General features: G+C 32.7%; 50 protein-coding genes and 1 tRNA gene (1 of these 51 running past the window's edge). 27 read left to right on the forward strand and 24 right to left on the reverse strand.

Annotated elements, in window-relative coordinates:
* The 15 genes from DKT72_RS12870 to DKT72_RS12945 all read left to right on the forward strand — a co-directional run.
* Positions 1-831, forward strand: an 831-nt coding sequence (locus tag DKT72_RS12870) for a hypothetical protein (RefSeq protein WP_220628125.1), incomplete at its 5' end; no start/stop codon positions are given.
* A gap of 270 nt (positions 832-1,101) precedes the next feature.
* On the forward strand, positions 1,102-1,692 hold the full coding sequence (locus DKT72_RS12875) for a porin family protein (protein ID WP_111309160.1): 591 nt from the start codon (positions 1,102-1,104) through the stop codon (positions 1,690-1,692).
* Between the two features lie 1,018 nt (positions 1,693-2,710).
* Positions 2,711-3,127, forward strand: coding sequence for a DUF4288 domain-containing protein (locus tag DKT72_RS12885; protein WP_111309162.1), 417 nt, complete (start codon positions 2,711-2,713; stop codon positions 3,125-3,127).
* Between the two features lie 421 nt (positions 3,128-3,548).
* Entirely contained in the window at positions 3,549-4,790 is a 1,242-nt protein-coding gene (locus DKT72_RS12890) for a S41 family peptidase (protein ID WP_162623315.1), read from the forward strand.
* A gap of 296 nt (positions 4,791-5,086) precedes the next feature.
* A complete protein-coding gene (locus DKT72_RS12895) occupies positions 5,087-5,830 on the forward strand; it encodes a phytanoyl-CoA dioxygenase family protein (protein WP_111309164.1) in 744 nt (247 codons plus the stop codon).
* Positions 5,831-5,998: 168 nt separating this feature from the next.
* On the forward strand, positions 5,999-6,415 hold the full coding sequence (locus DKT72_RS12900; RefSeq protein ID WP_111309165.1) for a hypothetical protein: 417 nt from the start codon (positions 5,999-6,001) through the stop codon (positions 6,413-6,415).
* A 366-nt stretch (positions 6,416-6,781) separates the two neighbouring features.
* Positions 6,782-7,441: a hypothetical protein gene (locus DKT72_RS12905; RefSeq protein WP_111309166.1), complete on the forward strand. Its 660-nt coding sequence runs from the start codon at positions 6,782-6,784 to the stop codon at positions 7,439-7,441.
* Between the two features lie 413 nt (positions 7,442-7,854).
* The gene (locus DKT72_RS18395) at positions 7,855-8,511 is read left to right on the forward strand and encodes a hypothetical protein (RefSeq protein ID WP_220628126.1); all 657 of its coding nucleotides are present in this window, start codon (positions 7,855-7,857) and stop codon (positions 8,509-8,511) included.
* Positions 8,512-8,994: 483 nt separating this feature from the next.
* The gene (locus DKT72_RS12915) at positions 8,995-9,594 is read left to right on the forward strand and encodes a hypothetical protein (RefSeq protein ID WP_162623316.1); all 600 of its coding nucleotides are present in this window, start codon (positions 8,995-8,997) and stop codon (positions 9,592-9,594) included.
* A 246-nt stretch (positions 9,595-9,840) separates the two neighbouring features.
* Positions 9,841-10,365 carry a hypothetical protein gene (locus DKT72_RS12920; RefSeq protein WP_111309168.1) on the forward strand — a complete coding sequence of 175 codons (525 nt, stop codon included), beginning with the start codon at positions 9,841-9,843 and terminating at the stop codon, positions 10,363-10,365.
* A 655-nt stretch (positions 10,366-11,020) separates the two neighbouring features.
* A complete protein-coding gene (locus DKT72_RS12925; protein WP_111309169.1) occupies positions 11,021-11,455 on the forward strand; it encodes a hypothetical protein in 435 nt (144 codons plus the stop codon).
* A gap of 318 nt (positions 11,456-11,773) precedes the next feature.
* Positions 11,774-13,066 (forward strand): APC family permease, encoded by a 1,293-nt coding sequence (locus tag DKT72_RS12930; RefSeq protein ID WP_111309170.1) that lies wholly within the window; start codon positions 11,774-11,776, stop codon positions 13,064-13,066.
* Between the two features lie 170 nt (positions 13,067-13,236).
* Positions 13,237-14,229 carry an MBL fold metallo-hydrolase gene (locus DKT72_RS12935; RefSeq protein WP_111309171.1) on the forward strand — a complete coding sequence of 331 codons (993 nt, stop codon included), beginning with the start codon at positions 13,237-13,239 and terminating at the stop codon, positions 14,227-14,229.
* 83 nt (positions 14,230-14,312) lie between these two features.
* Positions 14,313-15,182 (forward strand): cation diffusion facilitator family transporter, encoded by an 870-nt coding sequence (locus tag DKT72_RS12940; RefSeq protein WP_111309172.1) that lies wholly within the window; start codon positions 14,313-14,315, stop codon positions 15,180-15,182.
* A 124-nt stretch (positions 15,183-15,306) separates the two neighbouring features.
* Entirely contained in the window at positions 15,307-15,825 is a 519-nt protein-coding gene (locus tag DKT72_RS12945; protein ID WP_111309173.1) for a GNAT family N-acetyltransferase, read from the forward strand.
* Between the two features lie 31 nt (positions 15,826-15,856).
* On the opposite strand, the gene DKT72_RS12950 is transcribed toward DKT72_RS12945, so the two are convergent.
* Positions 15,857-16,612: a class I SAM-dependent methyltransferase gene (locus DKT72_RS12950; RefSeq protein ID WP_111309174.1), complete on the reverse strand. Its 756-nt coding sequence runs from the start codon at positions 16,610-16,612 to the stop codon at positions 15,857-15,859.
* Positions 16,613-16,680: 68 nt separating this feature from the next.
* Between DKT72_RS12950 and DKT72_RS12955 the strand changes: the two genes are divergently transcribed.
* The 6 genes from DKT72_RS12955 to DKT72_RS12985 all read left to right on the forward strand — a co-directional run bounded on the left by DKT72_RS12955 (position 16,681) and on the right by DKT72_RS12985 (position 20,174).
* Positions 16,681-17,469, forward strand: a complete 789-nt coding sequence (locus DKT72_RS12955; protein WP_111309175.1) for an AraC family transcriptional regulator — start codon at positions 16,681-16,683, stop codon at positions 17,467-17,469.
* 78 nt (positions 17,470-17,547) lie between these two features.
* Positions 17,548-17,913: a DUF2200 domain-containing protein gene (locus DKT72_RS12960; RefSeq protein ID WP_111309176.1), complete on the forward strand. Its 366-nt coding sequence runs from the start codon at positions 17,548-17,550 to the stop codon at positions 17,911-17,913.
* Between the two features lie 337 nt (positions 17,914-18,250).
* Positions 18,251-18,844, forward strand: a complete 594-nt coding sequence (locus DKT72_RS12970) for a Crp/Fnr family transcriptional regulator (RefSeq protein WP_111309177.1) — start codon at positions 18,251-18,253, stop codon at positions 18,842-18,844.
* A gap of 78 nt (positions 18,845-18,922) precedes the next feature.
* Positions 18,923-19,315 carry a VOC family protein gene (locus DKT72_RS12975; RefSeq protein WP_111309178.1) on the forward strand — a complete coding sequence of 131 codons (393 nt, stop codon included), beginning with the start codon at positions 18,923-18,925 and terminating at the stop codon, positions 19,313-19,315.
* A 14-nt stretch (positions 19,316-19,329) separates the two neighbouring features.
* The gene (locus DKT72_RS12980; RefSeq protein ID WP_111309179.1) at positions 19,330-19,548 is read left to right on the forward strand and encodes a hypothetical protein; all 219 of its coding nucleotides are present in this window, start codon (positions 19,330-19,332) and stop codon (positions 19,546-19,548) included.
* Between the two features lie 161 nt (positions 19,549-19,709).
* Entirely contained in the window at positions 19,710-20,174 is a 465-nt protein-coding gene (locus DKT72_RS12985; protein ID WP_111309180.1) for an SRPBCC domain-containing protein, read from the forward strand.
* Between the two features lie 392 nt (positions 20,175-20,566).
* Here DKT72_RS12985 and DKT72_RS12990 read toward each other — a convergent pair whose 3' ends face one another.
* The 6 genes from DKT72_RS12990 to DKT72_RS13015 all read right to left on the reverse strand — a co-directional run bounded on the left by DKT72_RS12990 (position 20,567) and on the right by DKT72_RS13015 (position 30,009).
* Positions 20,567-21,646, reverse strand: a complete 1,080-nt coding sequence (locus DKT72_RS12990) for an alkaline phosphatase family protein (RefSeq protein ID WP_111309181.1) — start codon at positions 21,644-21,646, stop codon at positions 20,567-20,569.
* 126 nt (positions 21,647-21,772) lie between these two features.
* Positions 21,773-22,240 (reverse strand): hypothetical protein, encoded by a 468-nt coding sequence (locus tag DKT72_RS12995; protein WP_111309182.1) that lies wholly within the window; start codon positions 22,238-22,240, stop codon positions 21,773-21,775.
* A gap of 38 nt (positions 22,241-22,278) precedes the next feature.
* Positions 22,279-23,628: a (R)-1-hydroxy-2-aminoethylphosphonate ammonia-lyase gene (gene pbfA, locus DKT72_RS13000; RefSeq protein ID WP_111309183.1), complete on the reverse strand. Its 1,350-nt coding sequence runs from the start codon at positions 23,626-23,628 to the stop codon at positions 22,279-22,281.
* Positions 23,625-25,256: an alkaline phosphatase family protein gene (locus DKT72_RS13005; RefSeq protein ID WP_111309184.1), complete on the reverse strand. Its 1,632-nt coding sequence runs from the start codon at positions 25,254-25,256 to the stop codon at positions 23,625-23,627. The genes pbfA and DKT72_RS13005 overlap by 4 nt, the downstream gene beginning before the upstream one ends.
* A gap of 16 nt (positions 25,257-25,272) precedes the next feature.
* Complete coding sequence (locus tag DKT72_RS13010) at positions 25,273-26,853, reverse strand: SusD/RagB family nutrient-binding outer membrane lipoprotein (RefSeq protein WP_111309185.1); 1,581 nt, start codon at positions 26,851-26,853, stop codon at positions 25,273-25,275.
* Between the two features lie 12 nt (positions 26,854-26,865).
* Positions 26,866-30,009 carry a SusC/RagA family TonB-linked outer membrane protein gene (locus tag DKT72_RS13015; RefSeq protein ID WP_111309186.1) on the reverse strand — a complete coding sequence of 1,048 codons (3,144 nt, stop codon included), beginning with the start codon at positions 30,007-30,009 and terminating at the stop codon, positions 26,866-26,868.
* Between the two features lie 242 nt (positions 30,010-30,251).
* Between DKT72_RS13015 and DKT72_RS13020 the strand changes: the two genes are divergently transcribed.
* Entirely contained in the window at positions 30,252-30,818 is a 567-nt protein-coding gene (locus DKT72_RS13020) for a helix-turn-helix domain-containing protein (RefSeq protein ID WP_111309187.1), read from the forward strand.
* A gap of 23 nt (positions 30,819-30,841) precedes the next feature.
* Here the strand turns inward: DKT72_RS13020 and DKT72_RS13025 are convergent, their stop codons facing one another.
* The 8 genes from DKT72_RS13025 to DKT72_RS13060 all read right to left on the reverse strand — a co-directional run bounded on the left by DKT72_RS13025 (position 30,842) and on the right by DKT72_RS13060 (position 41,835).
* Positions 30,842-31,522: a phosphonatase-like hydrolase gene (locus tag DKT72_RS13025; RefSeq protein ID WP_111309188.1), complete on the reverse strand. Its 681-nt coding sequence runs from the start codon at positions 31,520-31,522 to the stop codon at positions 30,842-30,844.
* A gap of 2 nt (positions 31,523-31,524) precedes the next feature.
* Positions 31,525-32,679, reverse strand: coding sequence for a TIGR03364 family FAD-dependent oxidoreductase (locus DKT72_RS13030; RefSeq protein WP_111309189.1), 1,155 nt, complete (start codon positions 32,677-32,679; stop codon positions 31,525-31,527).
* A gap of 89 nt (positions 32,680-32,768) precedes the next feature.
* Positions 32,769-34,052, reverse strand: a complete 1,284-nt coding sequence (locus DKT72_RS13035; protein WP_111309190.1) for a DUF5690 family protein — start codon at positions 34,050-34,052, stop codon at positions 32,769-32,771.
* Positions 34,053-34,781: 729 nt separating this feature from the next.
* On the reverse strand, positions 34,782-36,347 hold the full coding sequence (gtfA, locus tag DKT72_RS13040) for a sucrose phosphorylase (RefSeq protein ID WP_111309191.1): 1,566 nt from the start codon (positions 36,345-36,347) through the stop codon (positions 34,782-34,784).
* Between the two features lie 9 nt (positions 36,348-36,356).
* Positions 36,357-37,295: a carbohydrate kinase family protein gene (locus DKT72_RS13045; protein WP_111309192.1), complete on the reverse strand. Its 939-nt coding sequence runs from the start codon at positions 37,293-37,295 to the stop codon at positions 36,357-36,359.
* 106 nt (positions 37,296-37,401) lie between these two features.
* Complete coding sequence (locus tag DKT72_RS13050; protein ID WP_111309193.1) at positions 37,402-38,748, reverse strand: MFS transporter; 1,347 nt, start codon at positions 38,746-38,748, stop codon at positions 37,402-37,404.
* 18 nt (positions 38,749-38,766) lie between these two features.
* Positions 38,767-39,108, reverse strand: a complete 342-nt coding sequence (locus DKT72_RS13055; RefSeq protein ID WP_111309194.1) for a glutaredoxin family protein — start codon at positions 39,106-39,108, stop codon at positions 38,767-38,769.
* Positions 39,109-39,207: 99 nt separating this feature from the next.
* Entirely contained in the window at positions 39,208-41,835 is a 2,628-nt protein-coding gene (locus tag DKT72_RS13060; protein ID WP_111309195.1) for a TonB-dependent receptor, read from the reverse strand.
* 172 nt (positions 41,836-42,007) lie between these two features.
* On the opposite strand from DKT72_RS13060, the gene DKT72_RS13065 reads away from it, so the two are divergent.
* Positions 42,008-43,033 carry a LacI family DNA-binding transcriptional regulator gene (locus DKT72_RS13065; RefSeq protein WP_111309196.1) on the forward strand — a complete coding sequence of 342 codons (1,026 nt, stop codon included), beginning with the start codon at positions 42,008-42,010 and terminating at the stop codon, positions 43,031-43,033.
* Positions 43,034-43,128: 95 nt separating this feature from the next.
* Here the strand turns inward: DKT72_RS13065 and DKT72_RS13070 are convergent.
* The 3 genes from DKT72_RS13070 to DKT72_RS13080 all read right to left on the reverse strand — a co-directional run bounded on the left by DKT72_RS13070 (position 43,129) and on the right by DKT72_RS13080 (position 44,408).
* Positions 43,129-43,201 (reverse strand) — tRNA-Met (locus tag DKT72_RS13070).
* A 121-nt stretch (positions 43,202-43,322) separates the two neighbouring features.
* Positions 43,323-43,505 (reverse strand): CPXCG motif-containing cysteine-rich protein, encoded by a 183-nt coding sequence (locus DKT72_RS13075; protein WP_111309197.1) that lies wholly within the window; start codon positions 43,503-43,505, stop codon positions 43,323-43,325.
* Between the two features lie 72 nt (positions 43,506-43,577).
* On the reverse strand, positions 43,578-44,408 hold the full coding sequence (locus DKT72_RS13080) for a Two component regulator three Y domain protein (protein ID WP_111309198.1): 831 nt from the start codon (positions 44,406-44,408) through the stop codon (positions 43,578-43,580).
* Positions 44,409-44,881: 473 nt separating this feature from the next.
* Between DKT72_RS13080 and DKT72_RS13085 the strand changes: the two genes are divergently transcribed.
* The 3 genes from DKT72_RS13085 to DKT72_RS13095 all read left to right on the forward strand — a co-directional run bounded on the left by DKT72_RS13085 (position 44,882) and on the right by DKT72_RS13095 (position 50,342).
* Positions 44,882-45,949, forward strand: a complete 1,068-nt coding sequence (locus DKT72_RS13085; RefSeq protein WP_111309199.1) for an efflux RND transporter periplasmic adaptor subunit — start codon at positions 44,882-44,884, stop codon at positions 45,947-45,949.
* Positions 45,949-49,020: an efflux RND transporter permease subunit gene (locus DKT72_RS13090; protein ID WP_111309200.1), complete on the forward strand. Its 3,072-nt coding sequence runs from the start codon at positions 45,949-45,951 to the stop codon at positions 49,018-49,020. Before DKT72_RS13085 ends, DKT72_RS13090 begins: the two co-directional genes overlap by 1 nt.
* 68 nt (positions 49,021-49,088) lie before the next feature.
* Positions 49,089-50,342, forward strand: a complete 1,254-nt coding sequence (locus DKT72_RS13095; RefSeq protein ID WP_235841701.1) for a TolC family protein — start codon at positions 49,089-49,091, stop codon at positions 50,340-50,342.
* 30 nt (positions 50,343-50,372) lie between these two features.
* On the opposite strand, the gene DKT72_RS13100 is transcribed toward DKT72_RS13095, so the two are convergent.
* Positions 50,373-52,283, reverse strand: coding sequence for an ABC-F family ATP-binding cassette domain-containing protein (locus DKT72_RS13100; protein ID WP_111309201.1), 1,911 nt, complete (start codon positions 52,281-52,283; stop codon positions 50,373-50,375).
* 79 nt (positions 52,284-52,362) lie between these two features.
* Here DKT72_RS13100 and DKT72_RS13105 point away from each other — a divergent pair, with 79 nt between their 5' ends.
* Positions 52,363-52,746: a DUF983 domain-containing protein gene (locus DKT72_RS13105; protein WP_111309202.1), complete on the forward strand. Its 384-nt coding sequence runs from the start codon at positions 52,363-52,365 to the stop codon at positions 52,744-52,746.
* 7 nt (positions 52,747-52,753) lie between these two features.
* Here the strand turns inward: DKT72_RS13105 and DKT72_RS13110 are convergent, their stop codons facing one another.
* From DKT72_RS13110 to porK, 5 genes are all read right to left on the reverse strand, one after another.
* On the reverse strand, positions 52,754-53,800 hold the full coding sequence (locus DKT72_RS13110; protein WP_111309203.1) for an NAD(P)/FAD-dependent oxidoreductase: 1,047 nt from the start codon (positions 53,798-53,800) through the stop codon (positions 52,754-52,756).
* 106 nt (positions 53,801-53,906) lie between these two features.
* Positions 53,907-54,797, reverse strand: a complete 891-nt coding sequence (porN, locus tag DKT72_RS13115) for a type IX secretion system ring subunit PorN/GldN (RefSeq protein WP_111309204.1) — start codon at positions 54,795-54,797, stop codon at positions 53,907-53,909.
* Positions 54,798-54,850: 53 nt separating this feature from the next.
* Complete coding sequence (porM, locus tag DKT72_RS13120; RefSeq protein ID WP_111309205.1) at positions 54,851-56,410, reverse strand: type IX secretion system motor protein PorM/GldM; 1,560 nt, start codon at positions 56,408-56,410, stop codon at positions 54,851-54,853.
* A 50-nt stretch (positions 56,411-56,460) separates the two neighbouring features.
* Entirely contained in the window at positions 56,461-57,099 is a 639-nt protein-coding gene (gene porL / locus DKT72_RS13125; RefSeq protein ID WP_111309206.1) for a type IX secretion system motor protein PorL/GldL, read from the reverse strand.
* Between the two features lie 77 nt (positions 57,100-57,176).
* On the reverse strand, positions 57,177-57,671 hold the 3' portion of the coding sequence (porK, locus tag DKT72_RS13130; protein WP_220628127.1) for a T9SS ring complex lipoprotein PorK/GldK. 870 nt of this gene lie beyond the right edge of the window; only the last 495 of its 1,365 coding nucleotides appear in the window; its start codon lies off the right edge, out of view — the gene reads right to left on this strand; it ends in the stop codon at positions 57,177-57,179.

Raw genomic sequence — 57,671 nt, forward strand, 5'->3', positions numbered from 1 at the left:
TTTTCTGTTTGTTTTGATGTTTCCATACTCGTGGTTTTGTGTATAGCTATTTTAGGACAAGACAACGACAGATTTTCACAACCACCTATACAATTATCTGACCCGACAGAAAAGGGACAATTTTCAAATCTTGCAGGCAAGGCAATTGCTGACTTTCTTTCAAAACGAATTGACCAAAGTATTTACACAGTAAATTATGAAGCCGCAATGAGAGTTCACAATCCAATTATTCCTCTTTCTGTAAATGGCAGACAAGTTAGAAGACCTGATTTATTAGCATATACTTCAAATTCAAGATTTGCTATAGAAGCTAAGGGATTTTCAGGTGGGTTTGGAAATATGAACAATCATAAAAATCAATCACAAACAGGCGGTATCCGAGTAAATTTTACAATCGCTTCAGTTTCTTATGACTTATACAATCAAGTAAAATGTAAATATCACGACCCATTCAATGATAATGTACCATATGACAATGAGTTACTGAGACGATTGACAAGACAATATTATAGTGGACTATCTGAGTTTTTAAATGAAAAGTATTTCAACTATCGTGTAACAGAAATTCAAGGCGAAAAATTTTATGAGATTGAACTTTCGTATAAACCATTTGAGAAATTATTCCCAGCCGAATTTCCATTTAGACACTTTTGGTATTTAGAAATTCTTGAATATTACAGACCGCGAATTATTCTGCCATTTGCTATTAGAGACTATGCTGAAAATGGCATTACGAATGAAGTTAGACCATTCATATTTGAGACAAATAAAGACCAAGGACAAGACATTTATATTGACAACGACAGAATAGGATTGCGAATTAGAAGATAAAAAAACTGAACCGCCAACATAGGTAACCCTTGCATAAGCCCATACATTATAAAAAAACAGACTTCTTTAACTGCCTTTTGATGCAGTTTCTTTTTTAGGGCTGCTTTATTTATACCAAAACTGTTGAAATTAATAATAAGGCTATTGTAAGCCCATTGGATACCTTGTTAAAAAGTAATATATTGCATGTATAAATGATGTGACTGCAATAGGGTATATATTTATTGTGGTTATACGAGTGTTGTGCTCAATTTAAAAAGACAATCAATCATGAATAAAACAATCTTTTTTTTATTGATTTTTTGCCCAGAAATTCTATTTTCTCAAGCTGAATTTGGAGTAATTGGAGGTATAAATAATTCTCGACTGACTAACGGTTTTTTAAAAGACTTTGAAACAGAAAGCTCTTTTGGAGGACTACACTTAGGTGCTTTTATGGAATTAAATATATCGGACAAAATATCCTTTTATCCAAAAATCCTTTATTCTCAACAAGGTGACAGAAAAAAAACAGAAACCCAATCACGTTTTAATGCACCAACCCAAATTGATTATAAACTTGACTATATAAATGTTCCTTTAAATATTAAATTCTTCTCAAAACCTTATCTGTTTGTTGGTCCACAAATTGGATTTTTAATTAATACTAAAAAAGAAAATATGGATTTAGGAGATGTTGATAGTTTTGACTTTGGCATTAACCTTGGAATAGGTTATGAATTTAATTACTTTTCGATTGAGACAAATATATATCAAGGAGCTAACACACTTATTGAGGTAGACGATGCCACTTTACCTAATCCTATCAATAGAAAACTGACAAACGCTGTCATCCAAATTAGTTTAAAATATAAAATATAAAAACTGTGCACAACACCGATAACCGATGCACAACCCTATAATTTCAAAAAAACATGATACAAAAACGCCCAATTAAGGGCGTTTTTTGGTTTTAATAGGTTCTTATCTTGTACATTGAAAGATGATGATATGGGTTTAAAATGACGTTTATAACTGCCTTTTGAGGCAATTTCTTTTTTTAGGGTACTTTATAACTACTCATGGTATTGAAAACAGTATCACTATTAGGCATTTGTAGCATATGTTGGGCATGGTTCTCCAAGAGCCATAGAGGTTTATACCAAAACTGTTGAAATTAATAATATGGCTAATAAGGCCATTGGGATACCTTGTTAAAAAGTAATATATTGCATGTGTAAACGCTGTGGCTGCAATTGAGGTATGTATTTATTGTGGTTATACAAGTGTTGGTAACAAGCTGAAAAAACTAAACGTTGAAAGAAAAACAAAAACTTATTTTATTAATTTTCATTGTATTTCTGACTTTTTTTATCGGAATAGAATATGAAATAGATTATCGGATTTTGACCCGCAGCACAATAAAATATCTTGCAAATTATGAACTTGGATTTTATGGCGGAAAAGACTTCCGCTTTTTTCAAACGGACATTGCCTTCATTCTGACTTTAATCCCAATCGGATTTTATTTTACATGTCGGAAAATCACCTCTTTAAAGAAAATATTATGTCTGAATTTAGTCTATCTGTTTTTATTTCCGCTTTTTTACTGTCTTTTTTGCTATCTCGAAAGTCAGTTCATAAATATAACTGTAACTAACCCAATAATGAATGACGGAATTTTAAAATATCATCAAAATAATGTGAATTATAGAATGATTTTATTTCTAACAATAATCTCGACTTTTATTAGCGGAACAATAATTAAGAAAATAACAAACGAAAAAAAGCCAGTTGGATACCTTGTTAAAAAGTAATATATTGCATGTATAAACGATGTGACTGCAATTGAGGTATATATTTATTGTGGTTATACGAGTATTGGCTACAATTTGAAAAAATGAAATCCCAAGAAAAAATATCAAACAAAAACGGAGATTGGTATATTGTTGAAATTGTTGAAAAATGTGAACCAGTTGACCGAAATGAGAACCAAGAATTACGAAGAGTTACAACTTGGGGAAATCATCATTTAATTAAAGCGAGTTCACCTGAAAAAGCATTTGACAAAGCTGTTAAAATCGGAAAAGAAGCTGAATATAAATTCATAAATACTGACAAAATTGAAATGGAATGGATTTTTGTCGGAATTGGAGAACTCTTACCTATTTATGAAGAAAATATTGAGGATGGAGCCGAAATAATGTGGAAAGATTACGGATTTATATCTGATAGACGAGCTAAAAGATTTGTTTTTGACAAGAAAGAGCTTTTAGCTGACATTAAACCGAAACCAAAACCGAATAAAAAACCGTAGCCAACACCGGCAACCGTTGCACAACCCCATAATTTTATAAAAACATGATACAAAAACGCCCAATTAAGGGCGTTTTTTTGGTTTTAATAGTTTAGATCTTGTACATTGAAAGATGATGATATGGGTTTAAAATGATGTTTATAACAGCCTTTTGAGGCAGTTTCTTTTTTTAGGGTGCTTGATAACTACTCATGGTATTGAAAACAGTAGCACTATTAGGCATTTGTAGCATATGTTGGGCATGGTTCTCCAAGAGCCACAGAAGTTTATACCAAAACTATTGAAATTAATAATATGGCTATTGTAAGCCCATTGGATACCTTATTAAAAAGTAATATATTGCATGTATAAACGATGTGGCTGCAATAGGGTATGTATTTATTGTGGTTATAGAAGTGTTACCTGCAATTTGAAAAAAATCGTGAATAAAACTTACATCTTCTTATTATTAATCATTTTCAGTTGTTCAACAACTAAGAAAGTTAGCACAGAATATTCAAGTGCCAATAACATTTCAGAATTTAATAAGTTCATAGAGGACTTTGAGAAAAACTACATCTACTTAACGGAAAAGAATGAACTTTGGAAATGTATCAAAGGAACTTATTCTGAAAAAGTCGGTCAGATAACAACGAAATTTGAACATATTCTTTTCTACGAGAATTTACTGAATGAATTATATGACAATCATATACATTTAAATACTAATACAAGTCAATCATATAGATTAGATACACCAATATATGTTACAAATAATAACGGAAAAACTTATTTAAAAAACGTTTGGCAAACACAGTTAAAAGATACAATTAAAGAAAATGTAATTGGTGCGGAAATTGTCACTTTCAATGGAATAGATTTTCAAGAAAAAATTAAAGACTTTACAACTATTTGTCAAAATAAAAACGATAAAAAAGTTCGTGAATGGATTGCAAATAAAATAGTTGCTGGAAAACGAAATGAGAGTAGAGTTTTGGAATTGAAACTACAAAACGGAAAAACATTTAAATTGGATATTGATAGTTTGAAACTACGAGAAGAAAAATTTGCACTATCACCTTCAATCATCGAGAATAAATCAATTGGACTCATAAGAGTAAATAATACTTTAGGTAACCAAATTTTAGTAAAAGAATTTAAAAGAGTAATCCCTCAAATGGATTCGACAAAAGCACTAATTATTGACCTTAGGAATACAATTAGTGGTGGAAACACATCAGTTGCGAAACCAATAATGGGAATATTTATTAATGAAAAGAAACCTTATCAACTCTATGAAAACCATAAAAAGGAATATTTAGGTTATGTAAAACCCAACAAGTTGAATTATAATAAACCAGTGTATATTCTGGTTAACAGATGGACTGGAAGTATGGGAGAAGGAATTGCTATTGGTTTAAACACTGTAGATGGAATCGAAGTAATTGGAACAGAAATGTCGAGATTAGCAGGCGGAATGAAATCTATTAATTTTAAAAATCATAATTACGGATTTCAAGTTTCTTTTGAGAAAATTTTTGATATTAACGGTAATCCACGAGAAGAATTTATACCAAAAAACTATGTTGAACAAACTCGAACAGATACAGATGAAATTTTGGAATACACAATCGAACGAATAAAAACTGTAGGTAAGCTGGTAACCGATTGCACAAGCCAATAAATTATAAAAAACAGACTTCTATAACAGCCTTTTGAGGCAGTTTCTTTTTTTGGGTACTTTATAACTACTCATGATATTGGAAACAACACCACTATGAGGCATTTGTAGCATATGTTGGGCATGGTTCTCCAAGAACCATAGAGATTTATACCAAAACTGTTGAAATTAATAATATGGCTATTGTAAGCCCATTGGATACCTTGTTAAAAAGTAATATATTGCATGTATAAATGATGTGGCTGCAATTGAGGTATGTATTTATTGTGGTTATATGAGTGTTGTGAGCAAGCTGAAAAATGAACTACGCAAAGAACAAAATAGAACTTGAAGAAAATGGATATTCTGTTTTAGCTGACTTGTTTTCGGACAATGAAATAAGTCAAATTTTAGCTTGTATCGAAAATGCTGAACAGGACGGAAATTCGTTTATGAAAACAAAGGATTTGTTTGCGATTAGACAATTAATCAAAAATGTACCTGAATTGAGTGATTTGTTGTTTAACAAAAAACTGATCGAATTACTTTCTGACCTTTCAGAATCAGAATATTTCCTGACAAAAGCAATCTATTTTGATAAGCCGAGTGAGTCAAATTGGTTTGTTGCTTACCATCAAGATTTGAGTATTTCGGTTGACCAAAAAACGGAATTGGAAAATTACTCTAATTGGACATTTAAAAAAGGTCAATATGGAGTTCAACCGCCTATTAAGATTTTGGAAGACACAATAACTATCCGAATTCATTTGGACAAAACGGACAAAAATAATGGAGCTTTAAAGGTGATTCCCAAGTCGCACTTAAACGGAATAGTTCGGGCTGACTCGAAGGATTGGAATTTAGAAAACGAATTTATCTGTGAAATAGAAAAAGGTGGAGCGATGTTAATGAAACCTTTGACTTTACACGCATCGAACAGAACAACAAACGGGAAGAAAAGACGAGTAATACATTTAGAATTTAACAAACATAATCTGACTGAACCGCTGGCTTGGTTAGAACATTATGAAATAAAAAAGTCTGCATACCACAAAGTACTGTGATAAAAAATTGCTAGTTTTAGCTAAAGCAAAGTTAGTTGCTTGTTTGCTGGCTTCTGGTTTTGATTGTTTACAAGAAAATTAATATTGGTTGGTGTTGTAAGAATTCGAAAAATGAACAAAAAAATAAGCGGATAACAAAATTTAGAGTTAAAATAAAGGATAGAATATATGACGGAAATTACATTTGAATATTGGAATAAACTTGCTGAACAAACAATTACAATTAGTTCATTACTTGGTGGATTTTCTATTGCTGTTATTGCAAATCTTTTAGTTTCAGATGCGAATACTCGATTGTCAAATACTATAATGGCCACTTCAACTTTGGCTGCTAGTTTCTTTTTAATTACTGTTTTTGCAATGACTAATCTTCTTATGAAAACAACTACTGGATATCCTTTTAAAGTGGTTGAAAATGATTTATTAACACCCCGAATTGTAGGAGTTATTTCTTTTTTTTTGGGAATTATATCATTGCTAACTATGATTTCTTTAGCAGGTTGGACAAAATCAAAAAGAATGGGAAGATTCACAACAATAATTGGAATTTTAACATTAATAATAATACTTTTTATGACCTCTTAAAATTAGGAACCAAAGAGAAAAGCCAGCAGGTAACACCAGTAACCCTTGCACAAGCCAATAAATTATAAAAAAACAGACTTCTATAACTGCCTTTTAAGGCAGTTTCTTTTTTTAGGTTGCTTTATAACTACTCCTGGTATTGAAAACAACATCGCTATTAGGCATTTGTAGCATATGTTGGGCATGGTTCTCCAAGAGCCACAGAGATTTTATACTAAAACTGTTGAAATTAATAATATGGCTATTGTAAGGTCATTTGATACCTTGTTAAAAAGTAATATATTGCATGTATAAACGATGTGACTGCAATAGAGGTATATATTTATTGTGGTTATACGAGGGTTGTACGTAATTTTGACAAAACCTATGAAAAAACCATTTTTACTTCTATTATTCATTTCGACTTTAGGATTTTCACAAGAAAAATTTATTGAAGTTTTGGTAAAAGACACAATAGTCTTAAAACCAATTTCATTTGAGTACACAATAAAAAGCGATATCGGATTTGACTTTGAGGAAACGAACAGAAAAAATCGGACTGATTTAATCAAAGAATCGGATAAAAAAGTTTTGGACTTCCTAAATAACGGAAACTACAAATTTGAGGAAATTCAAATGAACACGTTGTTAGCAGGTCTTATGGCAAGTCAACCAAAAAGCTATACGGTTTTCATTCCTGACTTGAATTCCAAAGAGAGATTTATAGAAAGTATTGAAAAAACTGGCGGACTTGAATATTTCCTTACAAATACAAATTACGAACAAAACGAATTGACCGAAGAAAGAATATACTTAAAATTATTGGAAAAAGCAGACCAAAGAGCCCAACTTTTAGGCAAAGTTAAAAATCTTAAAATCGGAGACATAATTGAGATTTCGGAAACCAAAGCATCCGAAACTGTATTTTCAAATTTTATGGGAAAATTAATGGAGAGAGGAGATAGTGCATTGGATGTGACAACTACATTTCTAAATGACAATGGAGTTTTGAGAAAAAGTATAAGTGTAAAATATAAAGTGGAATAAAAAACTACGTACAACAACAACCGTTGTACAACCCCATAATTTTATAAAAACATGATACAAAAACGCCCAATTAAGGGCGTTTTTTGGTTTTAATAGGTTCTTATGTACATTGAAAGATGATGATATGAGTTTAAAATGGCGTTTATAACAGCCTTTTGAGGCAGTTTCTTTTTTTAGGCCGCTTTATAACTACTCATGGTATTGAAAACAACAACACTATTAGGCATTTGTAGCATATGTTGGGCATGGTTCTCCAAGAGCCACAGAGATTTATACTAAAACTGTTGAAATTAATAATATGGCTATTGTAAGGCCATTGGATACCTTGTTAAAAAGTAATATATTGCATATATAAATGATGTGACTGCAATAGGGTATGTATTTATTGTGGTTATAGAAGTGTTGTGTGCAATTTGAAAAAAACTTACGACATACATTTAAACGAAGTTAAAATCGGAACAACAGCTTTCGAATTTGCGGATACGCCTATGGGAGTTATTCACGGGAAAATCAATTTTGAAAATGTAGAATCACCTTATGAGTTATTAAGAAATCATTGCAAAAAACATAAAGTAACAATAAACCAAGACGATAAAGAATATAAATTTATTGACACTCAAGTAATTCCTGAATTGAAAGTTTATCTTGAAAACGGAACTGAATTAACTGGTTGGGGCGGAGCAATTAGCGGAATGGAAAAAGAATATGATTTTGAAATTCAATTTGGCGGAATTGATTACACAATAATGCAAACTGAATTTGCTCACCATTATTACGATTATTATGGAAAAGAATGTGATTTAATCAAAATCGGAATTGACGAAGAATTTAAGCAAATTTGTGAAAGAATTTTGGCTCGGAATTTCAATTTAAACCAATGGGCTGAAATTGAGAGTTCAGATGAATTTCAAACGGAAAATTATTGTGGCGGATTTGATGCGACTGAAATGGAATTTTGTTTCAGTTATTATATAGAAAAACAGGAATATTGGTTTCAATTGAGTTTGACTGATATTAAAAGAATAACAGATGTGGAAATTGAATTTTTATATCCAAGAAAAGCGGAATAAAAACTGCGTAGAACACCGATAACCGTTGCACAACCCTATAATTTCAAAAAACATGATACAAAAGCGTCCAATTTAAGGGCGTTTTTTGGTTTTAATAGTTTATAAAGATGATGATATGAGTTTAAAATGACGTTTATAACTGCCTTTTAAGGCAGTTTCTTTTTTTAGGGTACTTGATAATTACTCATGGTATTGGAAACAACATCACTATTAGGCATTTGTAGCATATGTTGGGCATGGTTCTCCAAGAGCCACAGAGATTTATACCAAAGCTATTGAAATTAATAATATGGCTATTGTAAGGCCATTGGATACCTTGTTAAAAAGTAATATATTGCATGTATAAATGATGTGGCTGCAATTGAGGATGGGGATTTGTTGTGGTTTTGTGGGTGTTAGGCACAATTAAAATAAACTGTGGAGAAAGAACGAACATTCTCGGAATTTATAGAACATCTATGTTACAGACCCAAAATGTACTGTTTGGAAGGAACGTTTAATGAAGTTTCGTCGTTTATCCAAGGATATTGTTCTGCAAAAAAAACACCGATTAGCGGAACTGAATTCAATCGATTTGTCTGCTTAAAAAATTCTTTTCCAACGAATTATATTTGGACTTATGTCATTAAAAACTGTATGAAAAATGATGAAGACGGAATTTCGAATATAAAAGAAACAATTCTTGAATTTCTAGAATTGTCGAATCGAATGAACGTAGAAGAATTATTTCAATTTGCTATTGATAATGCAAATACGTCAGAAGGGGAACCTGAAAAGGTTTTTCGGAAATTTGAGAATGCTTTATTATTAGGTAATAAAAAAATAATTCAATCCTTGATTTTAGATAACGATAATGCAGATTTATTATGGAAAGGAAAATATCCAGATTCTGTTGCTGAACAACTAAATGAAATTTCAGAAAACCAACCAATAAAGAGAATTAAGGAATCTGAAAATGGAAAGTCAGTTGAAATAATTGCTACTGGTTTCCCATTTACAATTGAACTGATTTTAAAAAATAACGAATGGAAAGTTAATGCGGACAAAATAATAAAATTAAGAACTGAAAATAACTGTGCCTAACACCGGTAACCGTTGCACAACCCTATAATTTTATAAAACACGATACACAAACGCCCATTTTAAGGGCGTTTTTTGGTTTTAATAGTTTATATCTTGTACATCTCCAAGACCCATAGAGAATTATACCAAAACTGTTGAGATTAATAATATGGCTATTGTAAGTCCATTGGATACCTTGTTAAAAAGTAATATATTGCATGTATAAATGATGTGGCTGCAATTGAGGTATATATTTATTGTGGTTATATGAGTGTTACCCACAGGTTGAAAAAAACATTACGAAACATAATAATCATTCTATTTCTTCCTCTGACTTTAGTCGGGCAAAATAATGATGTGAATGTTGAAACTCTGAATAAAATAACAGGAATAACTAGAGAGGTTGCAGAAATCAATCTAACCGAAAAAGAATTTAACGAAGGAATCGCTGAAGGACCAATTATTTACAAAAGCATATTCCGAAAAAATGGATGTTGGACTGCATATTATCTTTATGAAAATCAAGATGACAATCCACCTTTGCGAATAAAATATAGCCAAACAGCAAAAAAAGGTTATGACGAATTTGAGTTTTATTACAAAGATGGAAAAATGATTTTCGCCAAATTGACCGAATTTAAAAGTCGTGGAAGGAATAAAGGAAGTGAGACTAAACGCTTATTTTACTATAAAGATAAAGAACTGATTTATACAACGGAATCTGAAAAGGAAAAGTACTCTGAATATATAAAACGGACTGAAAAAAGTGTTCGAAAAATGATATATGAATAAAAAACCTGTGGGTAACAACGGTAACCGTTGCACAACCCTATAATTTCAAAAAAACATGATACAAAAACGCCCAATTTAAGGACGTTTTTTGGTTTTAATAGGTTCTTATCTTGTACATTGAAAGATGATGATATGGGTTTAAAATGGCGTTTATAACAGCCTTTTGAGGCTGTTTCTTTTTTTAGGTCGCATAACTACTCATGGTATGGAAAACAACATCTGTATTAGGTATTTGTAGCATATGTTGGGCATGGTTCTCCAAGAGCCATAGAGATTTATACTAAAAACTCTTGAAATTAATAATATGGCTATTGTAAGGCCATTGGACACCTTGTTAAAAAGTAATATATTGCATGTGTAATAATGGGAACTTTGTATTTAGAAACTTATTTGTTTGAAAACAAAAAACAGTATTTGACCATAGAAACGGAATAATTTCAAAAAAAATCGTTTGATAGCAATGACATAAGCTTTACGCCATGATTAAAAACCCAAAAGAAGGAACAAAAAGCCTTTGGTATTGCAATCACGTAGATTTTGGTAACAGAACGTGTTGTTTGATGAAAATATTTTATCTTCGGCTGGCAGAAATAGGTCTGCTTTGATCCATGACGGTCGATTACGGGCGACAGGTTGTAAAACATAAAACAAAAAAATGAAAGTTAGAATTTTAACAATATTGGTGTTAGTCTTTATAAGTTGCAAAAATGTCACCGAAAGACAAAATGAACAAGAAAAAACTGTGATCGATTCAACTGAATTCAAAGCTAAACCTTTTAAAAAACAACAAAAAAATTTAATTAGTAACGGTATCTGGATAAGTACCATGGATTCTCTATCGACTATTGAGATTAATGGCAAAAAGTGGCTTTTTAAATATAAAAATGTAAATACATCAACAGATGACTATTATGAATATTTGATTAATGAAAGTGTTTTTGATAAAGACAGTTCAATAATTGGTGGTAGTTTAGTTTTAATAAGAAAATCTGACACTCTAAAATACGGAATTGAATATATCTCTAACAAAGACATGACTCTTATATATTTACCAAGAGGGAATTTCCAACAGTTTAAGAAAAAAGACTAAAAACGTTGTACACCATCAACAAGCATTTTACGAGTCCATGAACTATAAAAAACAGACTTTTTAAGCAGCTGTTTTAAAATTGCTTAAAAGCAACTTTCTGAACTTGTACTTTCTCTTTTTGGCTAAAAACAATGGTTGTTTTTTTGTCTACTTAGAAACAACATTTCAATATTTTTCTGATGGCTATGGCGTTATCGCATTGCTGTATTTGATAAAATAATGTGATAATATGTGTTTTTGGAGGTATTTTGGGTATTTTTGAATAGGTGGACAGGATTGTTTGTATCTGACTATTGGGCATAATTTGAACACATGACGATGAATAAAAAAATTGGATTAAAGGATATCATTTCAATTGGAATTGGAGGAATGGTGGGAGGCGGAATTTTTGCTGTACTTGGACTTGCGGTTTCATTGGCAAAAGGAGGAACACCAATCGCGTTTTCATTTGCTGGTTTAATAGCTCTATTAACAGCTTATTCTTATGCCAAACTTTCAAAAAAATATCCGAAGGATGGTGGTACTGTCGAATTTATTAACAGCCAATTTGGTCAAGGAATATTTTCAGGTGCCATTAACAATCTTCTGTGGCTAAGCTACATCGTTATGCTGGCCCTGTATGCTTCAGCATTCGGTTCTTATGGAGCTGAATTATTTTCAATAACTGATTCGAAAAATATCGACACCCATATTTACCAAACCAGCATTCTTATTATCGCTTTGTTCATTAATTATTTGAGCGTAAAATTAGTAAGTCGTATTGAGTCTGTTTCGGTTATCATAAAATTACTAATTTTAATCGCATTCATTGGCGTTGGTTTTTACGGGATTTCTAACAACCCTGAAAACTTAAACCAACTATCCCCAGAGAATTGGGAAAACCCTTTTCTCTTGCTTTCTGGCGGCATGGTTATTTTTGTTGCTTATGAAGGATTTGAGTTAATTGCCAACTCTATTTCCGATTTAAAAGACAAAGAAAAAAATACCGAAAAGGCCTACTTTGGTGCTGTTGGCTTTGTCATCATCTTGTATATTTTAATTGCTATCGTGACCGTAGGAGCCTTACCTTTCAAACAAATTGCCAATGCACAAGATTATGTTTTGGCTAAGGCGGCAGAACCTACTTTAGGACAAATTGGCTTCACCATCATTACCATTACCGCCTTAATATCTACTTTTTCCGCAATCAATGCCACAGTACTGGGTAGTGGTCGTGTGAATTATGATATTGCCGAGGACAAGGAATTACCAAAATACTTTTGCCACAAATTTTGGGGTAAACCAATTGGTTTTCTTGTAACAGCAATATTGTCTGTGGCATTAGTAAACTTTTTTAATTTACAGAGTATATCTACAGCAGGAAGTGCTGGATTTTTATTGATTTTTGCCATAGTTAATTACATTGGTTATAAAAAGCACCAAGCATTGAACTCTAAAAAATGGATACACCTTTTAGCTGGTGTTTTATGTATATTAGCTTTTGTTACGTTATTGATTCAACAATTTGGGAGTAACAGGATTGGAGTGTTGATTTCTATTGGAATAATAGTATTTTGCTTTATACTTGAATTTATATATAAAAAAACTTTGCCCAACAAAGAACGGAGTTAAAAAATGGCTTGGTTTAGCTAAGCAAAGTAGTTGCTTGTAGGTAAACATGCGACTTTTCAAGATATACGCAACACCTACTTTAATTAAACATAAACGTTAGCCCTAATTAAACACAACATTTTTTCATATAGCTCTTTGGTTTTTTATAATTTGCACCCATAACCTAGTTTATGACTTTACCAACTTACAACAGGGAATTAAAATTCATCAAATCTGATTGGACAGGCAATAAGTTAACCAGTAAAGGTAATAAGTACACGAACCTTTACGGAGACGACATCAAGAGCTTCAAAGATGTATGGCGCTGGATGACTGGCCAAAGACCTCTTACAAAACTAAAAAAAGGTCAAATATCGAGCCTAAGTTGGAAACCCATTGAAAACATTGAAGATAAAAGCATGAATGCTATTATACCTTTAGGTCACGCCAGTTTTATTATTGACTTAAACAACATTCGATTAATAATCGACCCTGTGGTAACAACCAACCGTTTGTTAAAACGACATACAAAGGTTCCTTTTCATATTGCAGAATTAAACAATGTAGATTTCCTTCTTCTTTCCCACAATCACCGAGATCATCTTGATAAAAAAAGTGTGATCCAATTATGCAAGTATAATCCAAACGCCATAATTCTCACAGGGTTAGAAATTGGAAAGCTCTTAAAAAGATGGGGAATAAAAAACGACATTCAAGAAGCGGGTTGGTATCAACAATTCAATACTTCTAAACATATTTCTATTGACTATTTGCCCAGTCAACATTGGTCTAGACGATGGATAACAGACACTAACATCCATCTTTGGGGTTCATTTATGATACAAGACCATATATCATCGAAGACAATTTATTTTGCAAGTGATAGTGGTTATAATGCCCATTTTAGAAATATAGGAAAAGATTATGACATAGATATAGCCATGATTGGCATTGGTGCTTATGAGCCTCAATGGTTTATGAATTCTGCGCACACAAGTCCAGCAGACGCGATTAAAGCATTCACAGATTTAAAAGCAAAACGTTGGATACCTATGCATTACGGAACTTTTGACCTGAGTGATGAACCCATCTATTATCCTGAAAAAATATTGAGAGAACAACACCCCGAGGCAGTTAAACATGTAAGTTGGATGACTATAGGAGAAAGACTTACATTCATTTAACTATGTGATACATTGAATACCCTTTATTATATTATTAAACTTAAGTTACAAACAAACATTATATTAACCTGGAAAAAAAATTAATGACTAACGAACAAAGTGCTATAAGAACAACTTATTTTAGTATCATTGGAAATACGTCTCTTGCTCTAATAAAAGGAATGGCAGGTGTTTTTGGCAATTCTTATGCATTAATTGCTGATGCGATTGAATCGACCACAGATATATTTGCGTCATTTTTGGTTTTATTAGGCTTTAAATATGCCAAAAGACCAGCGGACGAAAACCACCCGTACGGACACGGAAAAATAGAACCCTTAATTACCTTTGGAGTCGTTGTGTTTCTTGTTGTTTCTGCTACAATAATCGCTCATGAAAGCATTCAAAAAATTCAGACTCCTCATAAAATTCCGAAATCATGGACTTTAATTGTTTTGGGTCTTATAATAATTTGGAAAGAGATATCGTTTCAAATAGTCATTAAGAAAAGTAGACAAACCAATAGTTCATCTCTTAAAGCAGATGCTTGGCATCACAGAAGTGATGCTATAACTTCGGTAATGGCTTTTATTGGAATTTCAATAGCAATCCTATTTGGCCAAGGTTATGAAACGGCTGATGATTGGGCTGCCTTATTGGCTTCGGCATTTATTCTATATAATAGCTACTTAATTTTAAGACCTGCTTTAGGAGAGGTTATGGACGAACAACTTTATGACGACCTCATCATTGAAATTAGAGCAAAATCTATGGATGTTCAAGGGGTTTTAGGAACAGAAAAATGCTTTATCCGAAAAGCAGGAATGAAATATCACGTGGATTTACATATGATCGTTAATAGTGAGATTTCCGTTAAAGTTGGACATGATATTGCTCATGAATTAAAAGACCATTTACGCCATGAAATACCAAATTTAGGTCACGTACTAATTCATATTGAACCGAATGAATAAAAAAACGCTGTACAATATCTTATATGAAAAATTGGTGATTTTACCTAAATCACGTTAGTTGCATGCTTTTGGTTTTGATTATACAGCTACATTCGTCATATTCCAAAATTATAAAAAATAAAAAATGACCATAATTTCATTTGGGAAAGCCCAACTATCTGATTCTTTAAGAATATCTGTTTTACTCAAAACTGTTTATATTCAAACATATGCTATTGACGGAGTAACTTTTGAATTTGCCAATTTTATTACAAAAAGATTTTCACCAGAGCATATTGAAAACATAATTAAGGAAAATCCAAGCCAACTTATAATTGCTTATCAAAATGAAAATCCCATTGGAGCAGCTCAAATAATTTATAACAGCCATTGTCCGATTAGAAAAACACCTGTCCCCGAGTTGAGCAAATTGTATGTTTTAGAGCGTTTTTACGGAAAAGGAATTGGATTCGAATTAATGAAGGAAGCGGAACAAGAAGTTCGCAAAAAAGGATTTAAAGAATTTAACCTAGAAGTTTATATTAAAAACAACAGGGCTATAGATTTTTATAAAAGGCAAGGTTATGTTTCAATAGGAAATGTTGATTTCCCAATGGAACATAACACTTATGAAAATTTAGTAATGAATAAAACATTCAATTAAAAAACAGGAACACTCAACATTGCAAATCATATCATGCCTTTGCCGAAAATATTTGAATGGGATAGTATAGAAAAAACTCTCCATTAACTTCTGTGACATTTATTCCTAAGTCATTTACTCCAACATCTGCAATAATCATGTTTTTTAGAGCCATTGAGTCCCTTGGAAACGATGCTTTAAGTTGTTCATTAAGTTCAATCTTCATTGTATAAAAGTCTGTATTCAAATTTTTGAAACCTGCTTTTTCAAAAAGATCGGAAAATTGAGGTAATGAAAGCGCTGCCACATGTGAATAATCCCTGTTCTTTTCCATGTCATTGTACTTTTTAATTTTATTATCTGGTAAAGAAACATCTACAACCATAACTATTCCGTCAGGTTTGCATACTCTTTTCATTTCTGACAACACTTTAAGTGGATTTAAAAAATGATGGAACCCAAACCTTGAAACAACAATTGAAAAACTGCGATCTTCAAAAGGTAGATTTTCAACATCTCCAATTTGCCAAGTCACATTTTTAATATCTTGCTTTGCTTGTAATTTCTTTGCTTCGTCAAGCATTCGTTGCGTCATATCAATGCCAGTTACATGATGGGTATGTTTGGCAAATGCGCAAGAGACAATGCCAGAACCACAAGCAATATCTAAAACCTCATCTTTTTTAGAAGCTGAAGCTATTGAAATTAAGGTCTCCAAAGAATCGCTATGGGACGTTATGGATGTGTACCCACTTGCTTGTTTTGAAAATTGCTCTACAATGTTTTTGCTGTGTTCTTTAGTGTTCATAAGTTAATAATCTAATTTTCTACAAAGCTGAGAACTTCTCAGCAAGTCTTAATTACTATATTTGGACAATGAATGTAGATTATACGACAACCATTAAAATAGACCATGGGTTTGAGGCAAACAGCTTGCGTCCGGTTACTACCTATTCAGAAACTATTCAAAATGCAAAATGTGCAAATTCGCATGCGCATCCAAGAGCTCAACTCATATCCTGCGACACGGGTATCATGGAAGTTGTTACCAAAAACAACATTTGGATCGTCAACGCTTTACAGAGTACTTGGATTGCAAGTAATGAAGAGCATCAAGTTTATTTCCCTAATAACGTAAAAGTAGTTACGGCCTTTATAGATGAATCAAAATTGGGCAACTTACCAAAGGATAGTTTTGCTTTTGAAACCTCAGCTTTCTTAAAAAGTCTGTTAGAAAAAATCACTTCCTTTTCCAATCCAAGTATGTATACTGAGCAGCAACACAGAATAGTCGACGTATTTTTAGATGAACTTTCTAATTTGAAACCAAGCACCACTTTTTTGCCTACAAGCCAAGACCAAAGAATAAAGCTCATATTAGATGCATTAATGAATGATTTGTCAAGTAAGCACACCATAGATTATTATGCTAATCAATCATTTGTTAGCCCAAGAACGCTTTCTCGGTTATTTAACAAAGAATTGGGTATGAGTTTTGGTGATTGGAAAATGCGCCTAAAATTAATGGAAGCCGTCAAACAGTTAGGAGAAAAGAAAAGTGTAAAAGAAATTGCATTTGATTTGGGATATGAAAATGTAAGTTCATTTATTGCTACCTTTAAAAAGCATTTTGGCAAAACACCAACCAATTACCTAGAGAAATAAGGACGAAAACACAACTCTTATAAAATTAATTACTAGTATTACCAGACACAACATTTGCAATCATTAAAAAAACACAAAATGAACGTTACAGATGAACATAATCAACGCATGGCGAAAATGACATTTGCATCTGTTTATCCTCATTACGTGACAAAAGTAGAGAGAAAAGGAAGAACAAAGGAAGAACTTCATGAAGTGATAAAATGGTTAACAGGATATGATACGTCGAGATTACAGGAATTCGTTGATAATAAGGCAACGTTTGAAATATTCTTTCAAAATGCAAAATTGAATCCAAATGCCCATCTTATTAAAGGACTGATATGTGGTTATAGAATCGAGCATATTGAAAACCCTTTAACGCAGCAGGTACGATATTTAGACAAGTTAGTTGATGAATTAGCCAAAGGTCGGAAAATGGAAAAGATATTACGAAATGAGTAATGAATTGATAGAACAAAAAAGTTGGTGGAAATGACATTGGAAATGGTTCCGTTGGATACTCAGACGATAACAAAACAGTTAGCTCTTCCGTTCGAATTAAGGGCAAAAAAATGAATGCATGAATGGACATAGCAGCAGTGCAAATAAATGACAAGTGGAATTATAAAAAAATAGGTGTCCGACTTAAAACACCACCTAATAAAAAATAGGTTATTAAACTATTAAAACCAGAATAAAAACATTAGGAAAACAACTTATAGAAAAAATTCTAATTTTAACTAAAGAAAAACAGGCTATACACACCATCTTTTTTAAATGTTTGAAACCTACTTAAAATATGAACACAGAATCTAAAACCCAGAATTTCTTCGAAAAAGTTTATAGTCATCCTTCTATAAGTAAAGAAGATTATGCCAATATAATAAACTCTCATACAAAAGTTGCTTTTAAAAAAAATGATATTATTTTAAAGGAAGGTGAAATTAGTAATGCCTATTATTTAATTGAAAATGGCCTGTTTAGATCCTCGGTAATTAATTTTAATGGAAATGAAATAACAACTGATTTTTTTGGACAAAATCAAATTTTAATAGAAGTGGCTTCATTATTTCTTCGTACACCTTCAAAAGAAAACATACAAGCACTAACAGATGGTAGTGTCTGGAGAATTGGGTTTGATACATTTCAAACAATTTTTAATAGTATTGACGGATTCGCAGAATGGGGAAGAACTTGGATGTCAACCCAACTTTTCACCTCCAAACAACGTGCACTCAATATGTTGACCCTAAGTGCTACAGACCGTTATTTAATGCTTATTAAAGAGCAACCGCAAATTATAAAAGAAGTTCCTCTTAAATACATTGCAACATATTTAGGCATTACTGATACTTCTTTAAGTAGAATAAGAAAAGAACTTTCATTAAAATAGTTAAATCTTGTCTTATGGCAAGTCCTCTTTGTTTTTTAACCAATAATTTTAATTACTTGAAAATTTAAATTAAAAATTATGGAAAACGAAACATTTAATCCAGTAGGCTGGTTTGAAATTTATGTAAACAACATGCAAAGAGCTACATCTTTTTATGAAACCATATTACAAACAAAATTGGAAGAACTTCCAACACCTTCAGAAGACACGACTTATCAAATGTATAGCTTCCCTTCTAATATGACTAGTTATGGTTCTGGAGGTACACTTGTTAAAATGGAAGGTTTTAATGCAGGAGGCAATAGTACTATTATCTATTTTGTTAGTGAAGATTGTAGTATTGAGGAAGCTAGAATTGTAGATGCTGGTGGTAAAATTTTCAAACCTAAGATGTCGATTGGTGAATACGGATTTATAGTTCTTGCTACAGATACAGAAGGAAATATGTTTGGTATTCATTCTTTGAAATAACAAAAAGCTTAAAGATGATTGAAGTCTTTAAAACCAATATCGCTTCCAAAAGTAAGGCTAAAGAAGTATTACTAATGCTTAATAATAAATTCCCAAACTATAAAGTTAATTTCGATTTAGAAGATTGCGACAATATTTTGAGGATTGAAAATAAAAATGGAACACTAAAAATTAACGATATTATCTATCTGCTCTTAAGGACAGAAATTGTGGTGGAAATTTTACCCGATTGAAAAAAACACTTATTGAGAGACACAGACAGAACAGATTTTCAATCATTTTTTCCATTTATATTTTTAGGAATTTTAACGCCTCCTATCATGTATATCTTATTAAAAGGAAAGAAACCCGAATAAAATGAGAACGTAATAAAACTATATCAACTATAAGAATTATGAAAAAATTACAATTTAAAAAAGACATTACATCTTCTGCGGAAAACGTTTTCACGACCATGTTGGGGCTTAAAAACATTGAAACCTATGAACAATGGACGTCTGAATTTAATCCAACTTCCACTTACGAAGGCAAATGGGAAAAAGGAGCTAAAATGTATTTTATAGGCACGGATGAACAAGGTAAACGTGGAGGTATGATTTCAGAAATTGCAGACCTTATTCCATACCAATTTGTTTCTATTAGGCATTATGGCATTCTACATGAAGAAAATGAAATTATTGAAGGAGAAGATGTTGAAAAGTGGGCTGGTGGATTAGAAAATTACTCATTTCTTGAAAATAATGGAATTACAACCGTAATCATAGACATGGATATCACTGAAGATTATATAGATTATTTTAAAGAGACTTGGCCAAAGGCATTAAATAAGCTTAAAAATATTGCCGAAAAACATAATTGAATTGTTAATTCTTCAAAAATAATCTACCTATCTCCCCTTCCATTTCAAAAATTCTTAATTAAAAAAACAAGCCCTTTTAAGCTAATTTATAATTTAAGCTGTTCGTTTTTATATAGAAAATATAAACCACCTTTATTCTAGCATAAAGAGGAGCTTTCCCTTTTTTCGAACTCGCCAATTTTTCCAAAATAGGATACCCAAGGGATTTGAATGTGCTATAATTTTTCGTTTTTAAATTGAATATTAAAGACAACACAAATTAAAAATGATCCTTTAAAATACAAAAACCTAATAATCTTTATATTATCAGGTCTTTACAATAAAAAAGAAAACTCTTTCCTAAGAAAGAGTCATCCTTAACTACTCAAAAAACATTATAAAAAATTTGGTGACTAAAGTTTTAGTGATTTTCCCATTTTAGAATCTGTTATATCCAAATTCAATATGTGTGCTATGGTAGCTGCTATTTGGTTTGTATATATTTGTTCATTTTTCCCTTCACCTAAAGCCTCTACTTTTGGTCCTAGAATAGCCATCCATGTTTGATTTGCATTTTTAACATCACTACCATGACTTGTCCACATTGATTCTTTATCTGATCCGACGCCTCTACCATGGTCTGTAGTAATAATAAAATAAGTGTTATCTTTATAAAATGCATCATTTTGAACATAATCCCATAAATCGGAAATCAAAGCATCTGTATTGTGAAGTGATTTAATATAAAAATCGAACAAACCTTCGTGTGCAAAATCATCTGTTTCACCATAAGATATATACACCATTTTAGGATGGTTCTTTTTAACATACTCTTTAGCAAAATGATGCGTAAAGACATCTAACCTAACACCTTCCCAAATAATTGGAGCTTGCCTTTGTATATGATTTAGAAACTTTTCTGTTTCATTTAAGTTTCCAATAGCATCCATATAACCAGCATTTACTGGAATACCACTCCGCTTATCATTTATTATATAAGGAAAAACATCCCAACTACAAAAAGCAGCCACCTTTCCTTTAAAGGATTCCGAATTGTTGATTTTCTCGAGAATGGTTATATTTTTATTATAGATTTTATCATTACTATTGATGTTATCATCATCAGCTTTTCCTGTTAAAATCTCATTATATCCTGGATATGAAAAAACCATTTTGTTAGTTAAGTTTACCTTACTATCAACGTTTCTATTGCCATGTAATTGACCTTGCTTTGCAATCGTATTCCAAAAGAAAGGCATTAGCAAGGTTCTATTTTCTTCAGTAGAGTTGCCAACAAATTTTTTAGTTAGCAATTTTTTATCTTGAGTATAAGAACTATTTAATAAAACAGTATCTATTCCTGTAAAGACATCTTGCCATCGCGCACCATCTAAAGTGATTAAAAATACGTTGGGCTGTTGTTTATTTTCTTGTTGTGCATTCCCTAAAAAGGATAATATACTCAAACTTACTAGTATAATCGATTTTTTCATTTTTAACTATTTTATTTATTTATTTTGTTTATTTATTTTGCTTTTCACGATTTTCCCATCGGTATTCATCTTGTTCTTTACTTTCACGCAACATCTCTTCCTCATTATCCATCTCAGGAGATTCTTTTAAACTTTGCCAATCAAATGTTTCATCAAATGATCTAATGCTTTTTGTGGATTGAAAACCCTTGGATCAACTTCTACCGCGTTATAGGGCTTATAATCTGGAGTATTTGTAAAAAAACCTGATAAATCGGTTGCTCCTGCATCGCATTGATTTAAATATGGTAAATCCAAAACATTCCAAAACGTTTTAAATAGACTTCCAAAACTATTATGCACATGACTAACATAATCGCGTTTTATCCAAGGAGAAACAAGCATTAAAGCACTCCTATGGGCATCAATATAATCCACGCCATTTTGAGCATCATCTTCGGTAATAACAATAAGCATGTTTTTCCAATACGTATTAATTTTTGTTATTTCATTACCCGCAGTTGCGGAAATAACCCATATACCTTGTTCTTCTTTCTTCCCTTGAGAGCAGCTAACTATTAGTACTGCTGCTAATAGTTTAATAAAGTTTTTCATTTAATTTATTTTAAGCTCTTAATAATAAGATTTCCAACCTATTGATTAACTAAGGACAAACTTTCATTAAGAATATTTAAAGCCGTATTTAATTCCTCTCTTTTAATGTTTAGTGCAGGTGATAATTGTAAAACATTGCCTGCCGACACCTTAAAACTTAAGCCTCGTTTTAAACATTCATACATGACTTTTTCTGCTTCTTCATTAGCTTTTTCTTTAGTCTCTCTATCTTTTACCAATTCTATACCCCATAACATTCCTATGCCCCTAACATTGCCAATAATGGGGTGATTTAACTTCATGGTATCTAAAGATGCTCTTAAAAAATCTTCATACTTTTTTACTCTTTTTAAGAGTTTTTCATCTTCAATAATCTGAATCGTTGTTAATCCTGCTACTGACCCAATAGGGCTTTTCTCAAAAGTATAATGACCTAATGATAATTCTGCGAAATGATTATAGTCATCTCTTGTTATCATTGCTGCTTGAGGGTAGATACCACCACCAAGCCCTTTGCCTAAGCAAAGAATATCTGGTTCAATGTCATAATGTTCAAAAGCAAACATATACCCTGTTCTTCCTAAAGCAATGGGGATTTCGTCTAGTATTAACAAAACGCCATATTTCGAGCATAATGCCCTCGCTTGTTGCCAAAACAGTTTTGATGGAATTTGAACATCTGTATTCCTAATAGTTTCGGCTAAAAAAGCACCAATTTCATTATCTCTGGATAGTATATATTCTAAATATTCTAAGCATTTATTTTCATCATTTTCAAAAATCCCACGATACGTTACAGGAGGTGGAATATTGATGGTGTCTGGCATTAAAGAACCCATTTTATCTCTCCAAAATGTTTCACCACCTACACTTATTGCATCTAATGAGGCTCCATGAAAAGAATCCCAAAATGATACTACTTTGTGTTTACCCGTGACCGCTCTCGCCAGTTTAAGAGCCACACCAATTGCTGAACTTCCGTTTGGAGTTAGTAATACTCTATTTAAATTTGAAGGCGTTAACGAGGCTAGTTTTTCTGCGAATTTTATAGCCGGTTTGTTGGTATATCTTCTAGGCGAAAAAGGCAACTTTTGTAATTGCTTTACAACATTTTCTATAAGTCGCGGATGCGCATAACCCACTTGATGTACATTATTTCCGTGAAAATCTAAATACTTTTTGCCTGAAATATTCTCAAAAGATGCTCCTTCAGATTTTCGTAAAACATCTAAACAAGGAGTTGAAAGTGATTGATGCATAAAATAGCGTGCATCTTTTTCTAATAAGTCCAGTGTATTTTCATCTGAATGTTGCTCATTCCACAAAATACGCTCTGGAGATATATTGATATCTCCTTCTACTGTTTTATGAGATTTATTTAAACTCATTCAGATAATAATGTTGATGGTAAAATTTGCTTTGTTTGGGTAGCGGTTTGGTAATAAACATCTAGCCAACCGCCGCCGCCGCCATTAAACCAAATAACTTCTAACGGATACGTACCTGGTTTTAAATGGATTGTACCACCTTTTTCTTTAACACCATGATCGCCATCATTATTAACAACTTCGTTATTATTAATTTTCAAAATGCTTCCATCATCAGACCTTGTGAAAAACCCATATGTATCTTCGTTTTCAATAAAGAGCTTCGTTTTAAATCTAACCGCTGTATTCTCTTTTATTTTATCCTTTATTTCATCTGAAGTTATTTCAAAACAATACCCTTTTTCATTTGGCCTTATCTTTTCTAAAAATGGCACACTACTTAAATTAGACAGATAAAATATTTCGTAAGAAACTGATGGTTTTGCATTAGAAGGCATTATTCTAAAAAAAGCTTCAGAAACAGTGCTTACAACATGCCCCTCTTTAAGCATGGCACTTTTTACGACCGTATTTTTTGAAACTTTGAAAGATGCTGTATATCTTTTAGAAGCCTCTGACGGCATAGTGCCATCAAGCGTATATCTAACATCACCAGCACCACTTATTTTTACTTCTGCTTCATCAAAAAACAAACCACCTGCTCTTTTATATGATTCAGCTTTTGGTAAAATAATGGGAGCTGTAAATCGCTTTGCAATTGGATAATCATCTGTTTCATTAAAGCCAATAAAAGCATTTTTTACAGGTCTCCCAATACAGGCCATAGGCATTTTAACACCCAATGCAAAAGCAACTGTCGCCGCATTATCATACTGATAAACAGGAAATTCAAGATTAAAATTTCTCTTAACTGATTTACCCCAAACAATAAAAGGTATTTCCATTTCTTGTAATGTTTCTCCACCATGACCATTTCCTAATCCGCCATGGTCTGCACTTATAATAACAAGTGTTTCTTTTCCCATTGGAGAAGATGTAATAGCACCCATAACTTCTGCCAATAATTTATCGGCTTTTTCCACAGATTTGTAATATTCAGAAGTGCCATGACCAAATGCATGTCCTGCGTGGTCGACATGATCAAAATGAATAAACGTAAATGTGGGTTGTTTAGATTTTATGTAAGTACTGGCTACTTGAGCTGTTTCATCTTCATTCTTTGGATTGATATCATAATCTACAGCACTTTTCTCAAAAAGTCTCCCAAAGCCACCCCAATGATAAATAGCTCCAATTTCTGCATTAGGGATTTGGTTATTAATATCATTGAAAATAGTTGGAAATAGGAAATCGTCACTTTTTACAATGGTTGGTAATACAAAATTATTTTTCTCCCAATCGTTAGATGTAATGCCATGTTGCTCTGGACCAGCACCCATAATCATAGATGCCCAATTGGTGCTAGAGCTAGATGGTAAAACGGATCTAGCGTGCATCGTTGAAGCACCTTCATTTATCACTTTATCAAATGTGGGGGTGTTAGCATGTGCTAATCCATCTGGACTTAATCCATCAAAACCCATAACAACAACATGCTTAATTTGTGGTAATTCTTGTGCTTTTATTGAAACACATAACCATAGAGAACAAATCCCTATGGTTACCGTAATTATATTATTAATTTTCATTTTTTTATTATACTAACTAATTATTATTTGATACATCCCACCAAAGTTTAGTATTTAAGTCATCTGCACCCATATGAGCAACAGCTGCTTTGTAATTGTCATTGTTAGTGGATTTTACAGAATTTGGATACTGAAAACGAACAGGAACTTTGCCTCCATTTGCGGCATCTATTCCCGGAACAACCTCAGGCATTCCTGTTCGTCTCCAATCAGACCAAGCTTCAAAACCTGTGTAAAAAAGAGAAATCCATTTTTGAAGTGCTATTTTTTGAAGTTTTTGATTAGAAGTTCCAGAAAGAACAACAGATGTTTGAGCTATATATACCTCAACATCAAAACTTTGCAAATCTGCTACTATATCATCCCATCCCCCTTCGATCACTCTTTCTAAATAATAAGAAAATGATGCCTTAATACCATTTTTATAATAATCTTCAGCAATTCCTTCTGAGATAAAACCTCTTTCCCTAGCTTCTGCCAAAATAAATTGAAGTTCGGAATAACTCATAATAATTGTTTGAGAAGCTGTAGCTGAAGCTTGCTCTACATTACAAGCTCTACATGCTAGTAGAATGCCTAATCTTGAAATATAATTAGAACCTGTTTTTTTAGGGTCTCCAGAAGGACTGTAACTCAATGCAGCTTCATCATCCAATCCGTTAGGCATCCCAACATAATCATTCAAATCATTAGAATATATGCCTTTTTCAGAATCGGATGTTGGTTGTGCAAAAACAATTAAGCGTCTATCACCTAAATCTTTTAATCTCTTTTCTAAAGTGGCACTTAACCTAACCTCATCAAAGCTACCAGAGCGAGTATCATATTTAGGCTGAGGATTATCTGAATTCCATTGTAAATATGCAGCATCCGCATTACTCTCAAAAACGGGATATGTAGAAAGATCTCCAACTATTTCTTTCATTTCAGAAACAGCTTTTGAATTATTGACATCGCTCATTCTCATAGCTAATCTTAAACGTAATGAGTTTGCAAACTTTCTCCATTTTAAAACGTCGCCGCCATATAAAATATCTCCAGTTATATTTCCTGTTCCTGTTAGAACCGTATTGGCTATTTTTAAATCTGCCAACATGCCGTCATAAATTTCACTTTGAGGCGTAAATGTTGGTGTAATATTATCCCCGCTTATACCTTGTGTAGCTTCTGTGTAAGGAACGTCTCCATAAGCATCTGTTAAATACGAGTAAATCCAAGACTTAATTATTAAAGCAACACCATAATAATTTTGCTTATCGGTCTTCTCTTTTGTTCCTCTAATGATATTTTCAACATCCCTTAAAGACGCATAAGCAGCATTGTAGGGATTGTCTGTTGGAGACCAATTATATGTATCACCAGAGGTAAATTGCAATCTTGCGGCATATTGTGTTACCGTGAAACCTTCTTCCCATCCTTGATCGCCCCAGTTGTAGGCCATCTCTCTTATTATTCCTGGCAACAATAAAGAAGACTCTGCACTCCCAGGATAATTTGGGTTGGTATTGATTTTTTCAAAATCGTCAGTACAACTCATTACACATAGCAATGGAAATGCTATGAATAATAATCTTTTTATTTTTTGTAAATTTTTCATCTTAGTTTATAATTAAAAATCAATTTTTAAGTTAAATGTGTACGTTTTTGTACTAGGATAAGACATGTTTTCAATACCTGGTTGCAATGTGCCACCTGAAACAGCAACTGTCTCTGGATCAAAATGAGGATTATTTGTCCAAAGGACTAAATTTCTACCAGTTACGGATAGTCTAGCATTTGTAATTGGTAACTTATTTATAAATTTCTTAGGTAATGTATATCCCAAAGTAACCTCTCTAAGTTTTGTATAGGAGGCATCGTACTTAGCTGCTTCAACGTTATCTCTTTCGTAATATCTATTATTCCAGGTTCTTACATCTACGTTCACCGTGTTTGGCGCGTAAACTCCAGGTGAAGTTTCTACTACGCCTTCCCCAACTATGCCAGTTTCCCTTCCTACTAAAGTCTCTTTTAATTGTCCAGAAGTACTACCAATCGTTTTTGTTCTTGAAATAACAATCCCGCCTTGTCTCGTGTCTAATAAAAAACCTAAATCAAATGCTTTATACTTGAAGCTATTTAACATCCCTAAAGTATAATCGGGAGCATAATCTCCTTGATAAACTAAATCGTCCGTTCTTTGAGGAATCCCTTGGTCATTGAAAATCATTTGACCATCTTCTGTTCTTTTAAACCCTCTACCATAAATAGCGCTTATTGACCCACCTTCTCGTGCTTGTATATAAGCCCCATTACGCTCTGTTAATGTATAGTTTACACCTCCTAAATCCGTTACCTTACTCTTATTGGTTGAAAAATTAAAGGTTGATTTCCAAGTAAAATTATTTGTTTTAACAGGAACAAATCCTAAAATGGCTTCGAAACCATAATTTTTTACTTCGCCTGCATTAATTAGTTTACTTGAATAACCACTAGATATATCTGTACTTATAGGAATGATTTGATTTTTTGTAGTACCACTATAATAAGTTGCATCTAAGTTTACTCTACTATTAAATAAACGAACATCTAATCCAAACTCAAAAGATGAAGTAATCTCTGGCTTTAAATTAGCATTAGGTATTAAAGACGACTCCGTTAAGGCTGGATATTCACCAAAAGGCGATTCATTAGTATAAAAACTTTCTAATTTATAAGGATCTGTATCATTACCAACTTCTGCATACGCAGCTCTAAATTTAGCAAAAGAAATGAATCTTGGAAGCGTGAAAATATCACTTGCAATAGCACTTAATGTTGCCGATGGATAAAAATAGGAGTTATTGTTTGTTGGTAGCGTACTAGACCAATCGTTCCTACCTGTGATATCTAAAAACAATTTATCATCGTAAGCAAATCTTGCAAAGCCATATACACTGTTAATTCTTTTTTCTTTATTATTTGATGATACCTCTAAAGGCTTTCTTGTATTATTAAAAGAATACACGCCAGGATTGATTAACTGAGGCGCCACTGTTTGTGTATAATTTTGTTTTTGTCTAAACTGATTGCCACCAACAGAAACATTAATATTCCATTTGTCATTAAATGTTTTGTCGTATGATACTAAAAAATCCGTATTAGATTCTTCAAAGAATACATTATCTTCTCTGTAATAACCTAAAGGGAAACGTTGCGTGCTAAAGGCTCTTTTCTTAGTTCTTAAATCACGATAGAGATCTCTACCAGTACGAATCATGGCATTCCAATTATCGTTAATCTTATAATTTGCACTTACATTTCCATAAATTCTATCTTTATCTTGTGCATTTGTGTTTTCATAAACATTAAAGAAAGGATTATCATGATAATTGTAATTATAATTAAACTGCTGAGTACCTTCTTTCCCTTGCATCCAATAATCACGTAAACTATTAGTATTCAATTGTCTTCCATACCAAATAAACAAATACATGATACTTTCTGTACCATAGCTTAGTGATGGCCTGTTACCACTATCCGTTTTTAAATAGTTTATATTCGCATTTAATGTCACTTTATCTGTAAGATTTAATGCGGAACTTAAATTGAATGTGTTTCTTTTTAAATCTGTATTTGGTACAATGCCCTCTTGATTTAAATTTTGATATGAAAAGCGAATATTTCCTAAATCACCAGATTTAGATATTGCTATGCTATTGGTTTTAGTATAACCTGTATTGAAGAAATCTTTTGTGTTATCAGGATTTGAAACCCAAGGTGTTGGTATAATTGGTGAGGTGCTAAACAAATCCCCACCTCTAGTACCATCTCCTCTAGGAGAATCAAACTGAGTTATTAACAACCCAGAGTTTAGTTTTGGCCCCCAGCTTTCATCAACACCATCATTTATACCGCTACCAGCGCCATCTACAAATTCAAACTGCTGTTTATTACCTTGACCATATTCATTCTGCCAATCCGGCAGCATTAAAAGGGTTTCAATAGTAAATCCTGTATTAATTGAAACTCCTAAAACACCACTTTGTGATTTTCCTTTTTTAGTGGTTATTATAATTGCCCCATTTGCAGCTCTTGCTCCATATAAGGCAGCTGCTGCAGGCCCCTTGAGAACATTTATTGATTCTATATTTTCTGGATTTATTTCAGAAGCACCATTTCCATAATCTACGTCTTGAGTTCCAGCACCACTAGAACCTACTATTTCATTACTAATAGGAGTCCCATCTATTACAAATAATGGCGAGTTTCCATTTATATTTAATGATGCATCTCCACGAATTGAAACTCTAGCAGATCCTCCTAAACCAGAAGTACTGTTAGTGATTTGTAAACCTGCAACTTTACCAGAAATTCCATTAAGAAGATTTGGTTCTCTTGAGGAAGAAACTTCATCTGAATTTAATTCTTGAGAAGCATATCCTAACGATTTCTTTTCGCGTTTAATACCCAATGCAGTTACCACCACTTCATTTAGCGATTCAGAACTAGGAAGTAGGGTTATCACCGCCGTAGTTTTTCCTAAAACATTAAATTCTTGAGATGTGTAACCAACAAAAGATATTTCCAAAATGTTATCACCTTCAGATAATTGAATTTCAAAATCCCCTTCAAAATCGGTAGCCACACCATTAGAACTTCCTTTAATAACAATCGAAGCCCCTGGTAAAGGAACTTGATTTTCGTCTATCACCTTCCCTTTAAATATGGTTTGGGAATGACTTATGGTAAAAGCGAATAGCACAGTTACCATTACAAGTAGCATTTGTTTCATTTTTTTCGTATTTGTAAAGTTTGGTTAATTAATACTCAACAAATATCTATTGTATAAGTTAAAATAAAACCTTATTTACATTAACTAATTGCTACCTAACCGTTAAAAATATTAATAAATAGTTAACACATAATATTTACAAATAGTCAACTATAATAAATTGATTTTTCATAATTATTTTTTATTTATTATTCATTTATAAGCTTTAAAATTATATAAGTTTGTAATTCAAAATTGTTTGTATGGAAGATTATCTTATTGGAATAGGTAAGCGTATTAAAGAAATTAGAAAAACCACTAACAAAACTATAAATGACATCGCAATGAAAGCTGGCGTTACCAGTGGTCTGATTTCTAGAATAGAAAATGGGAGAACCATGCCATCTCTGCCTGTATTACTAAAGCTTATCAATTCTTTGGAAATTGAGGTGACAGATTTTTTTAAAGGCATGCCGCAAATAAACAATTCCAATTTTATTGTTTCCAGAAAAGAAGAAAATGCCATAATTGAAAAGGAAGATGAAGCGATTGGTTTTGAATATAGGTATCTTTTTGGTAAGCAGATTAATTCTTTAGGTTTTGAAACTGTCTTACTACAAGTAGCCCCTAATTCTAAAAGAGAAAAGGTAACTACCGATGCTTACGAGTTTAAATATATTTTATCAGGCGAGTGTTATTATATAATTGGAGATGAAGAAGTTTTTTTAAAAGAAGGCGACTCCATTTTTTTTGATGGAAGAATTCCACATGTTCCTGTAAATAGATCTAATATTTCTTCAAAAATGTTGGTTGTTTACTTTTTTGTATGACAATAAACAACCAGCAGTTTAAATTAATCTAAAAGTATTTTCTTAAGTTCTTTTAAAGAGTTTAATACATATGTTGGACTAGCTGATACTAGTTGCTCCCTAGTGTGAGCTCCTGTTGTAACCCCAACAGTGATTCCACAAGAAGCATTTTTTCCTTCTTCAATATCTATTATTGAATCTCCAGCTTTTAATACTTTTGAAGATAGTGGAACACCAAGAACTTCCATGGCCTTAAAAATCATATCCGGGTTTGGTCTTCCTTTTTCTACATCATCCGCAGTAATTAAAGCATCATAATGAACGCCTAATTCCCAATTCATTTTATCTAATAATAATTGCGCCGTATTTTTATTGTAACCCGTATTTAAGGCTACTTTAATATTGGCTTTTTTTAAATCTTGAATCAAATCCTCAACCCCATCATAACTAGAAACAGTTAATTTATTATAGGCTTCACTTAACATAGCTTTGAAATCCTCAAATATAATAGCCGCTTTTTCATTAAAGTTTTTAACTTTAATTTCTTCTAAAATATCTTTTATGGCTTGGTATTTTTCTTTTCCTGCACCAAACTCCAGCACAAATCTTAAGTTTAAATCAAATCCTTTTTCATTAATGGCTTTTTGCAACGTTTTATAAACCACATTATCTTCATCAACAACGGTTCCAGCCATATCAAAAATGACTAATTCTATATTTTGCATATTTAAAAATTAAAAATTGTATTAATATTTTGTTTTGAAAAACCAGCACTTCCAGTCATGCCCTTTCCTCCTATTCCTGTAACTATATGGATATTGGTTCCAATGGTATTTTGATAGATATCTGCATTTTTACATTGAGAGTACATCCCAAACCATCGACGTTGAATCTCATAATTTGGTAAATTGATTATCTTCTTTGCCTCATGAATAATAAAATTATCAATATCCATATTCAAGTCAAAGCCTAGATTATCTATTTCAGAAGCATCAGCATATTCATGAGAATCACCCAGTATAATTGAACCGTCATGTGCTTGCTTGAATAGAATATGAACCCCCCATTTCTTTTCTAAAGACTCTTTATTTTCATTAGCTTTAATAACACTGTAAGAAGCACATTCTTCAAAAGCCTCATACCGTCTTATGGAAAGCCCTGTTAAAACAGAACCTTTTAGTCTATAGTTTTCTTGTGGTTTGGTTGCCATCATTTGCAACTTAGAAACTATTAAATCACTCTCGTTAAAAATTGATGGATAAAGCGTTTTAAAATCACTGCCATTACAAATGATTACTTTTGAAGCCATGAAAACAGAACCCGTGGCTAAAGTTAAAACAATACCATTAATAGTTTCGTCACAGTACACTACCTTTGAATTAAAAAACAAATCCATACCTTCTTCCTTCAAAAAAGCATGGAGTTTATTAATCATTATTGATGGCTCAACAATAACTTCTTCCGGAAAAAACAAACCTGCTTGCACATAATCATCTCGAAGACCAGCATAATTATTCAAGCATTCATCTTTAGTTAAAAGTTTCGAACTATAATTATTGGTTTTATTGATTTCAGCCAATTCTTCTAAAAGTTGAACTTCTTCATAGTTTGAGGCTAAATAAACCGACCCTTCCTGACGGATTGATATATCAAATTTAGATTGAATCTCTTTATATATTTTTAGACTTTCCCTACCAAATGCCTGCCATTTAGTGTTCATGCCAGAGGGTACCACTTGCCCAAAATTGCGTACTGTAGCACTTTGAGGCGATTGGTCTTTTTCCAATAGAGCTACTTTTAACCCTTTTTGTTTGGCATGATAAGCATGAAATGTGCCTAATACACCACCGCCAATAACAATTAAATCATATACATGTTTCATCTGTTTAAAGTATTTTTAGGAATCAAATACAATGTTCTAATAATGATTCTTTATTCGTTTAAAAATTTGATTGAGATTCTTTTCAAAAATTACACAACATAAATTTCACTTTGAAAATAACTACTTTCTTTTTTATGTTTTTTAATAAAATATACTAGAGAAACCACGGAAATGATAGTCCCTATTATAGCAATAAAATAAGTGCCATTTATAAAAAAATGAAGCCAAGAAATAGTATTCTGCCCAAAATTCTTATAAAGCAAAACAGCCATACTTCCTAAATATCCGAAAGCGTCAGCTATATAAATGAGATAGCCTGCATTCCCTTTAATATGAAATGCTGCAATCATTCTATCAAAAAAAATACAATTAAAAGGAACGTAACAAATGTATAATCCAAACCCAACACTTATCATCCAAAATATAGGAGATATTATTCCCCCGTGAAATAATAATGTAGATACCCCGATAGAAATTGTTCCAAAAATCAATAGGTAATGGTAAGAAATAAATGCTTTAAAATTATTCTTTATAAAGCCAAAACATCCAATAATAATTAAAACCAAAACAGCAATAGGAATTTCTGAGACAGTATAAATAGACGTATTTCCTTTAAAACCTATAGCATCCCAAATTTCTCTGGAAAAATTATCCCTGAAATCTCGTAAAGCCGTTAAAAAAACATAGAAAACAACCAATATAATAATTGGGAAAAAGTACATTATAAATACTTTTTTCCTATCCTTAGAGGTCATGGGCTTTCTTTCCACTCTTAATAATTTATCTTCAGTAGTTGGCTCAGGGACTTTATTTAAAAGAAAAGAAAAAATAGCAAAAGGAACTAAAAAAATAGCGCCAGTAACTGCTGGCATCCAGAATTGTGAAACGCCCCAAGTGTTCATTACTGAAAGCCCTATCGACTTAACGGCACCACTAGAAACAATAAAACTGGAGCATAAGATAACACCTAAAAACTCAGTAAATTTTCTACCTTCAATATATGAAAACACCACACCCCAAACCATACCCAATCCCAATCCGTTTAAAAACATAAACAATAAATTATATGGCATAGGTGTTAAAGCAAATAATATTAAACTTGCTTCTGAAAATGCAATCATTCCTATTAAATAATAAATTCGATTATTACGTTTTAATTCAGAAATAAGCTTTATACCCAAAAATTTTGAAAGCATATAGCCTAATACCTGGGCAATAATTAAAATAATCTTATAGTCGATACCCAAAAAAGAAAGATTCTCAAATGTAGCTACGGTAAATGGTTTCCTAAAAGCATACATACAGAAATAAGTACCAAATGAAGCAAATGCTCCATAAATCAAAAATCGAAAATCTTTTTTAGCTAATTTCAAAACAAAATATATTTACTATTTGTAAATAATTAAAATACAATATTCATAATTTAATTACTATTAGTAAACTTTTGTGTGTTATATGATTGTTATAAAAAGATTAAGAAAAAATTTTGTTTATGCTTGAATAATAATAAGTAGGAAGAAATTCAAAAGTTAGAAACAGCACAACAAAGAGCGGTTCATGTCTGGCTTCTAAGTTTTATTTTGCAGGTGTTCGAGAGACCAATGTCCTGCAATTAAAATGGTCTAATTTTATGGATAAAAACAGCAAATTTGTGTCGTTAAAGATTCCTGAAAAAGGAAAAAAATTATTTCTATTTACAGAAAATCACCTTCACAAAACAAGCTAATATTTCCTTACCTAGAACATGTTAATTTAAAAGATTCAGAACAAGTTTCTATAAGAACACTGTCTGTAACTAGAAATCTAAATAGACGATTAAAAGACGACTTCAAAATACTTAGGCATTACAAAGAATATGAGTATGCATATCGCCAGACACAGTTTTGCAATATTTCGGATGATAAAACACCCATCCAAATGCTGCAAAAAATTATATAGATATTCCTCAGCTACCACCACAATTAGGTATTAAGCCAACTTTGCTCATAAAGATGCAGATGATGCTATCGTTGGAATTTTCTAAATTGGTTATCTTAATCTTATTCAGATTTAGTTCTTTCAGTAGAACAGCTAAAAATTGTTTAAAGCCACAAATACTTCAGTCATATATCAAGTGTTTTCATTTCCCCATTTTGTATGTGATTTATAATAAATTCAAGGGTTTTAACATTTGCTCTCAAGTGTGCTGTATCATTTTCATTAGTCCATATAATATCAATTTCACTATCAGAAGTTTCATTTATTTTTACCGTACCTGAAAATGCATTAGAAGTATTTCTAAGTCTTATTAAATCTAACTGTTTAAGTACGACCTCTTTTTTTAACCCCTCTTGAACACTATCTAGGGATAATGTCGTACGGTTAATTTCTTTATGCCCTCCACTTCCGCCTTCATCAGCAGCTTCATAATTATTTTTTCCCGCAAACACATCTAAATACCACACCTGCGGAATCCCCGGCATAAACATTTGAATAGCTCTAGCTAGCAATAGCTTTTTCTCATCTTCACCTAGAGCACTAAAAAATGTGGCATTGACCTGATAATAGGATATTTTTTTACCCGATGGGTCGTACAAATTTTTCACTCTTCCACCACGTTCCATGATTTTACTCATGATATCTTCTATCTCGGCATCTTCCAGCAAACCTTTATTATAAACACCATTAACTTCCTTTCCTTTTAAATCTAAAACAGGAATTCCATCATGACACCCAAGCATATTTACCGTTTTGTAACCTTTATCTATAATTTCTTTAGCCCAGGTCAAAAGCGCCTTACTATTGGCATTCTCAATAGTATGTATAGTTAAGCCAGGAAGAAAAAAGTCATATATATAATATCCTTGACTTGCTACCTCATCATGTAAATGCAACCCATATTCGGCATGGATTTCCGGCAAAAGCGTTAAATCATTCTCTTGGGCAATTTGTTTTATTCTTTCTAAATATTCCCATGTACCCGGTTTATTAAAAAAGTTAGACTGACCAATTTCTTTATGCAAATAAGCAAAAGCGTCTAGTCTCAATATTTTACCCCCAAAGTCACTTACTTTTTGCAAAGTATCTTCATAGAAATCCCAAACCAATGGTGAATTTGCATTTACATCCATTTGACCTAAAAAACTTTTATCGGCATTCACTTTCTGGTAAAAGGTATTCCAATACGGTTTTTCAGTTCCATCAGGAAAAGGCACTTTTAAAATAGGCAATCCAGATTTCCTCATAAACAATTTATTGAGAAATTCTTCCTTTGGAATTATAACTCCATCGGCTCCCATAGCACCATTTCCTTTCCAAAACTCATTCCAGTTAATAAAAAAATCTTTGTATTTTGATTGATTTCCGTGTTTTAATAAATCTTTAAACTGTGGTGATGCCACCGATAAATGATTTAAAACTATATCGAATTTTAATTGGATATTGAGTTCTTCTAAAGCTTTTAAATCTTCTCTCGAAACCAATTCTTCATTTAAGTTATAATCAATAACCGAAAAACCTCTATCTAAATCACTATTAAAGAAGGTTGGCAACACATAAAACAATGAAAAAGCATTCATAAACTCAGGCATTTTCAGCATAGTAATTAGATCACTTAAATTACGACCTATGCTGTCTGGATATGCATTGAGCATAACTCCGTTACTTATATTCTCCACTTTTGAAATCATTTTTACAGTTTAAAGAAGTTCTGATAATATATTAATGTTATCTGGCAATCTACCTACATTTTGAAGCTTTAAAGCAGCTAGTTGCAAAGCTACTTCTAGGCATTTCTCTATAGGTTTTTCTTTTATATAAGCAAACAGAAACCCAGACCAAAACGCATCTCCTGCTCCAGTAGCATCTTGTACCACATCAATTTTAATAGCTGGTAATTGAATAATTTTTTTTCCTTTTTGCGATAGTTTAACACCTTTACTACCTAAAGTTAAACACACAGTATCTACTCCCTGAAAGTGAAAAAACTCAAATATATCTTCATGTGGCAATTCTTTCCCAAAGAGTCGTAACATATCGTCTTCACTAATCTTCACCAATGGGTTTAGCTGACAGTATGCATTAATGACACTAAGTGCTTCTTCTTGGCTTTCCCATAATTTTTTAGCATAATTTATATCAATACTTAATTTACAACCTAAACGATGTGCTTCTCCTGCCTTTTTTAAAATGGTGGTTTGTGCTGGTTTTTTGCTTAACGCAAAACAGGTAGTATGGTATATTCTTGTTCTGGAAAGCATGTCTTTAGATATTTGATCTTCTGTAATATAATAATCGGCTTCTCTAAATGGTATAAAATCTGGTGTACTATCTGTTCTTGACACAAAAATGACACTTGTGGGTTTATCTTCAACTTGTTTAACAAAATCAGTTATTACGCCAACCTCACCTAATCTTTCAAAAATATATTCGCCAAAACCATCATTCCCAACCGCTGCCACCAAAACAGATTTCAATCCTAACCGAGCTGAATTCATTGCCACATTTGTGGGTGAGCCTCCTAAATACCTGTGGTAATCTCTTGTGTTGTTAATTTGCACGCCTGCTTGATGCCCAATAAAATCAACAAGCACTTCGCCAACACATAAAATATGTATATCTTTTAAATTATTTTTCATCTGTTTTAATTGTATTTTTCATTTGTCAGATGTAATTTACCATTAAACATCTGGCTTAGTTTCAAGAGTTATTACGGTTCATTTCAAAACTTTTTTAATTGTAATATCAGTACCCACCCTCAGGAAATATGATATTCCCACTTTCTGCATCAACTTTAGGCTGCTTTAAACGTAAAGCTAAAACACCAGCTATAATGAAAAATACACCCCCTAATAATATGGCATTAACAGCACTACTATTCAACAAGTTTTTTACTATTGGACCAAAGGTTACTGTTTGAATTCCCATTGGAATAACAATCATCATATTCAAGATACCCATGTAGACACCTCGTCTTTTTTGAGGAACAATTTTCGAAACCATTGAATAAGGTATACCCATCATAGCAGCCCAACCTATTCCAAATAAAATCATTGGCAAAATAACTAAAAGAGGATCCTGTATGAAAGGAATAGAAAGCATGGCGATTCCTGTTAAAAACAGACTAAAAACATATACCTTTTTTCCTCCAAATTTTAAGGCTAATGGCACCAAAGCTAATGCGAAAATAATGGTGGATAAATTATAAGTAGTATTCATCTTTGCTGCCTGACTTAATGCTTGAGATTTATCAAAACCCATGCTTTCTTCAAACATTGGAGAAATAAATTGCCAATACACAAATAAAGCATACCATTGAAACAAATAGACACCAGATAGTATCCACATAAATTTAGACATGTCTTTTATGGCACTGGTTATTTCTTTAAATGGTGTTTTTATCCTTTCTAAAAGTGGTAAGGCATTATGCTCCTCAATTTCTTTTAACCCATCATGAGATGGTGGTATTTCAGGTGTTTTTAAAACAGACCACAATATGGTTCCAACAGATAATATAGCACCAATAAAAAATGAATAATATAACCATTGAGGTATGGCTTTAGCCGTATCACTTACCGTTTCCGCTCCACCAAACCAATCTTGAAAAAGAAAAATGGAGGCATTTGCCAAAACAATGCCTGCACCAACAAACAAACTTTGCATTTGGTAACCAAAACTTAATTGCTTGTTTGGTAATTTATCGCCAACAAACGCACGGTAAGGCTCCATTGCCATATTATTTCCTACATCCAAAATCCATAATAACCCTACAGCAAACCATAGTGTTGGACTAAAAGGAAAAGCGAATAAACACAAACTACCTATTAGTGCACCAATTAAGAAAAAAGGTTTACGTCTTCCCCAACGTGGTGACCATGTCTTATCTGAAATAGCACCAATTATAGGTTGAATTATTAAACCTGTTACAGGACCTGCTAGATTTAATAACGGTAAATCTTCATGATGTGCTCCTAAAAAAGAAAATATAGGGTTAACAGCGGTTTGTTGTAAACCAAAACTAAATTGAATTCCTAAGAACCCTACATTCATATTGAAAATTTGCCAGAAACTTAAATTTGGTTTTTTTAACATCTTTACTGATTTTATATTTTATTGAATAACTCTTTTAAGAAAAGCATCAAAATCTTTTCCGTTGGTAAATAATTCTCCGTCTTTGTCAATAACCGGTAGTCTTAAACTAGAAATATCAATGTTTGCTTTTATTAATTTGTTTAGCATCTCTTGTTGTTTTTCCAAATTCACATCTACATCAAAATAAACAAATTTCACTTTTCTTTCTTTTAAAAAAGCTTTAGTATCGGTACAATAATGGCATGTATCGCTGCCATAAACAACAATAGTTTTTTGTTCTTGTACCCAATCATCACTTAACAGTTTTGTGTAATTATTTAAAGTCAGGAAAAAAAGAAAGGTAAAAGCCAAATATTTCATATTAGAATAAAATTTTAAAGTAAAAGAGTTGATATCAAGTTGCCAAAATACCAACTCTAATTACTCACTTAAAAACCAACTATTTGCTATTAATCACTCTTAGAATTTATATTGCAAAGAAATTGTTGAAGAACGACCACTAATAGATCTTGCTCTAACTAAACGATCTGAACCAAAAGCACCATCTCCATTACCTTCTACTTCTGTTATACCAACAGTATCAAAAATATTGTTTATACTCATTACTAATGATAAGCCTTTAGTTAAACCAGCTCTTCCTATTAAATTAAAGTATGCATATGCTGGCATCACTAAATCATTATCATCTTGCGCATACGATTTTGATGTACCTAAAACACTTAATGCTATATTATGTTGACTGGTTTTACCAAAATTATACGACGGAGATAAATTGTAAACCAAATCAGCTTGTCTTCTTGGAGTATTTCCTTTATTAGCACCACCATCTATTTCAGCTTTAGTCCAAGTAAAAGAACCATCAAAAGAGACGTTTTCTCCAAAATCCAAAGCAGTTTCAACCTCTAAACCAATAGCTTTAAATGGATTACCTACAGATCTATTTAATTCATTACTTAATCCTTCATCGGTATTACTCATAAATCCAGTCAGGTTAAGCACGCCATTGTTAAGTCTTTTCTTGTAACCAACCTCAAGTTGAGATACTTCATCATACTGTACATCTGCCTTACCATTAGTTCCATAATTATTTCTGTCTGCCGCTCTACCTGAAGCACCAGAACTATACCTTGCAAACACAGCAGCACCTTGATTGAACTTATAATTAAGTCCCGCAGAGTATGAAACAAAATTATAGTTGTCATTTACAATTTGACCAGCGTTGCCTATAATAACCGGTACACTTTGCTCAATACCTTCTATAGTCCCATTTCCATCATAATCAAATTCGCCTTGACTTGTTGGTCCTCCTTGTATATTTCCATTTACTTTAACATTTTCAAAACGCACACTACCATCAAAGTTTAATTTTTCAGTAATATCCGCATCAACACCTACATAAGGAGAATTCACGTTATGTACTGTATTGTATTTACGCTGACAGCAGTTGCCCCAAACGGGCGTACCATAAGAGTATTGACCTCCTCTTGAAAAACCATCAAAATCAGCTAATCTTGCTTCTCCTCCTCCTTTAACTTCAGATAGGAAAGAGCTCCATTGCCATCCAATTTTAGTATTTTGTGTGGCACTAAATAAACCCGCAGTTACACCAACATTATCCCCAAGTTTTTTAGAAATTTTTACATCGCTGAAAAAGTTACTCAAATCATCGACAGTTACATCAAACATGTGTATTATTTGAGCTAATCCATTTGAAGGGTTAAAAGCTCCTCTATTACCATCGGCATAAACTAAAGGTCCCGTAGCATTTGAAGCGCCTCTTGCCGTTGTTTCAATTTCAGAAACCGTACCCACCGCAGCAGTAAACGGCGCCACCCATTCGCCACTATTATTAGAATATCTTGCTTTACCTGCAATTCTCCAATCATCACCTAAATCAAAAGAAAACTCTGCTCCCAATGCCTTAGAAATAGGATTATTACCATTTCTCACGTCATTTACATGTCTTTCCCCTGTAAATGGAGAGGTACCAGCACTTTGTTGCAAGTAAGCAGATTGTACTGCATCACTAGTAATATCAAAACCAGGAAGGTTCGCAAATGTTGGTTTGGAATTACTTCCTTTTAAAAGCATTGGCATTGGTAAATACATCACAGATTTATCGTTTAAAAACTTAGCGTAAGCACGTACATATCCATTATCAAACTTCTTAGTAAGATTTGCTTTAAATTGTCCTCCTTTGTTTCCTTGGTAACCTATTTCTCTTGGCCCTTCACCAGATCTCATAAATCCTCCAATATGATAAGACAATCCATTTTCTAATGGTGCCCCATATTCAAAATCTAATCTATTTGATTGATAATCTAATCCAAAAGTAGTTCCAACAGAACCTCCTTCAGTTGCCCCTGTCTTGCTTATCATGTTAATAATACCTGCCGGCCCATTAGATGTTTGCGTAGAAGCAGAACCCCCTCTAATAGCTTCAACTCTACCAATGTTAGAATCAATTCTTAAGAAGTTATCAGCATTTCCGAAAGACGTATCACCAAATAAGTTCAATGGCAAACCATCTTCTTGAATTTGGAAATATCTAGATCCTCCAGAAGAAATTGGTACACCACGAACATTAAAGTTAGCATTACCTTCACCACCTGAAGATTCCGCACGTATACCTGGTATATTTCTAAAAAGCTCTCCAGCACTTCTTGGTGAAGCCTGTTCTATAAGCTTTACATCCATTGAAGAAACAGATACACTCGACTCGATTTTAGATTTTGGATTTACCACCCCCGTAACAATCACCTCTTCTAAAGATGCTGCGTCTTCTGCCATTGTAAAATCTAATTTAACATCCTTACCTTGAACTGTAATGCTTTTAGCAAAAGTTTTGTAAGCTAAAGAAGATGCATTTAATGTGTAAGTACCATTATCTACATTACTAATAGAATAGTTCCCATCAAAATCGGAAACAGAACCTTTTGTTGTGCCTCCAAGAATAACATTTACACCACCTAATGGCATACCGCTTTGGTCTTTTATTGTTCCTGAAATCGTTGATTGTGCAAAAATTCCCGATACAGAAAATAATATGAGAAGTAAGAAACTCCATTTTGTTTTAGTTGCATTCATTTTGTCTTAAATTTAGTTATTTAATAATATTTTAGTTTAATTATGGCACAATTTACATTTAAGAGCAATTAAAAATATGAATTTCGCACCGAAAACGTTTTCGAAATCAACGAAAACGTTTTCGATTTTAATTTTTTTCTTATATTTAAATTGAAAAAATATAAAATATTTTATGAAACCAGTTACCTTAAAACAAATAGCAGAGCATTTAAATATCTCTATCACAACTGTTTCAAAAGCCTTAAAAGACTACTCGGATGTTAGTCCAAAAACAAAAGCTTTAGTTAAAGAATTGGCAAAAACACTAAATTACAAACCCAATGCTTTCGCCGTTAACTTAAGAACAAAAGAATCTAAAACCATTGGTTTAATAATTCCAGTAATTGTGCATCATTTTTTCTCAAATGTTATTAGAGGCATTATTTCACAAGCTGAAAAAAAAGGGTATTTGGTTATCATACTTCAATCCAATGAATCTTATGAACTGGAAAAAAAACAAATAGACTTATTGATGAGTCAACGTGTTGACGGCATTTTAATATCACTTGCTAATGGCACAGCGAATTTTAGTCATTTAAACGATGTGCTTGCACAAGAAAAGTCTTTAGTTATGTTCGATAAAATTGCTAAAATTGTAAAATGCTCAAAAGTTATAATTGATGACAGAAAAGCTGCTTACATGGCAACGCAGCATTTAATAGATACAGGCTGTAAGCGTATTGCCCATTTTAGAGGCCCTCTTTTACCACAAAACTCTATTGACAGGTTTCTTGGCTATAAAAAAGCATTGCTAGATAATAATATGCCTTACGACCCATCTTTGGTTTACATCTGCGAATGTGGCGATATGAGTTTTGAAGAAGGCAAAAAAAATGCACAACAGCTATTAAAAGACCATAACGATGTAGATGGTATTTTTATAAACACCGATTTAGTGGCCATTGGTGCCATGACTGAATTTAATAAATTAGGTGTAAAAGTTCCTGAAGACATTTCGATAGTTGGATTTAGCAATTGGTTTATGTCATCCGTTATTTCTCCAACCTTAACAACCATCGACCAACCTGGATATGAAATGGGAAAAGCAGCCTTTAAACAACTTTTTAAAGAAATGAAACAAATAAAGAAAAACCAACCAATAATTTATAAAGAAATAGTTTTAGAGACAGCGCTTGTTAAACGTGAATCTACGAGATGATACCCTTTTTAGTGTCTTTTTTTAATTGTTATACCTATGTTGTACCCAGTCCATAAAAAAGGCTCTCGATTTCTCGAAAGCCTTGTCTTTACTAGTAGCGGGAACTGGACTCGAACCAGTGACCTTCGGGTTATGAGCCCGACGAGCTACCTACTGCTCTATCCCGCGATTTATTACCTTAACAACAAACTTAGCTTTTAACTTTATGGCTCATAATACCAACATTGCTGTTTTGGAATGCAAATATACAACCCTTTTTAATTTTGGCAATAGATATTAATAAAAAATATTATTGTTCAATACTATATGCCTGAAAATCTATAAGTTCGCTGTTAAAAAATTCTATAGAAACCTGAATTGGGTTACAACATACTTCACAATCTTCAATATAAGACTGCTTAGATACAGAATTATCTAATAACATAGATATATTTTGCCAGCAATATGGACAACTAAAATAGTGCTCTTTCATATTCCATAAAGTTAAAAAAAAAGAGGTTACATTTAAATGTAACCTCTTTTTTATAATTTAATAAACCCCTATCTATTCTTTTTCAACATCCATTATAGCTGTTGAATTTTGATTTCGCATTTCTAATTGCAAAATGCTTGATGGATTTTTCCCTGAAACACTTATATAATCATGATTTAAATTATTATCACTTACCATAATAGTATTTAACTTCTTTAAGTTTATAAACTCAATTGGTAAATCTCCTGTAAAATTATTACTTGACAATACTAACTCCTCTAATTGAGTCAATTGTGCTATTTCTGATGGAATTTCACCTTCCATATTATTATCCATCAAGCTTAACTTTTGTAAATTAGCTAACTCGTGTATTTCATTTGGAATTTTACCTGTTAAAAAATTACTTCCTAATAAAAGCTCTTTTAAATTAGTTAATCCCATTAACTCTGTTGGAATAACTCCTGTTAAATTATTACTGTATAATTTTAATGATTCTAATTTTTTTAATTGGCCTAATTCAGATGGTATGTTTCCCTCTAACCTATTCATAAAAAGTTCCAAAGATGTTAACTCTTTTAGATTTTTAATGGACGTTGGGATAGTTCCGCTTATTTTATTAAATCCGAAATTCAATTTTCTTAATGATAGCAAACCACCAATTTCTTGAGGTAATTGACCTTCAAGATTATTAAACGGTAAATTGATCTCAACAATTTTATCATTTTCTAATTTGATGCCATACCATGTATCTACAGACTTACTTAAGTCCCATGTAACATTCCAATTGCTACCATTTGTAGCATTATAAAGTGCAATTAAAGCATCTTTTTCACTTGAGGAAATATTTGCAAAAGAATATGCTGTTACAAAAAAGCAAATAATAAGTAGTTTTACAATTTTCATGTTCGAATAAATTTGGGATTAATTCTCTTACGAAAGTAGCTCTAATATAGACAAAAAACTATTTTATTCGATGAAATACTTGTTTTTTTAACATTCAACAATCGACGAACGTCTTAGTTTACAATTAATCATACAATTGCTTTACAAAACATGTAAAATTAAATTAGATGTCTAGAAAAAAAATAAATTTAATAGTTAATTATGTCTTTCTATATTCAATACAATTCACTTGATCTGTTTTAATCTTTTCTTAAGTTCTATCAAGATTATTTATGTAGTTACTCTATAAAATTGCTCATTTATTTTTCTCATAAATATATTAAAAACACCCTTGGAAATTTCTTTTGGCTTAATCTTAAAGAAAATATCTAAAATTCTGTTAAATAACAATAAAGTTCTAATTTTTTTAGTACATAACAATTAGATTTGTGGAAATTGCAGGCATCATTACTATGCAATAACCGCCAACTTTAATGAAAAAAAGATATCTTATTTATGCCGCTATTATTATCGGTATCATTACCCTAATCGTATATAGGGTATTAGAAAACAAAAAAACCAACGGTAGAGGAAACGAAAAGCGAACACCATCCATAATGGCTGTTCAAGGTGAAGTCCTAAAGTCTCAGAAATTTGACGACAATCTTTTACTTTCTGGAACCTTGGAATCCAATGAAGAAATTAATATTAGAAGCGAAATTTCTGGAGTTGTTGAAAGCATTAATTTCGAAGAAGGTGCTAAAGTATCAAAAGGTCAAGTGTTGCTTAAAGTTAACGACATTGAGCTTCGGGCTCGATTATCTAAAGCGAGAACAGTACAACAATTAGCTTCGGAAAATCAGAGAAGGGCAAAATTACTCCTTGAAAAACAAGCTATTAGCCAAGAGGAATTTGATGTTTCCAATGCCGATTTCGAATCTGCGCGTGCTGAATCGGAATTAATTGCTGCTCAGTTATATAAAACAACGGTTCGAGCTCCATTTTCAGGCACTATAGGGTTGCGTTCCATTTCAAAAGGCTCTTTTGTCACACCCGAAACTCCTATAGCAACATTGGTAAACACCAGCCAAATTAAAATTACATTTTCAATTCCAGCAAAGTATGTCTCCCAAATTAAAGTGGGCAATCCACTTACCTTTGCAACATCCGACTCTAGAGAAGAACATACAGCAACCATATATGCTATGGAACCTCAAGTGGATATTGCCACGAGAACATTAAAAATAAGAGCAATCGTCGATAATAAAGAAGGCAAATTATACCCTGGTACCTTTGCCAACGTTACGTTACCGTTGGAAACTGTGAATGATGCGTTATTGGTTCCAACCGAGGCCTTGATTCCTATTCAAAATGGAAAAGTCATCTTTGTCTCTAAAAACGGAAAAGCACAAGAAGTTGAGGTAGAATCTGGAACAAGAACAGATAGTTTAATAAGAATTCTATCAGGAATTAAGGCTGGCGACACCATTTTAACTTCTGGAGTTATGTCTCTTAAAAATGGCACAGCCGTTAAGGTCAATCTAAAAAAATCTTCAAACTGATGAGCCTATCGACCTTAAGCATCAAGCGTCCTGTTCTTACCATTGTTATGAATTTGGCTATCATGTTATTTGGTATCATTGGCTACACCTATCTTGGTGTTAGGGAATTCCCTTCTATAGATCCCGCTCAAATTTCGGTAAGTACCAATTATTCAGGTGCCAATTCAGATATTATTGAATCTCAAATTACGGAGCCTCTTGAAAAAGCTATAAATGGGATAGATGGCATTCGAAATATTACGTCACAAAGTAACCAAGGTTCTAGTAGAATCAATATCGAATTTAACCTAGATAAAAATTTAGAGGAAGCAGCCAATGATGTTAGAGATAAAGTATCCCAAGCTTCAAGAGGATTACCTCAAGATCTTGATGCGCCACCTGTAGTTTCAAAAGCTGATGCCGATTCTAGAGCCATCATTTCCATGACTGTTCAGAGCGACAATAAAAATATTTTAGAGCTTTCTGATTATGCTGATAATGTATTGGCACAACGTTTACAAACCATCCCAGGCGTGAGTAGTGTACAAATTTGGGGGCAGCGCAAATATGCCATGCGTTTATGGATTGATCCTTTAAAATTGGCTTCTTATGGTGTCACCGTTTCAGATGTTAGACAGGCTTTGTTGTCACAAAATGTAGAGTTGCCTTCTGGAAAATTGACAGGTGCCAATACTGAATTGACTGTTAAAACTATTGGGAACCTTTCAACTCAAGAAGAATTTAATAACATCATCATTTTCGCAGATGGTGAAAAAGTGGTGCGTTTTAGTGATGTGGGGAAAGCTACTTTGGAAGCTGAAAATATGGAAACCAAGCTAAGCGATTCTGGGCAACCTATGGTCGCCATGGCTATTGTGCCACAACCTGGCGCTAATTATGTTGCTATTGCTGATGCTTTTTATGAAGAATTTGAGAAACTTAAAAGAGATTTACCTGCAGATTTTAAATTGAATGTTGCTGTTGATGATACACGTTTTGTAAAACGTGCCATTGTAGAGGTTGTCGAAACTTTAGCAATCTCAATTGTATTGGTGATTTTGGTCATTTTCTTTTTCTTCAGAAATTGGTCTATGGCAATGCGACCACTCATTGATATCCCTGTGTCTTTGATTGCTACATTTTTTATTATGTGGATGTTTGGTTTCTCAATTAACGTACTAACGCTTCTTGCCATTGTGCTAGCTACTGGCTTGGTAGTTGATGATGGTATTGTAGTGACTGAAAACATTTATAAAAAGGTAGAAGAAGGCATGACACCTATTGAAGCTGCCATTAAAGGGGCTAATGAGATTTTCTTTGCTGTTATTTCAATTTCCATTACACTGGCAGCCGTATTCCTTCCAGTAATTTTTCTTGAAGGTTTTGTGGGACGTTTGTTCAGGGAATTTGGTATTGTTATTGGTGCTGCCGTATTAATTTCAGCATTTGTATCTTTAACACTAACCCCCATGTTGAATGCGTATTTAATGAAACCTGGCAAGCAAAAGCACACAAAATTTTATGAAGTAACAGAGCGTTATTTTGTTAAAATGAATACACAGTATGCCAATTCGCTTCGTGATTTCCTAAAGAGAAAATGGTTAAGCTTTCCTATTTTAATTATCTGCTTAATAATGATTGGAGTGTTTTATAGCTTACTTAAAAAGGAAACAGCCCCTTATGATGATCGTAGTTCTTTAAATGTAAATGTAAGCGCTCCAGAAGGGGCTTCTTTTGACTATATGGATCGATTTATGGGGCAAATAACAGAGTTAATAAATGATTCTATTCCTGAGAAAAAGGTAAGCTTAATTATTACAGCCCCAGGATTCGGTTCCGCTTCAGCAAATAGTGGTCGCGCTATTATTTCTTTGGTCGATCCAAGTGAGCGTGAGCGTTCGCAACATGAAATTGCCGAAGATTTAACTAGATGGACAAAGACTTTCGAAAATGCACGCACCAATGTTTCAGAAACCCCTACTATTGCTGTAAACCGTCGGGGTGGCATGCCTATCCAATACATCATTCAAGCATCAAATTTTGAAAAATTACAAGAAAAAATCCCTGAATTTATGGCAGAAGCAGAAAACAATCCTGTTTTTGCAGTTACAGATCTCAATTTAAAATTTAATAAACCTGAAATTTACGTGACGATTGATCGGGATAAAGCTAAAAGTTTGGGGGTCTCCGTTTTAGATATAGCACAAACGCTACAATTATCATTGAGTGGACAGCGCTTTGGCTATTTCATGATGAATGGAAAACAATATCAAGTTATTGGGCAATTCGATAAAAAAGATAGAAATGCACCCATAGATTTGAAATCGATATTTGTTAAAAATGATGTAGGCCAACTCATTCAAATGGATAATTTAGTGACAACAGAAGAACATAGTAGTCCGCCACAATTATATCACAATAACCGCTATATGTCGGCTACCGTCTCTGCAAGTTTAGCACCAGGCATGAGTATTAGTGATGGTATTGATGCTATGGAATCTATAAAAGAAAAAGTATTGGACGATTCTTTTACAACAGATTTAGGAGGAGAATCTCGCGATTTTGTAGAAAGTAGCTCAAATACGGCCTTTGCTTTTGGATTGGCATTACTATTAATTTTCCTGATTTTAGCAGCTCAATTTGAAAGCTTTATTGACCCACTAGTAATTATTCTAACTGTTCCCATGGCTGTTGCAGGAGCCCTCTTTTCATTGTGGTTATTTGGACAATCATGGAATATATTCAGTCAGATTGGAACGATTATGCTTATTGGCTTAGTGACTAAAAATGGTATTTTAATTGTGGAATTTGCAAATCAATTACGCGAAGAAGGCATGCCTAAACACGAAGCTATATTAAAAGCTGCCGAATCTCGTCTTAGACCTATTTTAATGACAAGTTTGACTATCGCATTAGGAGCATTGCCAATAGCATTGTCTCTTGGGGCAGCATCAACAAGTCGTATAGGCATGGGGGTTGTTATTATTGGGGGTACCCTGTTTTCATTGGTTTTAACCCTGTTTGTCATCCCTTCTATTTACTTAATGTGGTCTCGGGAGAAAAAACACCGTCCTGAGTTTGATAAATATTGATGGTTATGAAAAGTAGTAGAGTTTTGAAAATTTGTGTAAGTCTATGTTTTGGAATTTTGTTTTTACAAATGAATTCCCAAGAGTTACTAACGCTTGATGAAGCCGTACAAATTGCCTTAGAAAATAATTATGAAATCCGTTTGGCTTCTAATAATTTAGATGTTGATTCACTGTCTGTAAGTCCTGGGTTTGCAGGTATACTACCTAGAGTATATGCTTCTGCTAGTACAAATAACAGCACACAATATAGTTCGCAAGTACGTTCTGATGGTACAGAAATAGAGCTTAATGGCGCTAAAAACAATAATAAAAGTTATGGTGTAGGTTTAGACTGGACCATTTTTGATGGTCTTAGCATGTTTGCCCGTTATGATCAATTGAAGGAACTTAAAAAATTAGGGGAAGCAGAACTAAAAAGCACTATATTGAATCGCGTTAGTGATGTTATGATTACGTATTATAATTTAGTACAACAGCAACAGCAACTAATAACTTTAGATAGCACGATCGTTATTTCTCAACAACGTGTAGAACTTGCCGACAATAGGTTTGGCATTGGAAAAGCATCAAAACTGGAAGTGCTTAATACCCAAGTAGATCTCAATACAGATAGAACACTATTTTTAAGACAGAAGGAACTTTATACCAATACAAAAATTAGACTCAATGAAATTCTGGCACGGGATACAAAAATTGACTTTAAGGTTGAGGATGAACTGCTAATTAATGACAACTTAATACTTGCTGATTTAGAGACACTTGCCACTAAACAGAATCCAGAGTTACAAGCTCAACTTATAAACAAACGTATCGCGGAATTAGAATTGAAGCAAATAAAAGGCAATAGGTATCCAACTATTACTGCAAATACTGGATATAATTTTAGTGATTCTGAATCTAGTTTAGGTTTTGCTAGACTCAATAATTCCAGAGGTTGGAACTATGGTTTTGCAGCTAGTGTCAATATTTTTAATGGCTCCACTCAAAATAGAAATGAGAAAATTGCAAAGGTAAAATTAGATAACTCAAAGATAGCTATTGAACAACAAACTCAAACCATAAAATCACAATTGAATACCGCATTTCAAACGTACTTAACCAACATAGGCTTGATCGATTTGGAAAGTAAAAATGAAGAAATTGCTAAAGAAAATCTGGATATTACCTTGTCGAAATACAGTATTGGAACTATTCCAACTATTGAATTTAGAACAGCGCAACTTAACTATATCAATGCTAAATTACGTTTAAGTGAAGCTAAATACCAAGCCAAATTATCTGAAATCACCTTAAAACAACTTGCTGGTAATTTATCACTATAAAATATTTTTATAGTCTTTAAGAAGATGGTGTTAATTTGAATAAAGCTCTATTTCAAGTTGCACATCTTCCCATTTTTGCATGGCATCTTTTAATTGAGCTTTCTTCTGTTGGTAGCTATCAAAGAAATTGGGTTTAGAGGTTACTTCTTCATAATTGATTTCGAGTGATAAATCTATAGCTTTAATATCTTTTTCTAGTTGACTTATTTCTGCCTCAATATTACTTAACCTATTATTTAAAGACTTTAGCTTTTTTTGATCTTCATAAGATTGTTGCTTCTTTTCTTTGGGAGTTTCTTTAACAACCGTGCGTTTTTCAACTTCTCTAAGACTATCTACTTTACGCTGTTCCAAGTAGTAATCAATATCTCCTAAATACTCTTTTATTTTATGGTCTTTAAATTCGAATACGGTTTTTGTTAAACCTTGTAAAAAATCACGGTCGTGTGACACCAGTATTAAAGTGCCTTCAAATCTTTTTAAAGCTTCTTTTAAAACATTCTTAGACTTTATATCCAAATGGTTAGTGGGCTCATCCATAACCAAAACATTGAATGGCTGCAGCATTAATTTGGCTAACGCCAATCGATTGCGCTCTCCACCAGACAACACTCTTACATATTTTCCTGCCTCGTCTCCTCTAAACAAAAAAGACCCTAAAATATCCCTTACCTTGCTTCTATTTTTTTCATTTGCAGCATCGATCATAGTATCTAAAACAGTTTTGTTTCCATTTAGATATTCTGCTTGATTTTGGGCAAAATACCCTATTTGAACATTGTGTCCCAACTTTAAATGCCCTTCATGTTTTAATTCGCCTACAATAATTTTAGCCAACGTCGATTTCCCTTGTCCGTTCTGTCCCACAAAAGCAATTTTACTATCGCGTTCTACAAGTAAATCTATATTTTTAAGCACCTGATTATGACCATAGTTTTTTGATATTTTTTCAGCTTCTACTATAATCTTCCCGGGAGTTATAGACACTGGAAAATTAAGCGTCATCACACTATTATCATCTTCATCAACTTCAATCCGATCAATTTTGTCCAGTTTTTTTATAAGCGACTGAGCCATCGTGGCCTTAGATGCTTTGGCTCTAAATTTTTCAATCAGTTTTTCGGTATGCTCTATTTGCTTTTGCTGGTTTTTTTGAGACGCTAATTGCTGTGTTCTAAGTTCTTCGCGCAAGACTAAATATTTAGAATATGGCTTGGGATAATCATAAATTCGACCTAAAGAAATCTCAATAGTTCTGTTGGTAACGTTATCTAAAAACATTTTATCGTGGGATACAATGGCAACAGCACCTGCATAATTTTTTAAAAATCCTTCTAACCAAATAATAGATTCAATATCTAAATGGTTTGTAGGCTCATCTAAAAGCAATATATCGTTATTTTGGAGAAGCAGTTTCGCCAACTCAATACGCATGCGCCATCCACCCGAAAATGTATCAGTCAATTTATTGAAATCTTCACGTTGGAACCCTAATCCTTGAAGTATTTTCTCTGTATCACCTTGATAATTATAACCTCCTAAAATTTCATATTGATGCTGAAGTTCGTTAATATCAACCATAAGTTGATGGTATCCGTCACTTTCATAATCTGTACGCTCTGCAAGTTGGGTATTTATATCATGGATTCTTGCCTCCAAACCTTTTATCTCTGTAAACGCTTCATAAGCTTCTTCAAGTACCGTTCTTCCTAAAACAAAATCAATATCTTGTTTTAAAAAGCCTATTTTAAGTTCTTTATCTGCTGCAATTTGCCCGGTATCTGGTTCCATCTCCTTAGATAAAATTTTAAGCATGGTAGATTTACCTGCTCCATTTTTACCTATTAGCCCTACTCTATCTCCATTTCCTAATTTAAAGGTTATATCTTCAAACAGATATTCTCCTTGAAAAGAAATGGATAAATTGTGAATGTTCATCATAGAAATGTTACTTTAGTTACTGGGCTTTTAATATTAAAACTTATTTTTGTTAAGCGATTGCAAAAATACATTAATTTCTATGTTAAAAAAAGGAACTAAACTATATAGTATAATAACTGGTGCTTGTCCAAAATGTCATGGAGAAAGTATGTATGTTAACAAAAATCCTTATGTGCTTTCTGAAGCCTTAACCATGCACGAAACATGTAGCTGTTGTGGGACCAAATATAAAATTGAACCTTCCTTTTTCTATGGTGCTATGTATGTGAGTTATGCAGTAGGCATCGCTTTTGCCGTAGCTGCTTTTGTGATTTCGTTTTATTTCTTAAATGCCTCTATCAATATTGTTTTCGCCTCTATAATAGGTACTTTAATTGTTTTTATGCCTATTATTTTAAGACTGTCTAGAAATATATGGATTAACATGTTTATGGGTTATGATAAATCTCTTGATAAAAAATAACAAATTTTCAACCTTTTTCAAAGCGTTTAGTATCAATGTCGGTTTCTAGGGGCTGATTAAATTCAATAAAATTGAATAGTTGCTCTGCGACATAAGGCCCTATCATAACGCCTCGGGTTCCCAATCCATTAAGCACAAACATCTTTTTATATTTCTTATGTTGACCAACCAAAGGCCGTCTATCTTTTACTGTGGGACGTACACCTGCTACTTGATTTACCACTTCAAAAGAACAGTTTATTATGTTTTTTAGTTTGTTTAAAAGTTCATTTTTGGCTGAATCTGTAATTTGATTGGTTAAATCTTTCCACTCATAAGTTGCCCCAACTATATACAAATTGTTAGCTAAAGGAATTAAAAAAACGGCTGATTTTAAAACATAGTTGATTTTTAAATCTGGTGCATGTATGATTAACAACTCGCCTTTCGCTGGCACTAATGGTAAGTGATTGAAAAAGGGATTTTGTTTAATCCCAAAACCATCTGCAAAAACAATCTGTTTGGCTTGTATATCATTATAATTAACAATTCTTTCATCCATAATCAAATGATTGAAATCAAATGACTCTTCAAAAAGAATTCCTTTATTTAATAGATCTGTTTTATAAGCATCCATTAAGGTTTTCACATCTATTCTTCCTGTACCATTAACTTCTCCAAATCCAAAGGGTGCATCAATATAATTGTTATCATTTCTAATAACTTTTGAATGAAGATATTCTGAAAGCATGGGTTTGTCTGAAGCAGTAAACCAATCATTTTGCTCTTCAAGCGAAGCAAATTTTCTGTAAACAGGAATTTTATAATCCAGCTTTATATCAAATTCCTTTTCTAAATCAGCATACATAGACAAGGCTATTTGTAATTGCTCTTTACATTTCCATACTGGTGTAAACCGCTTTAAAACAACAGGATTATATAATCCCCCTGCAACTGATGATGATTGTTGCGAGTTATTATCAAAAACAATAAATGATTTATGATGTTTTTTTAATTGCTCGCAAAAACTAATGCCAGCGATTCCACAACCTACAATAATATAATCTACTTCCATAATTATGGCGAATATACGTAGAAATTGGATTTTGATTTAGCTAAAATAATAAAACAAAAATGCCCACTAAAAGTGGGCATTTTATACTATTTATAAATTGCAAGACTTAATAAGTCCACATATCCAATTCAAAATCTCTAATTTTATCTTTAATTCTTTCTGATTCTAGCAGTTGCATTAATGCATTTTCTGCTACGTACTCACTAATTTTCCTATCACCTTGCACATTTTCTTCTTTATAAATATAGCCACTAAAACGTCTAGAATTTAAAATGTGATCGAACGAAAATGGCATAGAACTATTAGCATCATTAAATGACTTGGCTTCATGCAAAACTTCTCTTGCATCTGGGAAAAACACCCAAAATAATTCAACTAAATCTACGTTTTCCGTTCCTATAAAATTAACATCTGGAGCAACAGGAGCTATACCTAACAATCTGTATTTTAATTCAGCCTGTCTTTTATCAAAATACCAAAGTCCTTTAATATGATATTCTGTAATATCCGCTGCTGTAATATCTCTTCTATTGATATACTCTGCAGACAATTCTTCACCTGCATTTATTTGCTCAATACCAAGTTCGGTAGTGTCAATTTTAACCAATGCAGCTTCAATATCTTTTAAAGTTCTTTTAGCAGAAAAATAAGAATCGTCGTATATGTTTTTTATGTTCCCGTTTTTAATGTTCTTCATAAGCACATCGTATAATGACCGTCTATTACTACCAATATTATTAGTATCTATTGGATAATATAAAGGGAAATTAACGCGCTCATCAAGAACAATACGCTCCCATGTCATCTTAGAAAAAAGAATATCCCTATCATCAACATAACCATATTCCAATGGTTTGTCATTATCGACTTGCTTTTGCGCCTCTGTTCTTACGCCAATTTGATCTGGACTTTTAGCATTTAATATATTTGCTTGTGCAAATACACCAGACACTGTAAAAACAGTTGTAACGGTTAATAAAAAACTCTTAATTTTCATCTTGTTATATATTTTAATAGGGTTTTAACCAGACGTGCAATATTATATTAATATTAGTTTGTAAGCTCAATCATGACTGGAGACACTTTTTTAAGTATCACACTAACACCACTAGCTTTAGCTTCAATATCAAATATTTGAACATCTTCTCCACGTTTTGCTTTTAATAAAGCTGCTTTAGCTCTACTGTCAAGTTTATTTCCGTTCACATCAATTGTTGGTTGACCAGGCACTTTAAATTTAAATCCAGTAACATTTAATGGTAATTCAAAATCGAAATCATCAAATTTAGCTCCAATTGTCGAAATTGAAAGGGCGTCACGTTGCATTTTTACAGAACCATCTTCACCTCTTACAGTACCTGTTGGTTTTGGTAAATCTTTAATTCTAAATGTTGCTCTGTCACTAACCGATTGACCATCTATTTTACCTGTTACATTAATAGTAACTTCTCTACCTTGTATTTTTGTAGCATCCATAACATATTTGCTACCACTTACCCGGCTTAAACCTTGGGCTGAAGCATTAACATTATTATCGGCAATACCAGCAAATGAAATAGTCATTGGATTTTTAACACCACGGTAAACTACATTCATTTTATCGGCAGAAATAGTGGCCGCATTTGGTTTTGCAACAGTTGCAAAAGATTGAGATACAGGAACTAGTGTTTCTTTACCATCTTCTAAGAAAATTAGATTACCTTCAATCTTATGCTCGCCAACACCACCGGTGCTAATTTTAAGCTTTACTTTTCCATCTTCTATAGCATATTGGTCTTCAGTGAGTTTCCTACCATCTAAGGTCAACTCAACCCTATTCGGTTTTGTTGTTGCATCTTTACGACCTAATACGATTTGTCCATCGAATTGCTCACCATTAAAATAAGCTGATTTAGATGTTTCCAATAAAGTTGTATACTTATTCATAGATACTTCACTAGATAGTGTTCCTTGTAACATTCTAGATAAGACTTCAGATTCTGTTGTTTTAACATCATTCTGCAATGCTGTCAATTTAGTTAATGATGCTACTAAAGGGAATCCTTTATAATGGTAATCTAGCCATTTCATTTTGACACCATCTCTATTTTTCACTTCGTCTGTGGTAAATTTCGTTTTAACTTCTTTTACAATGGGTTCCATTCCAGAAATAGGTGATAGAATATCTGTTACACCAGATCTAAATTTAGCTATTTCGTCTAAAAACTTTTGACCTTCTTCATCTATCTTGTCTCCTTTAAAGAATTGACTATCTAAATAATCGCCTTTATCCATAACCTCATAATCTGTTGGATCATCAACGGTAGCAACCATTTTACTTTTCAGATTCTCGATATAGCTATCTAAATCATCAGCTAAAACGTGAATTTGCGCCGCATCTGCTTTCAACTTTTGATATTTCTCAGGTTGTTCAGATGCTTTTGTTTCTAAACCAGCTATGAAAGAAGCATTTCTTTGCTCTGTAGCTTGGTTTGTTTCGGTTAATTTTTGGTTCATTAATCCGAAGGCTGAAAGCACTTCTTTAGACATATTTAAAGCTAGCATCGCTATAAATATTAAATACATCAGATTAATCATTTTCTGTCTGGGTGATAAATTTCCTCCTGCCATGTTAATTAGGGTTTTGGGTTAATTACTTGATTTGGGCAAAACACCCCTAATTACTTTTTGTTCATGGCAGATAACATACCTCCATATACACCATTCAATGATGATAAGTTTGAAGCTAAAGATTGCATTTGCTCTTTTAATTTAGCTGCATTTTCAACAGATTCCTCGTTTATTGAAGATTGACGACTTGCACTTTCCAATTGAGCTTTATATAAACTATTCAATGATTCCATTTGTGCCGCAGCTAAAGATAATTCCTCACCATATTTTTTTGTTGCAGCTATAGAATCCACAGTTGGTGCCATACTTTTTGCAACGCCTTCAAAGTTTTTAATACTATCACCAAGGCTAGCCATTAATTCACCATCAATTTTAGCATCTCTTAACAAATCATCCAATTTTTTAGACAATAATCCTTGTGGATTTTCATTTTTTTCTTTTTTAGTTGATTCTCCACCTGCTAATTCTGGATATACTAACGACCAATCTAGATCATTATCGACGGGTTCGAATGCTGAAAGCGCGAATATAATGGCCTCAGTTACTAGACCTAAAGTTAACATAAGGTTACCTGTTATAGGTCCAAACTCAATATGAGTAATTTTAAATAGGGCTCCTATAATAACAATTGCTGCTCCTAGTCCGTAAGCCATGTTCATGAACTTTTTACTTGCTTTTGAATTTGCCATAATTTTCGATTTTTAATTTAAGTACATGTACTTAAGTAGGTTAATTAATAGATTTTATTTACTGATTTGATTAATAATTATTTTTTTCCGTTTTTTGTTACTTGAGTCCCCATGTAATCTTGAACGGTTCTAAATCCTATATAACTTCTTGCTGAATCTCCATATTCATAATCTCTTGTACTTACTTCTAAATAGTAAGCAACATCTTTCCAAGAACCTCCTCTAACAACTTTGCGATTATTCTGTTCGTCATTAACACTTGGGTTAATGGTTGAAAAATATTCATAAGAGTTAGGATCGTATGATGCATTTACCCATTCAGAAACATTCCCTGCCATATTATATAAATTATAATCGTTTGGCTCGTAAGATTTAGCTTCTACAGTATATAATGCATCATCTGCAGCATAATCACCTCTAACAGGTTTAAAGTTCGCCATAAAACAACCTCTATCACTTTTTGTATAAGGCCCTCCCCATGGATAGGTTGCAGCTTGTAGTCCTCCTCTAGCGGCATACTCCCATTCTGCTTCAGATGGTAATCTAAAGTTATTAACCATTGCTGCTCCTTT

Source organism: Confluentibacter sediminis (assembly GCF_003258355.1).
GTDB lineage: Bacteria > Bacteroidota > Bacteroidia > Flavobacteriales > Flavobacteriaceae > Confluentibacter > Confluentibacter sediminis.

Coding starts and splice junctions, on each gene's coding strand:
- DKT72_RS12995 (WP_111309182.1), bottom strand. CDS start 22,240: ATGAAAAACTTTATTAAACTATTAGCAGCAGTACTAATAGTTAGCTGC.
- DKT72_RS12950 (WP_111309174.1), bottom strand. CDS start 16,612: ATGAACACTAAAGAACACAGCAAAAACATTGTAGAGCAATTTTCAAAA.
- DKT72_RS12985 (WP_111309180.1), top strand. CDS start 19,710: ATGAAAAAATTACAATTTAAAAAAGACATTACATCTTCTGCGGAAAAC.
- DKT72_RS12960 (WP_111309176.1), top strand. CDS start 17,548: ATGAACGTTACAGATGAACATAATCAACGCATGGCGAAAATGACATTT.
- DKT72_RS12905 (WP_111309166.1), top strand. CDS start 6,782: ATGAAAAAACCATTTTTACTTCTATTATTCATTTCGACTTTAGGATTT.
- DKT72_RS13105 (WP_111309202.1), top strand. CDS start 52,363: ATGTTAAAAAAAGGAACTAAACTATATAGTATAATAACTGGTGCTTGT.
- DKT72_RS13055 (WP_111309194.1), bottom strand. CDS start 39,108: ATGAAATATTTGGCTTTTACCTTTCTTTTTTTCCTGACTTTAAATAAT.
- DKT72_RS13050 (WP_111309193.1), bottom strand. CDS start 38,748: ATGTTAAAAAAACCAAATTTAAGTTTCTGGCAAATTTTCAATATGAAT.
- DKT72_RS12895 (WP_111309164.1), top strand. CDS start 5,087: ATGAACTACGCAAAGAACAAAATAGAACTTGAAGAAAATGGATATTCT.
- DKT72_RS13025 (WP_111309188.1), bottom strand. CDS start 31,522: ATGCAAAATATAGAATTAGTCATTTTTGATATGGCTGGAACCGTTGTT.
- DKT72_RS12885 (WP_111309162.1), top strand. CDS start 2,711: ATGAAATCCCAAGAAAAAATATCAAACAAAAACGGAGATTGGTATATT.
- DKT72_RS12875 (WP_111309160.1), top strand. CDS start 1,102: ATGAATAAAACAATCTTTTTTTTATTGATTTTTTGCCCAGAAATTCTA.
- DKT72_RS12900 (WP_111309165.1), top strand. CDS start 5,999: ATGACGGAAATTACATTTGAATATTGGAATAAACTTGCTGAACAAACA.
- DKT72_RS13110 (WP_111309203.1), bottom strand. CDS start 53,800: ATGGAAGTAGATTATATTATTGTAGGTTGTGGAATCGCTGGCATTAGT.
- DKT72_RS12975 (WP_111309178.1), top strand. CDS start 18,923: ATGGAAAACGAAACATTTAATCCAGTAGGCTGGTTTGAAATTTATGTA.
- porL (WP_111309206.1), bottom strand. CDS start 57,099: ATGGCAAATTCAAAAGCAAGTAAAAAGTTCATGAACATGGCTTACGGA.
- DKT72_RS12955 (WP_111309175.1), top strand. CDS start 16,681: ATGAATGTAGATTATACGACAACCATTAAAATAGACCATGGGTTTGAG.
- DKT72_RS12990 (WP_111309181.1), bottom strand. CDS start 21,646: ATGAAAAAATCGATTATACTAGTAAGTTTGAGTATATTATCCTTTTTA.
- DKT72_RS12920 (WP_111309168.1), top strand. CDS start 9,841: ATGAGTGTTACCCACAGGTTGAAAAAAACATTACGAAACATAATAATC.
- porN (WP_111309204.1), bottom strand. CDS start 54,797: ATGAAAATTAAGAGTTTTTTATTAACCGTTACAACTGTTTTTACAGTG.
- DKT72_RS13065 (WP_111309196.1), top strand. CDS start 42,008: ATGAAACCAGTTACCTTAAAACAAATAGCAGAGCATTTAAATATCTCT.
- DKT72_RS12930 (WP_111309170.1), top strand. CDS start 11,774: ATGAATAAAAAAATTGGATTAAAGGATATCATTTCAATTGGAATTGGA.
- DKT72_RS13080 (WP_111309198.1), bottom strand. CDS start 44,408: ATGAAAATTGTAAAACTACTTATTATTTGCTTTTTTGTAACAGCATAT.
- DKT72_RS13085 (WP_111309199.1), top strand. CDS start 44,882: ATGAAAAAAAGATATCTTATTTATGCCGCTATTATTATCGGTATCATT.
- DKT72_RS12925 (WP_111309169.1), top strand. CDS start 11,021: ATGAAAGTTAGAATTTTAACAATATTGGTGTTAGTCTTTATAAGTTGC.
- DKT72_RS12940 (WP_111309172.1), top strand. CDS start 14,313: ATGACTAACGAACAAAGTGCTATAAGAACAACTTATTTTAGTATCATT.
- DKT72_RS13020 (WP_111309187.1), top strand. CDS start 30,252: ATGGAAGATTATCTTATTGGAATAGGTAAGCGTATTAAAGAAATTAGA.
- DKT72_RS12980 (WP_111309179.1), top strand. CDS start 19,330: ATGATTGAAGTCTTTAAAACCAATATCGCTTCCAAAAGTAAGGCTAAA.
- DKT72_RS13005 (WP_111309184.1), bottom strand. CDS start 25,256: ATGAAAATTAATAATATAATTACGGTAACCATAGGGATTTGTTCTCTA.
- DKT72_RS13075 (WP_111309197.1), bottom strand. CDS start 43,505: ATGAAAGAGCACTATTTTAGTTGTCCATATTGCTGGCAAAATATATCT.
- DKT72_RS13010 (WP_111309185.1), bottom strand. CDS start 26,853: ATGAAAAATTTACAAAAAATAAAAAGATTATTATTCATAGCATTTCCA.
- DKT72_RS13100 (WP_111309201.1), bottom strand. CDS start 52,283: ATGATGAACATTCACAATTTATCCATTTCTTTTCAAGGAGAATATCTG.
- DKT72_RS13060 (WP_111309195.1), bottom strand. CDS start 41,835: ATGAATGCAACTAAAACAAAATGGAGTTTCTTACTTCTCATATTATTT.
- gtfA (WP_111309191.1), bottom strand. CDS start 36,347: ATGATTTCAAAAGTGGAGAATATAAGTAACGGAGTTATGCTCAATGCA.
- DKT72_RS12970 (WP_111309177.1), top strand. CDS start 18,251: ATGAACACAGAATCTAAAACCCAGAATTTCTTCGAAAAAGTTTATAGT.
- DKT72_RS12945 (WP_111309173.1), top strand. CDS start 15,307: ATGACCATAATTTCATTTGGGAAAGCCCAACTATCTGATTCTTTAAGA.
- pbfA (WP_111309183.1), bottom strand. CDS start 23,628: ATGAGTTTAAATAAATCTCATAAAACAGTAGAAGGAGATATCAATATA.
- DKT72_RS13030 (WP_111309189.1), bottom strand. CDS start 32,679: ATGAAACATGTATATGATTTAATTGTTATTGGCGGTGGTGTATTAGGC.
- DKT72_RS13090 (WP_111309200.1), top strand. CDS start 45,949: ATGAGCCTATCGACCTTAAGCATCAAGCGTCCTGTTCTTACCATTGTT.
- DKT72_RS12935 (WP_111309171.1), top strand. CDS start 13,237: ATGACTTTACCAACTTACAACAGGGAATTAAAATTCATCAAATCTGAT.
- porM (WP_111309205.1), bottom strand. CDS start 56,410: ATGGCAGGAGGAAATTTATCACCCAGACAGAAAATGATTAATCTGATG.
- DKT72_RS13045 (WP_111309192.1), bottom strand. CDS start 37,295: ATGAAAAATAATTTAAAAGATATACATATTTTATGTGTTGGCGAAGTG.
- DKT72_RS13015 (WP_111309186.1), bottom strand. CDS start 30,009: ATGAAACAAATGCTACTTGTAATGGTAACTGTGCTATTCGCTTTTACC.
- DKT72_RS13095 (WP_235841701.1), top strand. CDS start 49,089: ATGAATTCCCAAGAGTTACTAACGCTTGATGAAGCCGTACAAATTGCC.